The organism is Nostoc flagelliforme FACHB-838 (assembly GCF_014698065.1).
Taxonomy (GTDB): Bacteria; Cyanobacteriota; Cyanobacteriia; order Cyanobacteriales; family Nostocaceae; genus Nostoc; species Nostoc flagelliforme_B.
Genome location: NZ_JACJSI010000016.1, coordinates 57672 through 111416, shown reverse-complemented (window position 1 = coordinate 111416; position 53745 = coordinate 57672). Strand labels below are relative to the sequence as shown.

48 protein-coding genes, 1 tRNA gene and 1 pseudogene (1 of these 50 cut by a window edge) are annotated in these 53745 nt (G+C 40.9%); 15 read left to right on the top strand and 35 right to left on the bottom strand.

Going from position 1 to position 53745, the window contains the following annotated elements:
- Window positions 1-356: 356 nt before the first annotated feature.
- A pseudogene (locus tag H6G97_RS11300) lies at window positions 357-701 on the top strand (transposase); the annotation flags it as partial.
- Between the two features lie 83 nt (window positions 702-784).
- Here the strand turns inward: H6G97_RS11300 and H6G97_RS11295 are convergent.
- Window positions 785-1159 carry a PEP-CTERM sorting domain-containing protein gene (locus tag H6G97_RS11295; protein WP_190940701.1) on the bottom strand — a complete coding sequence of 125 codons (375 nt, stop codon included), beginning with the start codon at window positions 1157-1159 and terminating at the stop codon, window positions 785-787.
- A 125-nt stretch (window positions 1160-1284) separates the two neighbouring features.
- Here H6G97_RS11295 and H6G97_RS11290 point away from each other — a divergent pair, with 125 nt between their 5' ends.
- Window positions 1285-1422 (top strand): hypothetical protein, encoded by a 138-nt coding sequence (locus tag H6G97_RS11290; protein WP_190940700.1) that lies wholly within the window; start codon window positions 1285-1287, stop codon window positions 1420-1422.
- A gap of 208 nt (window positions 1423-1630) precedes the next feature.
- Here H6G97_RS11290 and H6G97_RS11285 read toward each other — a convergent pair whose 3' ends face one another.
- Window positions 1631-1882 carry a hypothetical protein gene (locus H6G97_RS11285; RefSeq protein ID WP_190940699.1) on the bottom strand — a complete coding sequence of 84 codons (252 nt, stop codon included), beginning with the start codon at window positions 1880-1882 and terminating at the stop codon, window positions 1631-1633.
- Here H6G97_RS11285 and H6G97_RS11280 point away from each other — a divergent pair.
- Both H6G97_RS11280 and H6G97_RS11275 read left to right on the top strand, forming a co-directional pair.
- On the top strand, window positions 1867-2265 hold the full coding sequence (locus H6G97_RS11280) for a hypothetical protein (protein ID WP_242054890.1): 399 nt from the start codon (window positions 1867-1869) through the stop codon (window positions 2263-2265). The genes H6G97_RS11285 and H6G97_RS11280 overlap by 16 nt on opposite strands.
- A gap of 67 nt (window positions 2266-2332) precedes the next feature.
- On the top strand, window positions 2333-2725 hold the full coding sequence (locus H6G97_RS11275; protein WP_190940698.1) for an SUMF1/EgtB/PvdO family nonheme iron enzyme: 393 nt from the start codon (window positions 2333-2335) through the stop codon (window positions 2723-2725).
- Here the strand turns inward: H6G97_RS11275 and H6G97_RS52380 are convergent.
- The 19 genes from H6G97_RS52380 to H6G97_RS11175 all read right to left on the bottom strand — a co-directional run bounded on the left by H6G97_RS52380 (window position 2722) and on the right by H6G97_RS11175 (window position 19189).
- Window positions 2722-2991 (bottom strand): hypothetical protein, encoded by a 270-nt coding sequence (locus tag H6G97_RS52380; RefSeq protein ID WP_242054889.1) that lies wholly within the window; start codon window positions 2989-2991, stop codon window positions 2722-2724. The genes H6G97_RS11275 and H6G97_RS52380 overlap by 4 nt on opposite strands.
- 199 nt (window positions 2992-3190) lie before the next feature.
- Window positions 3191-3349 (bottom strand): hypothetical protein, encoded by a 159-nt coding sequence (locus tag H6G97_RS11265; protein WP_190940697.1) that lies wholly within the window; start codon window positions 3347-3349, stop codon window positions 3191-3193.
- Between the two features lie 92 nt (window positions 3350-3441).
- Window positions 3442-3993 (bottom strand): hypothetical protein, encoded by a 552-nt coding sequence (locus H6G97_RS11260; RefSeq protein WP_190940696.1) that lies wholly within the window; start codon window positions 3991-3993, stop codon window positions 3442-3444.
- A gap of 411 nt (window positions 3994-4404) precedes the next feature.
- Window positions 4405-4824 (bottom strand): response regulator, encoded by a 420-nt coding sequence (locus H6G97_RS11255; RefSeq protein WP_190940695.1) that lies wholly within the window; start codon window positions 4822-4824, stop codon window positions 4405-4407.
- Between the two features lie 141 nt (window positions 4825-4965).
- Window positions 4966-5397 (bottom strand): hypothetical protein, encoded by a 432-nt coding sequence (locus H6G97_RS11250; RefSeq protein ID WP_190940694.1) that lies wholly within the window; start codon window positions 5395-5397, stop codon window positions 4966-4968.
- Window positions 5398-5482: 85 nt separating this feature from the next.
- Window positions 5483-6565 carry a cyclic nucleotide-binding domain-containing protein gene (locus tag H6G97_RS11245; protein WP_190940693.1) on the bottom strand — a complete coding sequence of 361 codons (1083 nt, stop codon included), beginning with the start codon at window positions 6563-6565 and terminating at the stop codon, window positions 5483-5485.
- A 3-nt stretch (window positions 6566-6568) separates the two neighbouring features.
- Window positions 6569-7777 carry a DUF7005 family protein gene (locus H6G97_RS11240; protein WP_190940692.1) on the bottom strand — a complete coding sequence of 403 codons (1209 nt, stop codon included), beginning with the start codon at window positions 7775-7777 and terminating at the stop codon, window positions 6569-6571.
- A complete protein-coding gene (locus tag H6G97_RS11235) occupies window positions 7774-8586 on the bottom strand; it encodes a MinD/ParA family ATP-binding protein (RefSeq protein WP_190940691.1) in 813 nt (270 codons plus the stop codon). The genes H6G97_RS11240 and H6G97_RS11235 overlap by 4 nt, the downstream gene beginning before the upstream one ends.
- A gap of 56 nt (window positions 8587-8642) precedes the next feature.
- Window positions 8643-10340, bottom strand: coding sequence for a Nif11-like leader peptide family RiPP precursor (locus tag H6G97_RS11230; RefSeq protein ID WP_242054888.1), 1698 nt, complete (start codon window positions 10338-10340; stop codon window positions 8643-8645).
- Window positions 10341-10370: 30 nt separating this feature from the next.
- Window positions 10371-10565: a hypothetical protein gene (locus H6G97_RS11220; protein WP_190940690.1), complete on the bottom strand. Its 195-nt coding sequence runs from the start codon at window positions 10563-10565 to the stop codon at window positions 10371-10373.
- Window positions 10562-10789, bottom strand: coding sequence for a hypothetical protein (locus H6G97_RS11215; RefSeq protein WP_190940689.1), 228 nt, complete (start codon window positions 10787-10789; stop codon window positions 10562-10564). The genes H6G97_RS11220 and H6G97_RS11215 overlap by 4 nt, the downstream gene beginning before the upstream one ends.
- A 34-nt stretch (window positions 10790-10823) precedes the next feature.
- Window positions 10824-10874 (bottom strand): hypothetical protein, encoded by a 51-nt coding sequence (locus H6G97_RS55910; RefSeq protein WP_422394178.1) that lies wholly within the window; start codon window positions 10872-10874, stop codon window positions 10824-10826.
- Window positions 10875-11179: 305 nt separating this feature from the next.
- Window positions 11180-13438: a TOMM precursor leader peptide-binding protein gene (locus tag H6G97_RS11205; RefSeq protein ID WP_190940688.1), complete on the bottom strand. Its 2259-nt coding sequence runs from the start codon at window positions 13436-13438 to the stop codon at window positions 11180-11182.
- Window positions 13439-13660: 222 nt separating this feature from the next.
- A complete protein-coding gene (locus tag H6G97_RS11200) occupies window positions 13661-13978 on the bottom strand; it encodes an NHLP leader peptide family RiPP precursor (RefSeq protein ID WP_190940687.1) in 318 nt (105 codons plus the stop codon).
- 450 nt (window positions 13979-14428) lie between these two features.
- On the bottom strand, window positions 14429-14587 hold the full coding sequence (locus H6G97_RS11195; RefSeq protein WP_190940686.1) for a hypothetical protein: 159 nt from the start codon (window positions 14585-14587) through the stop codon (window positions 14429-14431).
- A 223-nt stretch (window positions 14588-14810) separates the two neighbouring features.
- Window positions 14811-15128 carry an NHLP leader peptide family RiPP precursor gene (locus tag H6G97_RS11190; RefSeq protein WP_190940685.1) on the bottom strand — a complete coding sequence of 106 codons (318 nt, stop codon included), beginning with the start codon at window positions 15126-15128 and terminating at the stop codon, window positions 14811-14813.
- 395 nt (window positions 15129-15523) lie between these two features.
- Entirely contained in the window at window positions 15524-16798 is a 1275-nt protein-coding gene (locus H6G97_RS11185; RefSeq protein WP_190940684.1) for a cupin domain-containing protein, read from the bottom strand.
- A 116-nt stretch (window positions 16799-16914) separates the two neighbouring features.
- Window positions 16915-17703 (bottom strand): response regulator transcription factor, encoded by a 789-nt coding sequence (locus H6G97_RS11180; RefSeq protein WP_190940683.1) that lies wholly within the window; start codon window positions 17701-17703, stop codon window positions 16915-16917.
- Window positions 17704-17776: 73 nt separating this feature from the next.
- Entirely contained in the window at window positions 17777-19189 is a 1413-nt protein-coding gene (locus H6G97_RS11175) for a sensor histidine kinase (protein ID WP_190940682.1), read from the bottom strand.
- A 596-nt stretch (window positions 19190-19785) separates the two neighbouring features.
- Between H6G97_RS11175 and H6G97_RS54730 the strand changes: the two genes are divergently transcribed.
- The gene (locus H6G97_RS54730) at window positions 19786-19908 is read left to right on the top strand and encodes a hypothetical protein (RefSeq protein ID WP_277883285.1); all 123 of its coding nucleotides are present in this window, start codon (window positions 19786-19788) and stop codon (window positions 19906-19908) included.
- A gap of 532 nt (window positions 19909-20440) precedes the next feature.
- On the opposite strand, the gene H6G97_RS11165 is transcribed toward H6G97_RS54730, so the two are convergent.
- The 3 genes from H6G97_RS11165 to H6G97_RS11155 all read right to left on the bottom strand — a co-directional run bounded on the left by H6G97_RS11165 (window position 20441) and on the right by H6G97_RS11155 (window position 22188).
- Window positions 20441-20513: transfer RNA gene (locus H6G97_RS11165), tRNA-Ala, on the bottom strand.
- A gap of 65 nt (window positions 20514-20578) precedes the next feature.
- Window positions 20579-21307 (bottom strand): HAD family hydrolase, encoded by a 729-nt coding sequence (locus tag H6G97_RS11160; protein ID WP_190940681.1) that lies wholly within the window; start codon window positions 21305-21307, stop codon window positions 20579-20581.
- Window positions 21304-22188 (bottom strand): class I SAM-dependent methyltransferase, encoded by an 885-nt coding sequence (locus H6G97_RS11155; RefSeq protein ID WP_190940680.1) that lies wholly within the window; start codon window positions 22186-22188, stop codon window positions 21304-21306. Before H6G97_RS11155 ends, H6G97_RS11160 begins: the two co-directional genes overlap by 4 nt.
- 404 nt (window positions 22189-22592) lie before the next feature.
- Here H6G97_RS11155 and H6G97_RS11150 point away from each other — a divergent pair, with 404 nt between their 5' ends.
- Entirely contained in the window at window positions 22593-23774 is a 1182-nt protein-coding gene (locus tag H6G97_RS11150; protein WP_190940679.1) for an RtcB family protein, read from the top strand.
- A 180-nt stretch (window positions 23775-23954) separates the two neighbouring features.
- On the opposite strand, the gene H6G97_RS11145 is transcribed toward H6G97_RS11150, so the two are convergent.
- Window positions 23955-24692: an SDR family oxidoreductase gene (locus tag H6G97_RS11145; protein ID WP_190940678.1), complete on the bottom strand. Its 738-nt coding sequence runs from the start codon at window positions 24690-24692 to the stop codon at window positions 23955-23957.
- A gap of 109 nt (window positions 24693-24801) precedes the next feature.
- Between H6G97_RS11145 and H6G97_RS11140 the strand changes: the two genes are divergently transcribed.
- Window positions 24802-26892: a hydantoinase/oxoprolinase family protein gene (locus H6G97_RS11140; RefSeq protein ID WP_190940677.1), complete on the top strand. Its 2091-nt coding sequence runs from the start codon at window positions 24802-24804 to the stop codon at window positions 26890-26892.
- A gap of 5 nt (window positions 26893-26897) precedes the next feature.
- Here the strand turns inward: H6G97_RS11140 and H6G97_RS11135 are convergent, their stop codons facing one another.
- A complete protein-coding gene (locus H6G97_RS11135; RefSeq protein ID WP_190940676.1) occupies window positions 26898-27380 on the bottom strand; it encodes a GNAT family N-acetyltransferase in 483 nt (160 codons plus the stop codon).
- Between the two features lie 55 nt (window positions 27381-27435).
- Here H6G97_RS11135 and H6G97_RS11130 point away from each other — a divergent pair, with 55 nt between their 5' ends.
- A complete protein-coding gene (locus H6G97_RS11130; protein ID WP_190940675.1) occupies window positions 27436-29001 on the top strand; it encodes a hydantoinase B/oxoprolinase family protein in 1566 nt (521 codons plus the stop codon).
- Between the two features lie 408 nt (window positions 29002-29409).
- Here the strand turns inward: H6G97_RS11130 and H6G97_RS11125 are convergent, their stop codons facing one another.
- Together H6G97_RS11125 and H6G97_RS11120 are read right to left on the bottom strand one after the other, a co-directional pair.
- Entirely contained in the window at window positions 29410-30228 is an 819-nt protein-coding gene (locus H6G97_RS11125; RefSeq protein WP_190940674.1) for an alpha/beta fold hydrolase, read from the bottom strand.
- A gap of 55 nt (window positions 30229-30283) precedes the next feature.
- Window positions 30284-30676: a carboxymuconolactone decarboxylase family protein gene (locus H6G97_RS11120; RefSeq protein WP_190940673.1), complete on the bottom strand. Its 393-nt coding sequence runs from the start codon at window positions 30674-30676 to the stop codon at window positions 30284-30286.
- Window positions 30677-30894: 218 nt separating this feature from the next.
- Between H6G97_RS11120 and H6G97_RS11115 the strand changes: the two genes are divergently transcribed.
- Window positions 30895-31314 carry a (2Fe-2S) ferredoxin domain-containing protein gene (locus tag H6G97_RS11115; protein ID WP_190940672.1) on the top strand — a complete coding sequence of 140 codons (420 nt, stop codon included), beginning with the start codon at window positions 30895-30897 and terminating at the stop codon, window positions 31312-31314.
- Between the two features lie 319 nt (window positions 31315-31633).
- Here the strand turns inward: H6G97_RS11115 and H6G97_RS11110 are convergent, their stop codons facing one another.
- Window positions 31634-32170, bottom strand: coding sequence for a nucleotidyltransferase family protein (locus H6G97_RS11110; protein WP_190940671.1), 537 nt, complete (start codon window positions 32168-32170; stop codon window positions 31634-31636).
- Between the two features lie 107 nt (window positions 32171-32277).
- Between H6G97_RS11110 and H6G97_RS54725 the strand changes: the two genes are divergently transcribed.
- From H6G97_RS54725 to cobO, 3 genes are all read left to right on the top strand, one after another.
- Window positions 32278-32403, top strand: a complete 126-nt coding sequence (locus H6G97_RS54725; RefSeq protein ID WP_277883284.1) for a hypothetical protein — start codon at window positions 32278-32280, stop codon at window positions 32401-32403.
- Window positions 32404-32462: 59 nt separating this feature from the next.
- Entirely contained in the window at window positions 32463-32927 is a 465-nt protein-coding gene (locus H6G97_RS11100; protein ID WP_190940670.1) for a GFA family protein, read from the top strand.
- Between the two features lie 436 nt (window positions 32928-33363).
- Complete coding sequence (gene cobO, locus H6G97_RS11095; protein ID WP_190940669.1) at window positions 33364-34041, top strand: cob(I)yrinic acid a,c-diamide adenosyltransferase; 678 nt, start codon at window positions 33364-33366, stop codon at window positions 34039-34041.
- 360 nt (window positions 34042-34401) lie between these two features.
- On the opposite strand, the gene H6G97_RS11090 is transcribed toward cobO, so the two are convergent.
- The 5 genes from H6G97_RS11090 to bchH form a co-directional block, all read right to left on the bottom strand.
- Entirely contained in the window at window positions 34402-35232 is an 831-nt protein-coding gene (locus tag H6G97_RS11090) for a peptidoglycan-binding domain-containing protein (RefSeq protein WP_190940668.1), read from the bottom strand.
- A 674-nt stretch (window positions 35233-35906) separates the two neighbouring features.
- Entirely contained in the window at window positions 35907-36458 is a 552-nt protein-coding gene (locus H6G97_RS11085) for a 2'-5' RNA ligase family protein (RefSeq protein ID WP_190940667.1), read from the bottom strand.
- A gap of 232 nt (window positions 36459-36690) precedes the next feature.
- Window positions 36691-42144, bottom strand: coding sequence for a trifunctional serine/threonine-protein kinase/ATP-binding protein/sensor histidine kinase (locus H6G97_RS11080; protein ID WP_190940666.1), 5454 nt, complete (start codon window positions 42142-42144; stop codon window positions 36691-36693).
- A gap of 446 nt (window positions 42145-42590) precedes the next feature.
- Window positions 42591-44390: a calcium-binding protein gene (locus tag H6G97_RS11075; RefSeq protein ID WP_190940665.1), complete on the bottom strand. Its 1800-nt coding sequence runs from the start codon at window positions 44388-44390 to the stop codon at window positions 42591-42593.
- Between the two features lie 898 nt (window positions 44391-45288).
- The gene (gene bchH / locus H6G97_RS11070) at window positions 45289-48981 is read right to left on the bottom strand and encodes a magnesium chelatase subunit H (protein ID WP_190940664.1); all 3693 of its coding nucleotides are present in this window, start codon (window positions 48979-48981) and stop codon (window positions 45289-45291) included.
- Between the two features lie 693 nt (window positions 48982-49674).
- Here bchH and H6G97_RS11065 point away from each other — a divergent pair.
- Window positions 49675-50616 carry an N-acetylmuramoyl-L-alanine amidase gene (locus tag H6G97_RS11065; RefSeq protein WP_190940663.1) on the top strand — a complete coding sequence of 314 codons (942 nt, stop codon included), beginning with the start codon at window positions 49675-49677 and terminating at the stop codon, window positions 50614-50616.
- A gap of 118 nt (window positions 50617-50734) precedes the next feature.
- On the opposite strand, the gene H6G97_RS11060 is transcribed toward H6G97_RS11065, so the two are convergent.
- The gene (locus tag H6G97_RS11060; RefSeq protein WP_190940662.1) at window positions 50735-51265 is read right to left on the bottom strand and encodes a hypothetical protein; all 531 of its coding nucleotides are present in this window, start codon (window positions 51263-51265) and stop codon (window positions 50735-50737) included.
- 492 nt (window positions 51266-51757) lie between these two features.
- Here H6G97_RS11060 and H6G97_RS11055 point away from each other — a divergent pair, with 492 nt between their 5' ends.
- Window positions 51758-53062 carry an AAA-like domain-containing protein gene (locus H6G97_RS11055; protein ID WP_190940661.1) on the top strand — a complete coding sequence of 435 codons (1305 nt, stop codon included), beginning with the start codon at window positions 51758-51760 and terminating at the stop codon, window positions 53060-53062.
- Between the two features lie 602 nt (window positions 53063-53664).
- Window positions 53665-53745, top strand: partial view of a B12-binding domain-containing radical SAM protein gene (locus tag H6G97_RS11050; RefSeq protein WP_190940660.1) — the beginning only. Its footprint extends 1521 nt past the window's final position; the window shows 81 of its 1602 coding nt (coding positions 1-81); it begins with the start codon at window positions 53665-53667; its stop codon lies off the right edge, out of view.

Genomic DNA, 53745 nt, shown 5'->3' with positions numbered 1-53745 from the left:
ATGTTTGGGTGAGATATAGATTCAAAGCAAAACTGAAAGTCCCCCGCCCTCAAAGTTGTCAACAGGACGAAGAGTTGGTATCGGAATTTAAAAAAAACTCGGCATAATTCTAGTAACCTTGAAACAACTTTTGGCACAAAACAAGTGTGTTCGCTACCTATGCCAGGATGAAACTAGAGTTGGACTCAAAACTCTCACAGGCAAAGTGATTACAGCTTCAGGCGTTAAACCTACTGTTGAGGTGAAATGACCCAGAGAGAACTTTTGGATATATGGTGACCCAGAGAGAACTTTTGGATATATGGTGCAATTGAACCGTTGAGTGGAGATCATAACATTATGAATATCCAAAATTAGATGGCAAGTGTTTTCAACAGTTCTTGGACTGGCTATCTATGCAATTAGGTAGCGATTACGCTATTTTACAGGTTGATCAAGCACCTGCTCATACAAGTTCAGCGATTCGTTGGCAAGAGTTTATTATTCCTGTGTTTCAACCAGCATCAGCCCCTGAACTCAACCCGATTGAGAGACTTTGGCAACTTCTCAAGAAACCACTTAAAAATCAACTTTTTTCTTCTTTACAAGCTTTACGCGAGCGCATTCAAGAAATCTTCGACCAACTCACATTTGAGCAGGTAATTTCTATCTCTTCTTATAACTTTATCCTGGAAGCTCTATTCTATGCAGCTTCATATTAAATTGGTATTAAACGGCTGCCCATAACCCTGTTACCTTGGTAACACATTTATGTATTTACTTATCTTTACATAGTTTGATTTTTTCACCTTGTTCTACTTACTTTCTTTTTAAAATGTGAACTGATAATCAAAGCACTGAGAGTGAATACAGTGCCTAATACAGTAGAGGGTTCTGGAACCGTGCGGCTAGCAACAATCTTGCCTGCTAAAACATCATCTATAAAGTTGGCATAGTATGACACGCAAGTACTATAAGCAATCTCTCCAAAAGAAGAATCAACTCTGTCATTGACATCCTGACGTGGGTTTAATCTATTATTACGAAAGGATGCAATACCAGTAATCAATCGATTTATGAATGTTGGACCACCCGAATCACCAGGAGCATACATGGCTTCAATTTCCCCCAAACCCGTATCACCAGGAGGGGTATTGTTACGCTTCTCAGATATTCCCAAACGTCATTTTGATTCGAGTTTTGCATTCGTCTATGGCAACCTGTGGAGTGACGCGATGAATACATAGAATTACCAGTGCTGCAATCCGCATAGGTTGGTAGCCGAATGCCGCAGTCTCCGGGGGTATGGATGTGCGTAATCGCCTAGTTGCTGATGTATTTTATTGCCTTTGGGCAAGAATTCATGCAGTTCACCAATGGCAAGGAAATGTTGCTAGAGACGGCTTGGCGCTCTTAATGGAAACGAGTACTACAATACGCTAGTAGTTGAAATGGTGAATCGTTACTCATTTCACTTCATCAACACCCCCTCAACACAAACGATACCCCACTGCGGAAACTTCGCCAGTAGTTTCTTGATCACAATCTGCAAAGCCGGGTCATCCTCCCAACACTCCTGCAAGAACTCAAAGCCCGGATTATTCTCGGAATTCGCCGCAACCTTGAGTTTCTCGCCTCATGCGACCATCTTTCAGTATTTAGCATACGTAGAGGCCGCATATTTGACCACGTAACAATTGACAGGCGCGGCGGAACTTTCACCCTCATCAACTGCTTTGACTTCTACACCCGAAATTGAATTTTCAACCAACAACGTAGCAGAATAACCTTGTTCTACCTGCCCCTGAGTTTGATTAGCGATCGCAGAATTTAAAGATTTTTCATTTTCAGCGATGGGCGCGGCGGAACAAGTACCTTCATGAAGGAATGTTGAGCTTACCAAGTGACTTGGTAGAATTTGATCATCTAGAAATTGCTGATTATTTGGGAGATGTATTAAGCGTGTGGTTTTGGTCACAAGACTCAGTTGAATACGAGATATTCAAGCAATATGAACGTGCTTTGGTTGCCATTGGGGTAAACTTTTCGCAAGAAGTTCAAATGTCTCTAGAAGACTGTACATCCGGGCTAGAGGATGCGTTTAGAAGCACGATTGACTATGTGCTGTGGTTGCAAAAGCATGAAAAGCAATATTTCTCGAACGCAATTTTGATTAGTGCATTACAACAGCAATGGAAGCCAAAGGCATGGCGTGATCATTACCTGGAACTACCAATGCTAGAGTCACCGGGGCAAAAATGGTGGAATGCCGCAGTTTCCAAGTAGGGGATGGTTAAAGTAGCATTACTGATTGGGGCTAGTGAATACAAATCTGATTTAAAGGTATAATTAAGTGAAGCTATTGGAATTTGATGTAATAATACTAAACACTCAAGGTCAAGAAAGCAAACGTCAACAGCGTCAAGCCGAATATTTCACCGAAGACTTGGACAACACTATCACTCTTGAAATGGTGCTGATCAAGAGTGGTAGTTTTATGATGGGTTCACCAGAGAATAAAACAGAGGCTAGTGGCTCAGAAAGCCCTCAGCATTTAGTAAACATTCAGCAATTTTGCATGGGCAAATATCCAGTTACCCAAGCACAGTGGAAAGCCGTAGCAGCACTACCGCAAGTCAACAGAAAGCTACAAGCTGATCCATCGGAATTCAAAGGGGATCAACGACCTGTAGAGCAAGTATCCTGGTACGATGCAGTTGAGTTTTGCGATCGCTACTTGTCCTAATCCACCAACGCCCCATCCACGCAAGCAATTCCCCACTGCGGAAACTTAACTAGCACCTTTTTAATCACAATCTGCAAAGCCGGATCGCCATTCCAACACTGTTGCAAGAAGTCAAAACCCGGATTCTGCCCCGAATTCGCCGCAACTTTCAGTTTCTGCATCCGCTCGGGTCGCATATTTGACCGCGCAACAATCGCCTCATGCGACCATTTTTCAGAATTTAGCGTAGATACGGCGGAACCTTCGCCTTTATGATCCGCTTTCATTTCTCCAGATGAAACTGAATTTTCAACCAATAACGAAGTAGGGGAAGCCTGTTCTACAAGCCCTGGTGTTTAGCGTCCACAAGCGCCAGCGTCGTGCAGTCCATTGCCACAGGCAAGTCTTCCCCCTTCTCTGACAAGCTCTCGACAGTCTGAGGCGAAGCGACCCCCAAGGGATACCGTTGGCGAATTCCCCAAACAGCTAAACTAAACCGATTAGTTCAGCAATGAAACGATTGAGAACCTTCTGGGCAGTTTTATACCCAGATGCTTGCGTACCTAACTTCAGTTCCGATAAAACACGGTCACGTAAAATCTTAAGTTCTTTTACCGTAGGCAAACCAACAGACTGTTTTGCCATCAGTGAGAGGTTAAAATAAAGCGCAAAGCAACTTAAATAAAAATGATAATCGTGTGCGGGGGAGGGTAAGGAGGCGAGCGTCGCTCGCCTCCTTACCCTTTCCCCTTTCCCCTTTCCCCTTTCCCCTTTCCCCTTTTCCCAGACCTCACAAGCGCATCTTTGGGTTGGCAGACTTCTAGAGTCGACCCGTCAGCAATCCAAATTCGCTCAAAATTATGCAATGCAAACTTAACACTATCTGGTAATGGTCGCCTCAGTCTTTGCTGCCAATTGAGTTGTAACCGAGGTAGTAAATCTTTAAATACTCGCTCAAATAATTCAGCCGGAAATACTAAAAATCTTTGTGCAAGAGATTGTTGAGCTACTGTTGTGGCACGACACCATAATAAATCTTCTCTTGCTAATAAGCGATTTAATTCTTGGACTCCAGGAACTTGCCGCCACAATAAAGTTAATACTGCTGCCACCATCAGGGATAGATTGATAATTCTATCTCGTAATCCTAATTGCTTGTAATATTTTTGTTTATTAAAGATAGCCGGAGTTAATAAAGCTTCTAAGTAAGCAGCAATCGCTTCATTATCTATAGTAGGAGTATGATGTTTTTGTGTGTGGTCAGAGTTGTGTTTTGGTCGCTTGGGCATGGCGGTAAACCAAACTTTTTGTGAACTCGTTTAGTAATTGAATTTACCGAATAATGTTCCCCAATTTTTATCAAGGTATTGAGTCGTTACAATAGTTTTTGAATTAATATTTCAGCTATTCAAAAGCATCTTGATTATCATTCTTATTTAAATTATTTTGAGTATTTTAACTGATTGACAAAATGCGTTTTATCTTAACCTCTCACAGATGTTCAAGTCCTGGCTCATCGCTGTGCTTACCTCAATGGATTATTGTCGGTTTGAGCCACTTCAAAAACTGAGATGCTCCCGTTAGCCGAAAGCCCTTTGAGCCGGATGCATTAATAAGATATGTTCAAGCAACCTTACAGCAATCGCATCATTCATAACCCTAATGTATCAATGAAGTAGCTAGCATTTATGAGGGAATCTTTAAGAATTTCGGTCTAAAATCTCTCGCACTTTAGAGGTGACTGTATCAATGTCAATGGGCTTCTGGATAAATCCATCACATTTTATACCATTCATCTTATTAAGATTATAATCAAAACTTGTGACCAAAAGAATTGGTAGAAATTGGAATTTAGTTAATTCTCTCAAGCGTTGAACAACTTCAAATCCATCCATTACAGGCATTTGAATATCTAATATTAGCAAGTCAGGTGGGTTAGGGTCGGTTTCAAGAAAGGTTAGCACTGCTGCACCCGAATCAACACTTTCAACCAAACAGTTCTCTGCTTCTAAAATGGTTTTCATCAAGAAAGAGTTATCAGCTATATCATCACAAACTAAGATCCGCTTAATAACATTTTTATTGGTTGTATTTGCGGTAATAATAGCTGTTTTTTCCATATTTTTCTACTATTTAAAATATTGAAGAAGCTGCTAATTATACACCCGTGTCCGATTGGGTATTAAAAGCTGTGCCATTTATTCTCAAATTAAAACCCAAAGATAACGGGATTCCTTTGACCATACATTAAAGACTGAATCTCAATTGCATAGGCGTAGCCCGTCGTAGACATCGTTGCGATTAGGTGTCGGCAGTTGAATTATCTCAGAAAAACGTGAATACTTAACTGCGTCGGTAGGGGGATAATCTGCCGACACCGCAAGTAACCCAATTTTTATATCCTGGAAATAAATCACACCCCCAATACGCCCTTCAACTTGGAAAGCTCCATGAAATAAATGATACGCAGCTATACAGATCAGGAAGAAGTCAGTAATCTTGACTGCCCTGTCAAACATCTGCTGACAAATTTTGTGGAGGACAGTATCTAAATATTGATTATAAACAGGCTTACCCAGGTCAGTGAATTCTAGCTTATCCGCAAAATGATCCATATAAAATGACCAAATATCGGACAAGTCTGCAATGTCCGTCAGTTTTTGCTTAAGTTCCTGCAATCGGTCAATTTTCATAGTGTGCATCTTGAGGAGATGGGACGAACAGACAGCACTGTTAAAACAGTTATCAATTATATTAGTTATCAGTATCGAAATAAATCTAATTTTTTCTTAAACGGCTTAACATCCAATCAAATCTTGTTCCAGCCAGTGCCATGTTATCTAAAATATTAGAATCCAGTTCATCTTCATATTCAACATTTTCATCCAGTGATTGACCTTTGCTATAAATACGTCTGCCATAACCAAGCCGACTGAACATTTCCTGTAATCGATTTGCAAGCAAGGTAGCAATCACCCGATAAAATCGAGAAGCAAAACCTATATCCTGTTGTAATTTCGCTGCTAATTGTTGTCGAGGAATTGATAATACAAGCGAGTCTCCAATAGCCCTGATAGTGGCAAAAGGCAAACGGGTATCAATGAAAGCTGTTTCTCCAACGATTTCGCCCTTTGATAATTTTGCTATCTCTCTGCTTGTAGTTTCTTCACCCTCTAAAGCTGCAAAGGCGCGAGTTAGGGGATTGCGTTCATCCTCAGAAACAGAAACTGTCATTGTTCCATCCAGTAGTATATAAAGCGCATCCACAGGCCCTCCCTCACGGATGAGTACTTTGTTAGCGGCAATTTTTTGACTAGTACCTGTAGCAATCAGCCAATCGATGTCACTATCATGCAATTGTTCCAAAACAAACAGCATATCTCTGAGCGTATTGCTCTTAACAAGTTTGCTATGGCCAAGTTGAGCGATTCTGTTTGCAAGTAGAATAGCGATCGCTCGATAAAATCGAGATGCAAAACCAATATCCTGCTGCAATTTTGCGGTCAATTGCTGCCGAGAAATAGATATTACCAACGAATTTTCAGCAGCTTCAACAGTGGTAGCAGCTGGGCGGACATTAATAAACGGGATTTCTCCTATTATCTCACCACTTGAAACCCGCGCAATCTCTCGTCCTAATGTTTCGCTATCCTCCATAGCTGCAAAAGCTCGATCGAGAGGATTGTTTGTAGCTTGCGAAACAGTAATTGTGAATGTTCCATCCAGTATGATGTGTAGGATATCTAGGGCTTTTCCTTGCTGCACAAGGATAGTGCCAGCAGGTATTTCCTTTTTTTGACCTGTAGCTATCATCCAATTGATGTCGCTATTATTCAATTCCTTAAGTAAAACTTCAGTCATAACTCATATAAATTTAAGTTCAGTTTCTGGATGCTCCGCTTGCCCCTCTGTGAGAGTTGTCGGCAATTGGTATAAAATTTTTTGGATATAGGAATGCGCCTGAGAGTCAGCCAATTCTTCTAATGTCAAATAAGTCAAAACTATTAACATAATTGGTTGACTATTGAGAGTTCTTAACTCGCCTCCATGTTCAGCATCAAAGCGTTCCAAATTCTCAGCAGCAGACTTCACCAATGCTTGCAGAATCTTAAATGCGCCCTCTGAAAGCGGCGGTTGACCCCGGTAATTTTGCAATCTGCCTCCTTCTCGGTAATCTGGAAATGCCTCCAGCCCCAGAAAACGCAAAAACCAATCAGCCCGATAGTGTCCGATAGCTGCCACAATACCTCTGTAGTCGGCAATCAGTTCGTCGAGTAGATTATTCCGCATGGAGCCAAATAAGCGGTGTGTGAAGTAGTGAGTAGATTCATGTTCTAGGCGAATATTAAGGGAAATACGCCGCCATTCTACTTCCGAAAGTCCGATGTCGCTGGCTGAAACATTGCTATAAAAACCGTCACTCAAAATAATCAACCGATCTTGATAGAGCTGCTTTTGCGGGATTAGTCGCCCAAATTCTTCTAACCAACTACTTTCGGAGCAGTTACCAAAATTTTTCACTGACCATTGTTGGCGATACTGGCGAACCCGATCCCAGTTGTTGAAACCAGTAACCATGCAAGCTCCCATAGAAGCAGGGACTGGTAGTGGTTCATTCCGCATTGTTAGCGCCTGTACCAAAGAAACAAAGTCATCTCGGTTTCTGGTGAGCAAAACCGGGATGACTCCAGCCAAGCTTTGATGTAGCATCAACTGGAGTTGTTCGGGTTGCTGCAAAATCAAACCAGTCGCCTCAATCATGCCATCCACTGAAACACCCTTACGAGTAGCAAAGCGGTATGCCTCAGTTTGACTGATGCCTTCGAGTATGGGGAATTTTAACTGTACCAACTTGCTTGATAAAGCTTGAAAAACTCCCACCTCTTGAGCAAAAGTGGCATATTCTTCCCAAGCGGCTACATGGGGTTCGGGTGGAAGCGGAAACTTGGCAGGGAGTTTTGAAAAACTGCGATCAAAGATGTTTTGATTGTAAGCAAGCAATTCTTCTGTCTCCCTTGCGGTAGCACCATAGGAGGCAAGTACATTAGCACGAAGTTGGTGTTGATTGTTCAAGTGCGATCGCCTCCCATTAATACCTCCTTTAACTCAACCCGATCCATAATCTGCCGAGCAATTTCTTGCACCGTTTGGCTAAATGGATGGTCAGCGTAACGCAAGCAAAACAAACCACTGCTGGCTAACTGAATTATCTCTTCAGAAAGAGGCACAATACCAGCCACTGGAGTGTTGTAGATTGTTTCCATTTGTTGTTGGAGAGCGTTGAAATCCATTGCTGGTAGCACCTTATTAATTACCAAAAGCATTTTGTCCACTTTTAATTTTTTCGCTACCTCCACTGTTACCGCAGTACCCTGGAAGTCTTGGCGGTCTGGACGCAGGATGACGACTAAGATATCAGAAATAGCGATCGCTAGTAAGGTTTCTTCATTTAAACCAGGGTGAGTATCAATCAACAAATAGTCCAGGTTGAGATAGCGGATTAAATCCTCAAAGCCGTCGTTGAGTTTGCCTACGTCATAACCCTCGCGCAAGATACGGGAAATTTCACCTGCTTTAATACTGGAAGGAATCAGGTAGAGGCTGCCATTTGCTCTAGATGTTTCACCTTCTGCATTTAAAGTATGACTGACATCGTAGGCAGCATCTTTAATCATACAGCGACCCCACAAGTAGTCATTGAGGGAGCGATTCATCTTTTCCTCGTCTAGACCGAAAATGATATGAATTCCTGGTGATTGAATATCGGTGTCAATAACACCTACACGTTTTCCAAGACGGGCAATAGTAGCTGCTAAGTTAGCAGTTAAATTTGATTTTCCCGTACCACCACGAAACGAATGAATAGATACAATTTTGGACATAATGCCATACCCTAGCTATGTGAAAACTTTGATATAGTTGCTATCTGGGGATTTGTTCAATCAGCTATTTTTACAACGCGATCTTTAAGATTTTGTGCTTTTTGGTGTAACTGTTGGAAATAGTCGGTTTTTGTTTCATCATTTTTGGGCATTCGCCCCTTGATTTTTTGCGCTTTTTGTTGCAGTTCCTGGAAATAATCTGTCTGTGTGATGTCAGCTACCTGACGTGCCTTTTTCGCTTCGTCAATTTCAACGTTTAATTCCATCACTTGCTGTTGCAGCTTTTGCTCTCGCGCCTTCACCTCTTGGGCCATTTGCAGGAAAACACGCACCAATTGACCAATATCATCATTTGCGTCAGACACCTTAGCTAACTGATGAGTATCAAAATCATCCTGCTCTACCAGTGATTGTGCTGCTTTTGTTAGCGCACGAATCGGTTTGGCAATACTTTGCGCTAAAATCAAGGCGATGATTGTTGCGATCGCTCCTACTGCCAGTAAGCTGTAGCTATTCTGCCAAATGAGTTCATTCAAGGGAGCATCAAACTGTGCGTGGACTTTGTTCACCCCTAACACCCAAGGTTGCTCTTGTAAAGGAGCAAAGCCGACCATCTGCCGTGTCTGCTCAATTGGAGAATAATAGCTGGTGTGACTTGTCTGTTTAGCTCCCACGATCGCAGCTGCTAACTCTGGAACGTCCAAGCTTTTGATTTGATCGACACCATAAAGCCTATCGGTTTCGCTCTGCTGTTGTTTATTAGCTGGCAAGGGGACTAGGCTATGATAAAGCAGCGATTTATCAGGATGGCTGATGATTACGCCATGCTCGTCAACCAAGAAGGCATAACTTTGAGATCCAGCCTGCAACGCATTTACAATCGCCCAGATGTCTTCTCCCTTAATTTTTAAGACCGCTACTCCGACAATCTTGCCGCCCTCAGACCGTACAGGGTTGGAGAAGTAAATGCCTGGTCGTCCACTCGTTGTACCAACTATAATGCCAGAGACGTAAGGACGACCCTGGATGCTCAAGCGGAAGTATTCACGAAAAGCGTAGTTTTGAGCAATGAATGTGGGGTCGGTGGCAGCAAGGCAGCGCCCCTTTGTATCTATGATGTAGACAACATCATAGTCGGGGTTGGAGCGAAAGACGTTATCTAACGTTCGTTGCATCGAGGAGCGGAAGGCTGTTTGCTTCTGAGGATTAGTAGCAGCCAGAAAACCCACTACATCCTTATCAGTGCTGACTTGGACGGCAACACGCTGGATATCGATAATTAGCTGGTCGAGGCGACTAGCATTACTGGTGGCTAAGAGTTCCAGTTTGCGGTATTCGCTGTCCTCTGCACTCTTAAGACTTTCTTGGAGGTTGTGATACGTGGTGAAGCTCATCGGTATGAGGGCAACTGTAAGCAGTGCTACCGAGAGTTTCGTTCTGATAGACCAGGCAGAGGAGTTAAAGAACCGACGCAAGAGTTTAATTGAGCCGATTTGCTCTAAACCCGACCATACCTTGGTGGGTGGCTGATAAGGGACGGCCTTTAGCCCACCTGCGATCGCATCTAGCTCTGCATCACTGATACTATCACCTGACTTTGAGATTTGAGCTAATTCTTGTTGTGTAAAATTGTAGCCAGCAGCTAGTGCAATCTCTAGGCGTTGATTATCACTGGCAGCATTTCGGAGTTCCTTTTGGAAGGCTTCATCCGTGGCTATCCGCTCATAAAAGGCTCGTGCGCTTTCAACAGACATACATTTTAAGAGGCTATTAAATCAGTTGCCTCAATCCCAAAGAGTTGCAGTAATTTCTGCCATGTCTAGGGACTGCTTCGCCTTAACAAGAACCTTTAAAAAGGCTCGCCGATTTTGCCAACCAGAACGCGGTAGGATAGGAGAACGAGCATCTGAAACATTGTCGATTCCTTGGTTGGGAAGTGATTCTTTCTCTGAAGCAGGAGAATTACTTGTTTGGCTCATATTACACCTCTTGCTAGGGCGTAAGTAGATTTGGGTTCATTCTGCCAGCTATCTGACCACTGGATGCGATCGCTTGGCAATTGTTTCGGTGGGAAGCATCCTCCTATGGTTATGCCACCGCTAACTGCTGTTAGCTCCGCGTCAGTGAGTTCACTATCACCAGCAGTTGATGCTTGAATTTCGGCTATGGCGGCTTGCCATTCTGATTGTGTGAAATCAATCATAACCAGCAGCTTGCAGGATTTGCTCACGTTCTTCCTAAATTCCTGCCTGCTCTAATTGCGTTCGGAACGTTTCATCTGTGGTCATCCTGGAATAGAATGCCTTTGCACTTTCAATAGACATAGATTTCTCCTATTAATATCTCTCTAAAAAGGGAAAAATTAAAAAAGCAGACAATCTTTATGAAAAACCCTCATAACCGCTCACTATTTTGGGGATAGGGGAGTCCGTTCTTTCTGCTATATTACTTAGCTTAGAGAATGCTACTTCTGCTCACAATGCACAATCTTTCAGTCAGACTAACGAATTTTTCGCTTTTGTAAGATATGTTAAACCTACTGTAATAGCGTATTTTGCTAGTCTCTAAAAAACTAGAGTTTTTTTGATTAGTTTTAATAAAAAAATGGGATAGGATTCAGTTTATCTTCCCTCTGCGATTCTTTTATCCAACCTAACTTGACGGGAACATCGTAAAGCCGCCCAGGACCAAACCTAGCCCAGAAATGACGCATTCCAGGAACAATAACTTTTACAACACTCAGTCCTACATCAGGACGGGTTTGGTCTAGAACCAACGTTTCCATACCATTTTTCTCTGCAATGTCTACACAAGTCATGACATCCTTCAGCAAATCATCACTCCAAAGCTGGGCATAATCAGAACAAACTCTTGGTGCAACGCTTTCGTCTGGAACTAGATAAGGCTGATTTTCTAACGTTGCTGTTTTCCACCAATTTATGGTGTCACTATCATCTATGGCATATTCACCACTTTCATCAACAGCAATTGGGAAAACAGCAGGAAGAGACTGATTCGCCTCGGTCAATGCCCGAAGGATGGCAATTCTAGGGTCAAAATGGGTACCACAACCTAAGATAATATCCTCTATCTCTTTATCAGTTCTCCTTGAAACAGCAATGAAAGTAGGAATATTTAAATCGCTAGTTATATCAAGAACCCAAATATCACGTTGAATTGTTTTGTAATAATCTTTCAATGATTGGAAATACGGCTCATTAAAAGTGTCTAAATCGACCACTGGTCTCCTGACGCGGTTGTACCACCACAAACAGACACTATCCCGTTCTACCAATTCCATAAATCCCTGAAGGATAGCTTCCTCTATTGTGTTACCAGCAGCATTGCCGTTTGAACAAGGATTGCAGAAAGCGTTTTCTCTATTGAGAAGAGGATAACTGAAATAGCAGTAAGCGGTTGGCAAGTATTTAAATTCTTTGTATGTCAAAGACCAGACTGGTGTCCACTCAATTTCTACTTCCTCATCAAAGGGATTTGGAACCCAGTGAAAACTAGTCGTTAATTTTGCGTTCCATTCCTTACGGTTTTTGTATTGTACTTCGCTGAAATTCATGCAGGCATTGGGGTAGATTGCGGCTTCTCCCATTTCTTTGTAACTAGCTTTTTTTCTAATTTCGTCTCCCTGGAAGACACCAGAATATCTCTCAAGCGATTCACAAAGACAACTTACCTTGGCTTGGTACTCGGTCATCCCCTTGCCTGCACTTCTGCTTCGCAAACTTCGGCGTAAGGAATGAAAACTATCGTATGTTAAAGCCAAATTTTGCCCACCAGAATAAATGTGGATCAAACCATTTTCTGTTCGGCGCAATCGCTTTAATCCATTAACAATGCCCGTAATAGGACTAATGTGGTGTTGATATTCCTTGAAGGTTGCTTCAGGTGAAGAATAGCGATGTCCCCCATCCGCAGTGAAAGTTTTCTTCCGACTTTCAAGAACAAGGGGTTGTTGTTTTTTGTTTAAAAGATATTTTGGTTCGCCACAATAAGGACACTGAGGACGCCGAGTTAAAGTGTGGTTTTGTATCTCCAGAGATGTGACATCAAAGGTAACCATAGTGTTGTCAAGCTGTTTATTCTCTCTATTAACAATCCATTTAACGGCTTCCGTTGCCGCCATAGCTAGCACTGTTTGGAATGTCGAAGGCAGTCCAGCCAGGGAAGTTGTTAAAGGCGCTGCGATGCCCTTTTTTCTCTGTACAAAAGTTTCAACTCGGCGCTGTGTTTGGAGGCGTTGAGCCAAACACGCCCAACAACCTGTTTTACCAGGGTGAAATATCGGCCCAACCCAAACAATGGTTCCTATGGGTTTGACCAGCATCCAAGGGCGTTGAAATTTCAAAGCTTTCTGGTTAAACGCATCCAAGTCAGCTCGAAGGTAGTCATCGGTAAACACTACCGAAATATCTCCATCATCACCGACTTGAATATTCAGCGACTCTAGCATGGAAAGAAATGGTTCTGGTGTGACTGTACCAAATGAAGTTACAGCAACTTTAGTTGTTTGCAATCGGCTTGTCGCTACCTTTGGGTCAACGTCAAGAAAATTCCAAAAAGCGGCATTTTCATCAGATATCATGTCATCGGTTTCAATGATGTATCCCTTGTTTTCTAAGGATGTCAAAGCGTAGTAAATTTCAGCAGTAGAAGCTTGCCCTTGAAGCTTGTTAACTATACTATCAACGTTATGACAACCATCTAGCAACGCTGCTAACAGGTAATAGAGGCGACCTTTGAGAAAAAAATTATCTTTCTCAGATAGCAAAAATACACTATCTGGCTCTAAAGTTTCGACACGAAAGCAAGCTTTAAATCTTGGTTGATTAATCATTATTTTTACCTTTGTTTCTCACTCAATATTTCATAAATTTCAATTTAGTTTTTTCTGCTTTTTTGCATATTCTTGAGTTTTTATGTGCAGTAAAAGACCCGAATTGTTTTTTAAGCACACTTGCGGGTCTTCACAAATGAAGTTGCAAATTCTGCTAGTTACTAAGCCCGTAGATTATCATCTGTGGTTCCAGATTTGTTATATCTAAAGGACGATAGTTGATTAAAGGTCCCATGAAACAGTAAGAACTGAAACGCTTTCGGGTAGAATATCCCCACCGTCACCACCTGCAACAGCCTCCAACTGTTCCTCAGACAATTCGTCAATGCTGGGCTTCTTAGGAAGCACAAAATAGATGGTATTACCAGTTTCTTCAAGCACTCGAATGTCTGTGCTTTCTGGAACCTTTTGTCCAATTTCTCTTTCAACCGCTGCTCTGGGATTGCTGATTAGTTCTTGCTTAAACGCTTCGTCCTGCCAAGCATGGGCAACTAATTTGGCTTCCAATTCGTTTTTAGTTATTTTCTGTTGTTCAGCCATTTTTAAATCTCCTATAAAGGCTTTACAACTATCAATTTATAAGATGTAAGCTGCATTCACAATCCACAATTTTTCGCTAAGACTCACGTTTTTTTTGCTCCTGCTTATTTAAGGTTTAAATGAGAATAAAGCTAAACCTAAAACTCTCGGTGATTGCGTTAGTTTGCTTGATTGTTTGAATCATATATTGCTTCACAACAGCATATTTATTTGAATTTATTGTCAGGTTAAAGGCTATCATTGCAAGCGAATGATTATAAATAAGCAAAAAGACCTGACAAGCGTTTCTTGATATACTTGTAGGTCTTTACAAATTGTGTTGATAGTAGAACTCGCTACTCAATGCTAAAGCGAACATCTAATGCTTCATGGTGGTTTTAGCCTAAAGTTCGTTCAACTTCTAGGTCGAGTAGAGAGTCTTTTCTTGCGCCCTAGTTAACAGTCCTTCTTTTAGCAATCAACGTTATGGCAACCATCAAGCAACGCTGCTAATAGGTAATAGAGGCGACCTCTGAGAAAAAAATTACCTTTCTCAGACAGCAAAAATACGCTATCTGACTCTAAGGTTTCGATACGAAAGCAAGCTTTAAATCTTGGTTGATTAATCATTATTTTTACCTTTGTTTCTCACTCAATATTCCATAAATTTCAATCTGGTTTTTTCTACTTTTTTACATATTATTGAGTTTTTATGTGAAGTAAAAGACCCGAAGTGCTTTTTTAAAAACACTTGCGGGTCTTCACAAATGAAGTTGCAAATTCTGCTAGTTACTAAGTCCGTAGATTATCATCTGTGGTTCCAGATTTGTTATATCTAAAGGACGATAGTTGATTAAAGGTCCCATGAAACAGTAAGAACTGAAACGCTATCGGGTAGAATATCCCCACCGTCACCTCCTGCAACAGCCTCCAACTGTTCCTCAGACAATTCGTCAATGCTGGGCTTCTTGGGAAGCACAAAATAGATGGTGTTACCCGTTTCCTCCAACACCCGAATGTCTGTACTTTCTGGAACCTTTTGTCCAATTTCTCTTTCAACCGCTGCTCTAGGATTGCTAATTAGTTCTTGCTTAAACGCTTCGTCCTGCCAAGCATGGGCAACTAATTTGGCTTCCAATTCGTTTCTAGTCATTTTCTGTTGTTCAGCCATTTTTAAATTTCCTATAAAGGCTTTACAACTATCAATTTACAAGATGTAATCTGCATTCACAATCCACAATTTTTCGCTAAGACTCACGTTTTTTTCGCTCCTGCTTATTTAATTTTCAATGAGAATAAAGCTAAGTCTAAAACTCTCGGTGATTGCGTTAGTTTGCTTGATTATTTGAATTAGATATTGCTTCACAACAGCATATTTATTTGAATTTATTGTCAGCTTAAAGCCTATAATTGCAAGCAAATAACTATAAGCAAAAAGACCTGACAAGCGTTTCTTGATATACTTGTAGGTCTTTACAAATTGTGTTAATAGCAGAACTCGCTACTCAATGCTAGAGCGAACATCTAATGCTTTATGGTGGTTTTAGCCTAAAGTTTGCTCAACTTCTAGGTCGAGTAGAGAGTCTTTTCTTGCGCCCTAGTTAACAGTCCTTCTTTTAGCAAGCGACGCACTAAAACCAACTTTCCATTATCACTGAGAGTCTCAGATATAGCTCTAACAGGGAATGCTCCTGAAGCAGCAATAAAGCGAAGTGCTGGCTCTATATAATTTGGGCCCCTGACTTGGTTTCCAGGGAATTGAATGCTTATCGAACCTTCTTCTCTAATGATGCGACAGATCATGCCCTTTCTTTTTTCGACAATAGTATCTAGGTCAATCTGGCTGAGGTCATCAATCTGGGTAAAGTGACCGTCGGGAAGTGGTGGCATCTGCCTAAAGAACTTCTTTGCAAGTCGATTAACCGCGTCCTCAATCGCAGTATTTGATAGTAGTTCGAGCAGTTCTTTAAATTGATGTTTGAGAGACTCTATCATCTCATCATAGTTTAAGAAACCAATCGGCAAAGATTTGCGAAAGCAAACATTCTGCTCATTTACTGACCTAAGTGCATTAGAAATCAGGTCAGCCCAGCTGAAGGTCGCAATGCCCACAGTCAGATGGAGAGAGGAACAGTCAGAAGTTAATGCCTCGTGAACATAGCCGCGAGGAATATATAGCAGTTCGCCAGCATTCAGGACGACTTCATATAAAGGATTACTGAGTTTGTCCTGAGGTATGAACTGTTGACTTTCATCCATCATTGGCGAAGGTAAACATAAGAAAGAATCATAAATACGCCAGTGCTTTTTTCCTTCAACTTGCAGAATGAAAACATCATGGGTGTCGAAATGTGGTGAGAATCCTTGCGAATTTCTGGGTGTCAGGTACATGTTGACATTCACGGGATGATTGAAAAAACTTTCTAAATGTCTGCTAAAAATTGATATCGATTTCCAGCGCTCATGAAGTCCTTCTAATATGATTGTATTACCTTGATGATACCCATCGTACAGTTGGTTAATATTCAGAATCCCATTACGATTAACGTAATTATTAGGCTTCAATTGACCATTATTCAATAATCTAATATGAGTATTAGTAGGCTTTGTAAAATAGATGACAGAATCGACATCTTGCATTGAGAATAAGCTGGAATAATAATTTGCTTTTCTTCTCGAAAGGATGAGGGGGCGTTGCTCCCAATATTCACTAAAGAATGTAGATTGCTCCATCGGTTGAAGCAATCTATCAATATCAAAATCTTTTGTAGATGGTTCCTGAACCTCTTCAAAAGAAGTAGCTAGCTCCTTTGGCTGGAGCAATCTATTGAAATCGTTCATGTCTAATTATTCATAAACTATTTTACCTCCTAACAACCTAAAAAATTTTAAATTAGATAACAATGCCTAATATTTTGAGAAAACTAACAATTTTTTCGGTTCTAATTTATGCTGGATTAAATGCGCTGCGCCTTCCGCCAAACTTGGGGGGTAGTCCCATGATATTGGCGAAACTGGCGGTAGAAATGCCCCTCATTCTGATAACCCACAGCCTCAGCAATCTGATTTACAGATTGGTCGGTTTCCAAAAGTAAGGTACGCACTGCTGCCATTCGGCGTTCGACAATCCAATGATTCACTGGTTTTCCTGTCTGGCGTCGCACTAAGTCAGTTAAGTAAGCTGCGGAATAACCTACTGCTTGGGCGACATCGCACAGGGTAATGGATTGATGATAATTGGCTTCGATAAAGTCAAAAACATCTTTAAGTTGAGGGCAAGTAGGCAAGAGTGATTGGGAATTTGCTGATGTGTCTGCGTCAGTACTTTGGGGTTCTGGAACTGGCTGGAACTGAGCAACATAGCACTGGCGCATGGTTGCTTGTTTTTCTAATCGGGTAGCGATCGCTTCCAATAATTCCTCTACTGTCGAGGGCTTGGTAAGATAGTCGTCAGCTCCCAAATTCATCCCTTGACGAACCTCAGTTTTAGTAGATTTTGCACTGAGAAAAATGAAGGGAATTGTTGCTGTTAAAGGGTTTTGGCGCAATGTATGCAGAACACCATAACCATCTAGTTCTGGCATCATAATGTCGCACAGTACCAAATCAGGCAAGTGTTCTTGTGCTTGCTGAATACCAACAAGACCATTTTCGGCTGCGATCGCTTCAAACCCTTCTGCTTCTAAACTGTCTAAAAATATATCTCGGCTTTCTGGCTCATCTTCAATCACTAGAATTTTAATCATAGTGTCCCCTTGTAAGCGTCAGATGAATTATGAGTTTTACATAGACTTTTTGGCTGTCCTGTTGCAGAGATAGTCACTGCACCGGTAGGGCAATTGTGAATGTAGTACCTATTCCAACCTCGCTGGCAACTGAAATTTCACCACCATGCAGGTCTACAAGCTTTTTGACAAGTGCTAATCCTAATCCATTACCGGGGATATTGCCGATATTCGTACCGCGATGAAATGGCTTAAATAGTCGTGGTTGATCTCCTACAGAAATGCCAATTCCTCGATCCTTAATCTGAAAGATGACTTGTTCATCCCGGCGAGAAACTATCAAATCAATCGTGCTGCCGCTTGGAGAATATTTGACCGCATTTGAGAGCAAATTTCTGAGAATAGACTGTAGCAATTTTTGATCTACACAAACTGTACAATCACCTTGACTAATTAAGGTAACTGCGTAGTCAGGAGTCTCCGGTGACGCAGATATTGAGAAGCGATCGTGTTGTACAGAGTTGTTTGAGCAGAGGCTTTCTTTGCTCGAAACTTCTCCCTTACGGGGAGATTCCCTCGGTAGTGGTAACTGGTGTGATTCTTTCCACGAGGAACTGTCATTATGTTCTCCCGGCACTAAGCAAGTGGTGTTGCTTTCGTTTAAATTCATTTCTGCCAATATGTCACTGCACAATTCGAACAAATTAAGTGGTTTTGGCTCAAACTTGAGCTTTTCTGTTTCTGCTCTCCCGTTGAGGAAAATTTCATCCATCAATTGGCTGATTTGTTCAACTCCCATTTCCAAGCGTTGCAAGTATTGTAATTTTTTATCTTCAGTCCACCGATGAAGATGACGTTTTAGTAGACTAGCGGACAGTGAGATAATATTTAACGGAGTGCGAAATTCATGAGAAAGCATAGAGAAAAAGTGCGCTTTGTGTTCAGTGAGTAGTTTTTCTTGTTCTAAAGCCGTCTCTATCTGCTGGCGCAAAACTTTCTCTCGGCATAACTGCTGATTAGCGTCTCTTAATTCAGCTGTAAGCTGTTGAACTTTACACTCTAATACTTCATTAACCTTTTGTAAGACGATAGATGTCTGCTGGCGTTGACTGATATTGCGAATCAAGATACAGCCATATTCGCTAGAGTTGTATTCCAAATAAATAATAGTAAGTTCTACGGGAAAAATCTGATCTTCTTTAGTTCCATATAAAGATTCAAAGTATAGGTAGCCCTGCTCTTTAATAGTTCTCCAATACTTTGACCAGACTGCTGGCGAAAAGCCTGGTTTGATGTCGTGCATAGTCATAGAGAGTAATTCTTCACGAGAATATTTCACCAAACTACACGCTGCATCATTGGCGTAGAGAAACCCCGCATCTGGCTTTACCCAGAAAACTGCATCTTCCATATCAACAATTACAGATTTAGTATGCTGTAACTCCTTTTCTAGTAGCAGTTTGATTGGAAAGTTGTTTTGCTCTAAAATGCGGTTGCTAATAACCATAGTTCAATTCACTGCAATTACTGAATAAGCTTTTAAAAATGACTTTTCATCACTAAGCTGCGGTTGCATCTGGTTTAATACGACTTTTGTCGAATCGAATCAGAATTACCGCTTTCTGCAAACTTATGAAAGCATTTCAATCCTTTAAGTCAGGCTTTGTTTTCTCGAATTCATCGAAAGCGTCGGTAAACTCTATTTTTTTGTGGATGGAAAGGGATAGCCACCGCTTGAGGTATTGGGCATAGGGCATTGGTAATTCTTACCCATGCCCTATTCCCGATTCCCCATGCCCAAAAATTTCATTCCCTTGTGGGTAGAGTTTTTTATAGTCATAACCTATATAGTTTCGATACAGCTTTTATTGTTTCTCTTGTCTACTGCAACTTTTTTTATGCAAATATCGGATTTTAGTTACAAAAGTTCACTTAGTTTTTTAAGCAAAAGTTAGATTTTTCCTTGGGATTGCCCATCAGAAGCTAGTTTTTTGCATTGATCAATGTAAAGATTCGTAACTAAAATAGTTGTTTGGCATAAAACTTCGGGCTGCACAGGGAGAAAAAAATAGAGATTCGTTTTCGTCGCTTTTGGAGTTTCAGATGTATCATCCCGAACAAGATGAACTAGATTCATATTTATTACAACTGGCCATTTCTGCTCAAAAATACCCACCGCGATCGCCAGAACGACAACTAGCTTTAACAAATGTACAATGTTTCTAAAGCCCTCCCGCTTGGTGGGTTGAAAGACAATTAAAGTTGTCCCACGTTTTACCTGCAACGGGAGCGTGGGGTTTCCAAAGTCTTCCCTTTAGGTGGTAAGCAGAAAGTTTTCATTATTGAAGAGCCACTTTGGCTGTATAATCCTGTTTTAGAATGGTTTGAAAGGAGCGCTGCGATCGCACGTAGAAACGCAGCGATATAGTAGCGAAGCCTCTGTTTGCGTGAAAACAGCAAAACAAGAGGTAGTATATTTTTTTAATTAGACTGCAAAAAAAAGGGCTTTAAAGCTACTCTTGTTATTTAAGAGCCTTGGGCTTGCTGTAATAAATTAAATTAGCAACCATATATTTAGCCGAGTTTTACAGGCTGATTTTGGACAATAATTCTTTAAAACTGGTTTCAACTCTGGACAATAATTCTTTAAAATTGATTTAATTGCTAAAAGCCGCGAAACTACGTAAATTATGCCCCTGAACTTGGAAAAACTGGACATTAATTCTTTAAAACTGACAATAATTATTTAATGTACAAATGGAGAATAACGGATTTGAACCGATGGCCTCTGCGGTGCGATCGCAGCGCTCTACCAACTGAGCTAATTCCCCTTAATCGTTGCTAAGTCAAGAGTAATATTACTTATTAACTTAATACACTATCACCATAGAGTATTCTAACATTCAGTTGCCGATGGCTGAGGCTGTTTTTGAGAATAAACTTTCTGCACGCGTTCGAGTTCCAAATCACTGAGATAATCAACAGTCCAGTTACAGCAGCGCTGGAGCATGTGGAATGGGTAAGTATTCGCTACACCTACAACTTGCATGTGCGATCGCTTTGCCGCTTCGATACCTGCTGGAGTATCTTCAATTGCCAGACACTCGTGTGGTTGAAGATTCAATTCAGGATATTCTTTATTTAGGCGTTTCACTGCCAGTAGATAACCATCGGGTTCTGGTTTACTGGTGGTAATGTCATCACCCGCGACGATAATTTTAAAATGTTCGGCCAGTTTAGCTCGATGGAGTACCAATTCTATTTCTTGGCGAATAGCACCACTAACTAATCCTAGTTTTAGATTCTGCGATCGCACCTGAAAAATTAAATCTTCTACACCTGGATATAAAGGCAGTTTCTCGATTTTCTCTAGTTCTACCACATAGGCTTGGGCTTTGCGGTACAGCAACTGAGTTAAATAGCTTTCGTTAGCGACTCTACCACGATTAGCGAGTAGTTGCTGAAAACAAGCGCGATCGCTGCGTCCAAGAGAAGCTTGACGCTCACTCACCCGTTGGGGTTGGAGATTTTCTTCAATGAGAATCTCATCTATCAGTTGCAGGTGGATTGGCTCATCGTTAATGATGACACCATTAAAATCAAAAAGAACTGCCTTTAAACTCATGCCCTTATGCCAAATGCTGGAGATCCAAGTCCCTCCAAATCATTATCTATTGATGTGGGAATATACCGACGGATATTTTCGGTTGCTATTGGTTTAATGCCGCTAGTTACCTGATTGATCCACCATACATCGTGCGATCGCACAGCTTCAAATCCGGCTGCACCCATATTCGCCTCTACGCTACCAGCAGCATACTCACGAATATATGGCTCTTCAAAAACATCATTAAGCCATTCTAACTGACGCAGAGTCTTCTGATTACCATCGAGTATTAATACTTGCCCTCCAGCTACCAGCAACCGAAAGCTTTCCCGCAAAATTGCTAGGGATGCCGCATCTGGTGTTTCGTGGAATAGCAAAGAAGCTGTCACTAAGTCAAATGTTGCATTTCTAAAGCTGGTTTTTTCAGCATTCCCGTGTCGCCAGAGTATCTCTAAACCAGCATTTCTAGCTTTATCTTCTGCCCTTACCAGCATGTAGGGTGATAAATCCAAACCAATAACTTCCGCTTCAGGGAAAGCCTGCTTTAACATTAAAGTAGTGGAACCTGTACCGCAGCCTAAATCAAGTATGCGTCGTGGTTTTACCTTGACGGCATCAACTAAAGCCTGACGGACAATAGTTTCATTCGGCGGTACAACATATTGAGTAATCGGATCGTAACTAACTGCTGCACCGTAATTCAGATATCCGCCTGTAACACCGTGAAAGTTTTGACTGCTGTAGTACGCCGGAATTATCACATCACCTCGTCGATAGCGATCGCACTCTTTCTCCCAATCGATACTATCAGCGTAACGCCGTAACCCTTCCTCATCAATCAAAAGACGCACTACAGGGGATAAAAAACGTTCCCAGATTGTATCTTGACGCACTGCCATAGGTGTTGTTTCAGAAGTTGTTAGAGTTTTTTCAATCAGAGTTTTTTCTTTACAAATTTTAATACATCTTTTCGTTCTATGGCGATCGGCTTGACTTTTGTAATTTACTTTGTTACATTTGTAATACAAAGTGTTACGTCCTAAAAGTAATTCTTCAGCTTCACGAAAATTGAGCTAGGCAAATGAAAGACAATACAGCATTTAAATTGTTACAACTAAGTAGTAGGCTGTCAAGTTTAAATTGATGAGTAAACAAGTTTGTAAAACGCACTAAAATCCTGACTACAAACCTGAAAAAATAGCTTGAAAAGTACCTCAATAATGAGTTGTAAATCATACTGATAATTATCAGTGCCATCAGCCTAATCCGAAATCTAAAATTTAAAATCCAAAATAGAAAAATTATGCCCTACGAAAAATTAGAAATTACCACACCAGCACCCGTCTTATCTTGGGCAAATCATTCTTTGGGGCCAGAAGAAACTAAGATGGCAAAGAATGTGGCATCATTACCATTTGTATTTAAGCACGTCGCCTTAATGCCAGATGTTCACTTAGGAAAAGGTGCTTTAGTAGGTTCTGTAATTGCAACCAAAGAAGCAATTATACCAGCGGCTGTCGGTGTGGATATTGGTTGTGGTATGAGCGCGATCAAAACAGTATTTACCGCTGAACAACTAGAAGGTAAACTGAAGAAAATCCGCCTGGATATTGAAGCAGCAATTCCAACTGGATTTAATGAAAATAAAGACGTTGAAAAATCTGTTAGCAACTGGCAACACTGGGATGATTTTAAAGACTTGCATCGCGGCGTGCAAGACCTACAAAGTAAAGCCATGAAACAGATGGGTTCTCTCGGTGGAGGAAACCACTTTATTGAAGTGTGCCTCGATACAGAGAACCAAGTTTGGCTGATGCTACATTCTGGTTCGCGCAACATCGGCAATAAACTAGCCCAGTGCCATATTCACACAGCCAGGGAATTAGCAAAAATGGCAGGTAATAAATTGCCTGACCCTGATTTGGCTCACTTTGTCGCTGGTACGCCAGAATTTCAAGCATATTGGCACGATTTGCAATGGTCACAAAACTATGCGCGTGTCAACCGTGATGTGATGATGGCGCGTTTTAAGCACATAGTTGAGAAGCATCTGGCAGGTGGGAAGGCAACTAAACCTTTATTGCAGGTTAATTGTCATCACAATTACGCTGAAAAAGAAGTGCATTTTGACGAAGATGTATATGTAACTCGCAAAGGTGCAGTTCGCGCTCAAATTGAAGATTATGGGATTATTCCTGGTTCAATGGGGGCAAAGTCTTTCATCGTTAAGGGTAAAGGTAATGCCCACAGCTTCTGTTCTTGTAGTCATGGTGCAGGGCGTTTAATGTCTAGAAATAAGGCAAAAAACGTTTACACACTTGATGATTTGATAGAGCAAACAAATGGCGTAGAATGCCGCAAAGATGAGGGTGTATTAGATGAAATTCCTGGTGCTTATAAGTCTATAGATGAGGTGATTAATCAACAAACAGACCTTGTTGAAATAGTTGCTACCTTGAAACAAGTTGTGTGTGTAAAAGGCTAAAAACGAATGGCACTAAGATAAGTCCAAACTCTTGTGTTGCCTCGTTCCCAGGCTCCAGCCTGGGAACGCATTCTGGGTCTGGTCAAGACAGAGGAGGCAGAGCCTCTTAGAATACATTCCCAGTCTTCAAACTGGGAACGAGGTTAAAAGTTGTGTGTTACGACTTTTGTTAGCTCAAATCTAAAGTTCTTGACGTGTGGGACGGATAATCATTTCATTCACATCAACATCAGCAGGCTGCTCAATGGCGTAGGCGATCGCCCGGGCAATGGCATCTGCATCAATAGCGATCGCATAAAGTTGATCCATTCCCGCTGCTGTGTCTTTATCGGTAATCGTGGAAGTCAACTCAGTGGCAACGGCTCCTGGTGAGATATTAGTCGAACGGATTTCGCCGTTTGACTCTAGCCGCAACCCTTCAGAAATCGCTCGCACTGCGTACTTGGTAGCACAGTAGACTGCTGCCCCCGGAAACACCTTATGTCCGGCCACTGATGATAGGTTAATAACATGACCAGACTTTTGCTGACGCATAATCGGCAATACGGCAGCAATCCCATAGAGAACGCCCTTGATATTGACATCGATCATCTGATCCCACTCCTCCACCTTTACTTGATCGAGGGGAGAGAGCGGCATCAAACCCGCATTATTGATTAGCACATCGATACGGCTGTATGTACTCAAAGTTTCCTTTGCCAAGGCTTCCACTTGTGCGCGATCTGCCACATCTGTCACTCGATAGGTTGCAGTCCCTCCTGATTTAGCGATCGCTGCAACCAGTTCTTTCAACCGATCTTCGCGCCGGGCAGCCAGCATCAGCTTGGCTCCACTAGCAGCAAGTCTCTTCGCGGTTGCCTCACCTAAACCACTGCTGGCTCCGGTAATGATTACCACTTGGTTTTGAATCTCAGACATATTGATTCCTGCGGGTTATTGAGTGTGGTTTATGAAACATTGAGTGCTAAGTATAAACATTTCAAATCCTATTGTTATGCTACCTCTATAGTGTCGAGTAAACAGAGTAATGTTGAAAGTTTTTGCTGACCGTGGTGGTACATTCACAGATATTGTCGCTGTTACTAATAATCAAGTAATTATAGATAGACTTTCAAAGCATTCTGAACGTTTTTTAATTGTGACTTTGCCTAATCAGCAATGGATTATAGTCTATAAGCTACTTTCAGAAAATCCCGAACAATATCAAGATGCAGCTATCCAAGGTATTCGGGATATCATGGGTATTTCTAATAATGAACCCATTCCTAATGAAGCGATAGAAGTAGCAAAAATGGGCACAACAGTAGCCACAAATGCGCTGTTAGAAAGGAAAGGCGATCGCCTTGTTCTTCTCATTACCAAAGGCTTTAAAGATGCCTTAAGAATTGGCTACCAAAACCGTCCTAATATTTTTGCCCGGCAGATCATATTACCAACCATGCTTTATGAGCAAGTGGTTGAGATAGATGAACGCTACGATGCCAGCGGAAATGAATTAATACCTATAAATATTGAACAAGTAAAAAGTGACTTAGAAGCAGTTTACCAGACAGGAATTCGGAGTTGCGCTATTGTTTTTATGCACAGCGATCGCTATCCCAATCACGAACAACAAATAGCCCAGCTTGCTTTAGAAATCGGCTTTAGCCAAATATCCGTATCCCATCAAGTTAGTCCCTTAATGAAGTTAGTTAGCCGAGGAGATACAACAGTAGTTGATGCTTATTTAACTCCTATTCTGCGTCGCTACGTCAACAAAATAGCGAGTCAGTTGCCCGGAGTCAAATTAATGTTCATGAAATCTGATGGCGGTTTAATCGCAGCCGAACAATTTCAAGGAAAAGATAGTATTTTAAGTGGCCCGGCTGGCGGTATTGTTGGCGCAGTTCAAACTAGTAAAAGAGCAGGCTTCGAGTTAGTTATCACCTTTGATATGGGTGGAACAAGTACAGATGTTGCCCACTTTAAAGGAGAATATGAACGACAACTAGATTCAGAAATTGCTGGGGCACGGATGCGAGTTCCTGTATTAGCAATTAATACTATTGCTGCTGGCGGTGGTTCAGTTCTCTTTTTTGATGGTTCTAGTTATCGTGTCGGTCCGAAATCTGCTGGGTCAAATCCTGGGCCTGCTTGTTATCGACGTGGCGGCCCATTAGCAGTTACTGATGCCAATGTGATGTTAGGCAAAATTCACCCACAATATTTTCCTTCAGTTTTTGGAATTGAGGGCAATTTACCTTTAGACAAAGATATTGTCATTCAGAAATTTACACAATTAGCCCAAGACATTCAAGGCACTATATTAAATGATTGTACTCCTGAACAAGTAGCCGCAGGATTTATTGCGATCGCAGTAGAAAATATGGCGAACGCAATTAAACAAATCAGTTTGCAACGTGGTTATGATGTTACCCAATATGTGCTTTGTTGTTTGGGTGGTGCAGGTGGGCAAGTCGCTTGTTTAATTGCCGATACGTTGGGAATTAAAAAAATATTTTTACATCCTTATGCTGGTGTTCTCTCTGCTTACGGAATGGGATTAGCTGATGTACGGGCAATTAGAGAAGGGGGTGTAGAACAGCCTTTAAATCAAGCATTAATCCCGAAATTAAAGCAGTTAATGGAATCTTTAGAAGCTCAAGCTAGAAGTGAAATAAATAAGGTTAATATTCAAACAGAAACAGTCCAAAAAGTCAGTTTAAAATATGCAGGAACTAACTCTACATTGACAGTTAATTTTGCCGATGGTGTAGTAGTTATGCGACAAGAATTTGAGGCTGAACATAAATCCCGTTATGGTTTCATTCAATTAGATAAAACTTTAATTGTCGAATCAGCTTCAGTAGAAGTAATTCAGAAGATGGATACTCCTGAAGAACCTTTAATTACTCGTACTCGCCCTATAGATGAAGCTCCTGCATTTCTTGAGACAGTAAGGATGTTTAGTAGCGATAGATGGTATGATACTCTGGTTTACCGACGAGAAGATTTACAACCAGAAGATAGTATTAATGGGCCTGCGATCGTTGTCGAAAAAATTAGCACAATTGTAGTGGAACTTAACTGGCAAGCAAGGTTAACTGCGGACAATCATTTAATTTTACAGCGTCTATAAACTGCTTATACAGTAAGTATTTGTGGTGTCCAGGTTAAAAAACAGCGATTACCTTTCTGCTCTGTAACTTTTGCACCTAGCCGATCATAAAAATTAAGTCCGCGACTGTTGCGAACATCAGCATTCCAAGCAAGATGGGTACAGTCATTGTCCTTTGCAACTTGAGCTAAATAATTCATTAACATGGCTCCTGCTCCCTGGCTTCTCATATCTTCATCCACATACAAATCATCAAGCCAAATACTTGGTTGCCCTATAAAAGATGAGTATCTAAATCCATATAAAGCAAACCCAACCACACACTCTGAAGTTTCTGCAAATAAAACGTAAGAAAAAGGTACTGATCCAAACATTGTTTTACGTATTTTATCCTCAGTAACTTTAATTACACCAGAATAAGCACCAATCTTTCTATCAAACTCAGACTTTTTTTGGATAAAAGAAAGAATTAGTAATACGTCATCAGGTGTAGCAGAGCGAATATTCATTGAACTACTTTTAATCACTTTCGTAGATAATTTTACCAAAGAATAGGAATCAAATATGTACACAACAACTCAACCAGATCCTGTCCGCTTAGAAATATTTAAAAATCTCTATCAATTTATCGCCGAACAAATGGGAATTGTGTTACAAAATACAGCAACATCAGTGAATATCAAAGAAAGGCTGGATTTCTCCTGCGCTATTTTTGATTCTTCAGGATTATTAGTAGCAAATGCTCCACACATTCCTGTACATTTAGGTTCAATGAGTGAAAGTGTCCGCAGTTTAATTAATGATAAAGGCCATACCTTCAAACCGAGAAATGTCTATCTATCTAATAACCCCTATAACGGCGGAACCCACCTACCTGATGTAACTGCAATTACCCCAGTTTTTTTGGAAAATAGTGAAAATAATCCATGCCAAATCCCCCTATTTTTTGTTGCTTCTCGTGGACACCAAGCAGATATCGGGGGAATTACTCCCGGCTCAATGCCTCCCCACAGTACTACAGTAGAAGAAGAAGGAATTATTTTTGATAATTTTCTCTTGGTTGAAGAGGGGAATTTTCGAGAAACCGCAGTAAAACAGCACCTCTCAAATCATACTTATCCTGCTCGTAACCCTGAACAAAATATCGCTGATTTTAAAGCACAAATTGCCGCAAATGAAAAGGGAGTTCAAGAACTTCGTAAAATGGTTTCACAATATAAGCTCGATACTGTTCAAGCTTATATGAGCTTTGTGCAAGCTAATGCTGAGGAATCGGTTAGACGAGCGATCGCAGTTCTCAAGGATGGCTCATTTACTTATAAAATGGATAATGGCGCACAAATTCAAGTTAAAGTAACCATTCACCCAGAAAACCGCAGTGCTACGATTGATTTTACGGGGACTTATCCACAACTAAATAGTAATTTTAATGCTCCTAAAGCTGTGACTCAAGCAGCAGTTTTATATGTCTTCCGTACTTTAGTTGATGATAATATTCCTCTCAATGCTGGGTGTCTTAATCCTCTAGAAATTATTATCCCAGTTGGCTGTATGCTCAACCCAACCTATCCAGCCGCAGTAGTTGCGGGTAATGTAGAAACTTCTCAAACTATTGTTGATACTTTATATGGTGCTTTGGGTGTGATAGCCGCTTCTCAAGGAACGATGAATAATTTTACTTTTGGTAATGAGCAATACCAATATTATGAAACTATCTGCGGCGGCTCTGGAGCAGGAATTGATTTTGATGGAACTGATGGTGTTCATTCCCACATGACTAACTCCCGCTTGACCGACCCAGAAGTTTTAGAAACCCGTTATCCTGTACTTTTAGAAAGTTTTAGTCTTCGTCTTGATAGCGGTGGCAAAGGAAAATATTCGGGTGGTAATGGAGTTATCCGCCGCATTCGATTTCTAGAACCCATGACAGCTAATATTCTCTCTAGTCATCGGGTTGTTCCTCCCTTTGGATTAAATGATGGCGAAGCAGGAAAAGTAGGACGAAACTGGCTACAACGTCAGGATGGAATTGAAGAGAATTTAGACAGTACAGCAACAGTAGAGATGAAAACTGGGGATGTTTTTGTGATAGAAACTCCTGGCGGTGGTGGATTTGGTAAGTTTTCTTAATTAAAGAAGAAGTCAGAATTCAAGAGTCAAAATCAACGCAAATAAACGTAGAGGCTTCTCTACGAGACACTACGCGAACGGCTTGCCGCAGGCTACCACAGAGACACAGAGAAGCCAGCGCGTTGCGGGGGTTCCCCCCGTTGTAGCGACTGGCGCGACACAGAGGAATAAGGAGGAAGGAGTTTTTTATTTGGAACTTCCTAAACCTATCTATTCAGACGTTCGCAGACTTGCTAATGCTGCGCTATCCGCAAATTGTACAAAATTCATTCTGATATCATGTTCGGCAAATCACTTATAATATGTCATTGCGAATGCAACGAAGTGGAATGAAGTAATCGCAAAGGTTTGGGATTGCCGCGCTACGCTCACAATGACATAAGTATTAAGTCGAACATGATATGACTCCTAAATTCTGGCTCCTGAATTCTTCTTCAACTTTCCTAGGAAGTTAAGCATAGCTGAAACCACAGCCTCCGGTGACTCAATCAAGAAGCCATGACCACCACGGTCTATAACTACAAGTTCAGCATTAGGAATACCTTGAGTAAGTTGCTGGGAAAACTTTAGCGGAGTGAGAATATCTTGTTTACCAACCAAAACCAAGGTTGGACAATGAATTTGTTGGAGGCGGTCTGTTGTGTCACTGCTAAGGATGGCTTGGCTGTGATGATAGAGTGAATGAGTTGCAGGCGGGAAAGGATATCTGATGGCAAATTCAATCAGACTTTCGATCATTCCAGGAATCGAGTAGAAAGTGTCTGTAAATATCCAAGGCAATACAACTTTTTCATAAAGCTTTAAGTCTACATTGCTAGGAAGTTCGCCCCAAGTCTCAATGATGCTGTTGAATAATGCATCACCCTTTGCCAAAGATGAGAGTAGCATCAGACTTTTTACCTTTTCAGGGTGTGCTAACACTAACTCTTGGGCTATCTGACTACCCATTGAATGACCTGCTAGATGCACCTGATTAATCCCAATGTGATCGAGCAATGCTGCAACGTCACTAGCCATTTGTTTGAGACTATAGGGGTTTTCGGGAGCAGAACTTCTCCCCATACCTCGGTTATCTAAGCGAATGACTTGATACTGCGAAACCAGCGATGGCATGATCAGCGACCAATAGGCATGATCACAAAGGAAGCCAGCTATTAATAGCAAAGGCTCACCCCTTCCCTTAACATCGTAGAACAAATCAATCCCGCTAATCTGAACCTTGGGCATAGTAAATAATTCTGTTAAATCTTATTTTTAAAAAGGGATAGACAAGGCTAAACTCCTATGTTTTGAATTTCTCATCCACCGGAATTTGATAGCCGTTGGCGAGGCGATTGGTCATATTGGCTGTAGCTGCGATCGCCATTAGTTCCCCGAACATAGTATCATTCATACCCTTGGCACGCGCCGACGCTGTGTGCGAGGCAATGCAGTACTCACAGCCATTAGTTGCACTCACGGCGATATAAATCAGTTCGCGCATGAGTGGATCAATTTCACCAGGGCTGGTCATCACTTCCTTTACAGCTTGCCACGTTCGTTGCAGGGTAGGTGGATGGTTGGCTATGGCTTTCCAAAAGTTATTGATGTAGTCATTCTGACGTGTAACGCAGATGTCATCATACACTGCACGTACTTCGTCGCTGGCTTCTTCGTATTCAATCAGCTTAGTCATGTTTTAATTCCATATAGTTTCCCCAGCGAGTGGGAACCCCTAGATTGTAATACTGAGTTGCAATTAAAGATAATAACTTGAGTCTTTAAGGTTGAAACTTTTGCTCTCCTCTGCCCACAAACGACTTGGTATAGGCTAGCTATTTGTTGGGTGTTCTACTAGAACAGACTAAACAGTAAATTTACACTATTCTGTCAGAGAAACAGGTAGGGTCGTCCATGAAAAAACTGATCCAGCGTATTAAAGCATTACTCCAACGTATCCTCAAGAGGTCTACATCCAATTGTCAGCAACCATCGCCCCTAATAAATTATCGACTATTAGAAACTTCTCTTCCTAGTGTTTCTCCCCGATGGGAATCTGGTTTGGTGCTGGTGTGTTCACAATGTGCAAACGAGCAGTCAGGCTCAACAGCTTCTGAAGACTTAGAGAATTGGTTGAAATGTCGTTTAAAGTTTGAGGGATTATGGGGTGAATTTCGGGTCGTTAACACCAGCTGTTTAGGGGTTTGTCCACGGATAGGTATTACTGTTGTTGTTGTAAGTAACGGAAGTCACGGGAATAGTCCATGTTTAATTGTAAATCCCCAGAGCGATCGCGAACTTCTCTACTCATACATTAAACAAAATAAAGCCTGAGTTCAAAGCTTTACTAACGGTGAGATAGTTCAAACCTACCTCCAATAAACAGCACAAGAGCGACTGCAATCACAACCAAAGTTATTCGATTTAACAAAAAGGAGATAGTATTTGCAACTATTCGCCCTTTCTCTCTTCTTTTTTCCACAGGATACCTACACCCAAGAGTTATAAATTAAAAAGTGGTTATTCCCTTGTAACGAAAACTAGTACGCCACGGCGGAAATAGGACAACCATTTAAAATCCCTAAAGAGATTATTCCATAAAGCTTTTGACTTCCGCCTTGCGGTACTAGTGGCTAAAATCTGACCGTAACTTTTAAGCCAACCGCAAATAAGGACACTTTTGCAAAAACCCTGATGCTTTGTTATCGGCATCTAAGTTATGAGTATGTGTTGGAGTAGGTCGAATAACGCCACTAAATAGGTCATCTAACCCGTAGGGTGTGAAAAATTGCCATTGTCCTTGGACATCTAGTCGAACTCCCACAGCAGTAGCAGTATGCAGCCAATCTGCAATGGCTTCCTCGGTATTAGCGTAAGGTCTACTACCAGTACGCCAACGAGCAAAACTAGCTTGATTTTTGACATCAAACAGGTCATTAGGGAATTGTTCTGTGAGGGTTGTCTTTGCTGCTTGTTCTTGAGAACGGTTCCCCTCTATATCAAAAAATGCAATATCAAAATCTTTAATACCTAACCTACATTCATTGCCAAAAATTGAAGACCAAACGGTATTTCGGACTGCACCACCGGCTAACCACCAGTTAGGTAGATTTAGTTCAGCGATCGCACGTAATACTGTATCAATACGTGTATCAGTTAAAATCATCTGTAGGCGAGTGTTACTATTCATATCAAATTTCTGTGATTGTCAAGTAGAAGGTGAAAATATTATCATTCACATTTCATTAAATTTACGGTGTTGATAGTCATAATTTTGATGACAACTGGAAATTTGATGTGCAGTTAGAAACAATTAATCCACCTGATAATAAAATTAAAAAACCAAAGATTTTAGAAGTTCACGGAAATGCACCTCAACAGTATTGGAGTGAAGATGATGAATCAGATAAAGATGAAGAATGAGGAAATAATGGGATGAGATAGCATTAGTTATAATCAGGCAACACCAAATTATAAAGGAGATGAAATCTGTGAGTCTTCCATATACTGGAGGTTGTCAATGTGGACACATTCGTTACGAAATTCATGCCGAACCGTTAACTATCTACGTATGCCACTGTAAAGAGTGTCAAAAACAATCATCTAGTGCCTTTGGAATGTCTTTTACAGTACCACGAGATGCTGTTGTAATTGTTCAGGGACAACCGAAAGCTTGGACTCGCAAAGCTGATAGCGGACGCGAAATAAATAATTTGTTCTGCGGTGATTGCGGAACGCGATTGTTCCATGAACGGACTTATAACCCAAATACTATCAACGTTAAACCCGGAACCTTAGATAATACAAGTTGGTTACACCCAGTTGGGAACGTTTGGACACGCAATGCCCAATCATGGGTGATAATTTCAGACCAATTGCTCAATTATGATGGGCAGCCAGAGGATATGCGCCCTCTGTGGGAAAAATGGACACAACAGCATCCATAAACCCATAACACCCTACAGCACTACCCCGACAACTCCTAAGACAATATTCTATAAATAGTTAAACTAAATAGCACAGGTAACGCATTCCCAAGGCTGCGATCGCGTACCCACCCAACTCAGGCGAGTACCCTTGGTTGGTAATATAACTCATGACTGTACTAAACAAGATAATGACAAAATTTTTCTGGTAAGTGCCTTAATGAACATGTTAAATTATTTAAAATAGTAATAATAAACTCAAATTATAATTTCAGTTTGTATATCATAGGATTTTCTATACTTGTTTGCAAATCATGTTAAAAAAAGCTTACACACTATTAATATTTTTTATGAGAATTCTTGGACGTTTTCAATCAATTTGTTTAAGTAAAATTTGATAAAAAAATATTTTGGTTCATTTTCAACATTTTTAACAGTTAATTTCTAAACAAGGTTGATGAAAAACGATACACCAGAAGAATTAAACCCAGACAAAGAGATTGGACGCTTGATTGATGAAGTCATGTCTTCATCTCTGACTGATGAACAGTATCGCAAAAAGATGCAGCGACGCAAAGAAGTGCAGGATCAACGCATAGCACAAGCTGTACCTGAAAAAGGATTAATTATTGTAAATACTGGTAATGGGAAAGGTAAAACCACTGCGGCTTTGGGGATGGTGTTACGATCGCTAGGTCATGGGTATAAAGTAGCGATCGTCCAATTCATCAAAGGTAGCTGGGAACCTTCCGAGAAAAGGGTTTTCAGTTCTTGGGAAGACCAGATAGAATTCCACGCAATGGGTGAAGGCTTTACCTGGGAAACTCAAGACCGCGATCGCGATCTTGACAAAGCTAGCGCCGCTTGGGAAAAATCATTAGAATACATCCGCAATCCAGATTTTCATCTGGTGTTATTAGACGAAATCAATATTGCCCTCAAAATGGGTTACTTACCAGTAGAAGACGTTTTAGCGGGTTTAGCACAAAAACCAGCCAATAAACACGTTATTCTCACAGGTAGAGGCGCACCACAGGCTTTAATTGAGCGTGCTGACTTAGTAACAGAAATGACCCTAATTAAGCACCCTTTCCGCGATCAAGGTGTCAAAGCACAACCTGGAATTGAGTATTAAATCAGAATTCAGAATTGTTAAAAAACCAGGTTTCCTACTCAATCGAAAATAAAATTAGCTACAGGGTGATATCTAAAGAATATCAAAAAATATGTCTCATATCATGTTCGGCAAATCACTTATAATATGTCATTGCGAATGCAACGAAGTGGAATGAAGCAATTGCAAAGGTTTGGGATTGCCGCGCTACGCTCGCAATGACATAAGTATTAAGTCGAACATGATATCAGATGATACAGCTTCAAAAGTGAAAAAATATATTTTGCTTTTTTGTTGAATTCAATAAAGACCTAACCCCCAGCCCCTTCCCTGCAAGGGAAGGGGAGTAAAAGTCAGAGTGGATTGCTACGTCCCATTTGTTTATTTCTTATTCCAGAGACTTAAAAATGGTTGAGATATGGCTGGGGTAATCTGACTTTGTAAGTGATTTAATGCATCACGATGGTTTTGATTGTTGTCATCATAATAAGTAAACACATTCGTCAGCTTGACAATTTCAGGATTTTGATCGTTTGTTCCTCTCCATTTGTTAGTAACTTTGTGTAAAACGTCCTTGGGTAAATTTTGTTGTAAGTTAGTTAAGGCTGCGATGTAAGAAGGATTTTTAGGATTGTTTTTGAATTGAAAGCACAAATCTATCAGCTTGAGTTGTGACTGGGGCTGAGGCTGAGGTTTACCTGTTAGGCTAGGTTGCTGTAGAAGTTGACGCTGTTCAATAGTGGCAATGCCATTTTCAGTTAAACCCTGAGATTTCTGAAATTTCTTGACTGCTGTATAAGTGGCTGGCCCATAAAAAGGCAAGTCTTTTGGAATTTCGGCATTGGTTGCAAAACCGTGAAACTTCAATCTATTCTGAAGCCCTTTGACTGTATCTTCCATTACAGTTCGAGTTTCCGCATCAGCGTTACCATTAACCTTAAGTTTTTGTGGATACTGTTTTTGAAACTTTTTAATGGCTTCTTCTGTAGCATCATCTGTCAAGGAGTTGTTATTCCGTTTCCAGGGAGCAAATTTAGTGAGATCCGGCTTAGGATCAATCTCAGGAGTTAAATATCCCAGTCCGATCAATATATGACGGATGACTTCAGGGCTACTAACGGCCATACTTTTTGGTTCCTTTGCTACTAAACTACCATTTAATGTATCCGGTTTTACAAAAATTGGGTAAGTAGGAATAAATAAATCTAACATTTCTTCTTTGCAAGGCGTTCTAAAAGTTAAGCGATGTGTAACGACAAGCTGCTTTTCTAGCAGACGTTCGGCGTAGATAAGTACACAGCGTCAAAAAGAAAGAGCGATCGCTTATTCTCAACTATTGATGATACTACGCAGTAAGGTAGCACAACTAGCTGTACTACCCACTACGAACTTATCAAAATTAATGTGGTGGAGTACTAGCTAGGTAACTGTTTGGCATTGACAACGTATAAAAACTCATTACCATTTTTAGGTAAGAAAACGAGTGGTTTGTTCTTCCCTGGCAACTGCAATTCAGCAGGAAGTAAAGTAAAGGGTAAATACAGTAGTTTTCTTTTGCATGAGGTACAAAGTCACTCGTTTTGACTGAAGGAAGAAGAATAATTTGATTTGTGAATCCTTGATTCTTACCTCATTTAGTTGCAAAGTGCTGTATCTGGATTTTGGAAATCAACTGTAATCTTCTTAGAAGTGCCGTTAACTAAGAAACAGATTAGCCAGTTTTTAAAAGAGTATTTTAACCGATTATCAAATACAGAAAACATCATTATTATAGCGGTTCTCGTTTACGTGAGGCACACCCGTAAGGGCACGGCACTGCCGTGCCCTTACACCTTGCAATATAATAATCTTGTACCGCATCTGAATGGGAACCGCTATAACATCGCTCAATTATTACCAGAGAAAAAATCAAACTCTCGTTTAATATTCCAGCGCTTACCGTCGTGAAGTAGTAAGGTTAATTTGTTAGCACTAAACTCAAAATGTAACTGACGCTTTTCAAACTCAGGCCAAGCAGCTTTAAAGTTTTGCTTTTTTAAATCCCCAAAGGCAACCGTTATATGGGGCGCGAAAGGGCGAGTTTTAGAAACCTTGTCAACAACTCCTAAGTTACTTTCTATATAAGTCATTAAATCAGCTTGCAAAGTTAAAAGCTCTTGACTTCTGACAACATTAATGTGTATAACACGAGGTGCAAAGGCATCAAACCCCCTGAGTGTAATGAATACTGGCTGTTGTCTACTAGCAAACTCTTCCAAGGATGTTTCTAACAGTGGCAAGTTGGTATTTTCCCATTCAAAGGGCGGTTGCAAGGTAATATGCGGCGGAGACTTTAGCGCCTTACTACTAGCATAGTGATCGGCAAAGTACTGCTTAATCTGGTTGGCGTAATCTTGAATATCTTGCGGTGGTAGGAGGGCGACAAAAAAACGGCTCATGTATCTATATTAATTGCGATCGCACCTAGAGGTCTAATAGTTACAGATACGTCTCAAAAATAGTAATAACTTAAGCAGGATGTCTGTTGTAACTGGAGTTAAAAAATACCCCTGCCGGGAAGCAAGCTACAACTTAACTTATATTGATAAATTTTATTATAACTAATCACCTGAACTTGATATAAGACATTGACGGGCAGACATTACCCTGGCGATATTTCTGCTGTAATGATTAGATACTTCTTGGTTCTAGCCTTGCCTGAAGGGGGATAGAAACAATAAATTCAGCCCCTTGTCCTAAAACGGATACACATTCCAACCTTCCTCGATGCTTTTTAGTCACAATCTGGTAACTAATAGATAGCCCTAAACCAGTGCCTTTACCAACAGCTTTGGTAGTAAAAAAGGGTGTGAAGAGTTGCGATCGCACATTTTCACTGATACCAGAACCGTTGTCAGCAATGCGAATGACGGCGACATCGCCTTCAACAGTAGTACGAATTGTAATGATACTTGGCTGACGTGCAATATCGGCATAAGTCCGATGTTCGTTAAATTCCTCTAAAGAGTCGATCGCATTTGCGAGGAGATTCATAAATACCTGATTCAGTTGCCCAGGGTAGCACTCTACAGGTGGCAGGTTGCCGTACTCCTGTATTACCTGAATTCCCGGATGATCTGGCTGGGGTTTGAGCCGATTTTGCAAAATCATTAGGGTGCTATCAATGCCCTCATGGATATTAACGGCTTTAACTTCAGCTTCGTCTAGGCGGGAAAAGTTTCGTAAAGATAATACAATTTGGCGAATGCGATCGGTTCCCACTTTCATTGAAGCCAACAGCTTCGGTAAGTCTTCCATCAAAAAATCTAAGTCAACCGCATCTATCTCATTCTGAACTTTAGGTGGTAAATTCTGGTTTTGCTGCTGATAAATTTGTACTACACTCATCAAGTCTTTGACATAATTATTTACGTAAGTCAGGTTGCCGTAGATAAAGCTGACTGGGTTATTGATTTCGTGAGCAATGCCTGCCACCAACTGCCCCAAGCTAGACATTTTTTCGCTTTGCACCATTTGGGACTGGGTAAGCTTCAATTCATCGAGCGTGTGTTCTAGCTGCTTTGCTTTCTCACGCGCTTGGGTTTCCGAAATCTCTAACTCCTGGGAGTATATGTGCAAATTTGTGTAGAGCCGAGCATTTTCTATAGAGATGGAAACTTGCGAAGTCAATAAGTTAAGTACCTCTAATCGCTCTGCGGTAAAGACTCCGGTGGTGAGGTTATTTTCCAGGTAAAGAACTCCAGTTAGTTTACCCTGATGAGCGAAAGGCAAACACAAAACTGATTTGGGTTGATTGGCAACAATATAGTTGTCACTTACAAAACGCTCTGTGTGGCTAGCATCGTCTAAAACCAAATTTTCTTTTGTTCTTTCAACATAGTTAATCAGCAAAACTGGTAGCTTATGCTTTACTTGAAACAGACTAGACGATCGCACTGTCACTTGATCTCGATCAATGCTTCCTTCGGCTTCAATCACCCACTGGTTCTCTCGTTTTACAAGTAGATAACCCATTTGGGCCCCAGCATTCTCGATCGCGATCGTCATCATCTTCTCCAGCAGCCGATTTAACTCCATCTCGCTTGAGAGTGCCTGCGATGCTTTAATTGCTGTGCTTAAATCTAGAGTTTGGGTTTTAGCTTCAGAAATATCCCTAATCTGCTTTGTAGCCGTACTCCGTCCATTTACCTCCCCGACTGGATCTCTAAAAAGTTGGGAATATTGTTCATCCAGTTGCCGGACTTTACCTGTAGCTTCCCACTTGAGATAGCGATAGCGAGCTTCTTTAAAATAAACTTTGGCAAAGTTTTTTCTATCCTTGGCCAAGTAGAATCGAAATGCGAGTTCATTTGCTAAGGCTTCATTTTGTAAATAACCGTTTTCGGCAGCAGAAGCGATCGCAAGGTCATACAGCTCCATTGCCTGATAATCTTGTTGGTAAATCCGAGCAATTTCAGCTTGAATCAGCAGGAACTTGTGTTGATAATTGGTTGGGCAGTGTATTGCCCATTGCTGGAATTTTTCTAAGTTGGTATTTAGTTTATGCAGATAAATGGCTTGAGTTGCGGTATCTGCCTCCGCATAAGCGCCCGCTAAAGCAATACTTTGGTGAAAATAGAAAACAGGATTAATAAAAATTCCTCGCGCTCCGCCAACAAATTTTTCGGCATTCTCTGCATACTCAACAGCTTTGGTAGACTCTCCATACCAGTTACAGAGCGCAAGCTTATAGATGTAAACTACAAATGCACTCAACATATCCGAAGATGCCAATGCAAACTTTAGCACTTGCCGTTCATCTGCCCAAGTTCCAACAAGTTCGTCAATCTTTTCTGCTGGCTTAGTCAGGTTAGCGATCGCTTCCATAGCCAGCAGATGGTAGTTCAACATATTTTTGTCAATCTTGCGGAGGCTAGGAATAAAATCTTCGGCTACTTCTGCGGTTTTTTCTAAAGATTCATTTCCAAATAAGCATTGCCATAAAAAATTAACTGAACAATAGCCAGACCATTGATAAGAACCTGTTTCTAAACCACTATTAAATCCTTTCAATAAATAAGGCTTACCCTGGCTAATATGGTCTTTGTAATGACAGATTAAACCTCCCCACATATTCAAAATATTTGCTTCTAATTCTTTCGTTCTTAAAATTTCATGTAAACGCAGAGATAGCTCACCAAACTCATAACCTGAATCTACCTCACCATATTGAAATACTAGGTTGAATGAATACAGCATATAACCAAATACTGAAATTGGTGAGTTGCCATACTGAACTGAAAGTTGAGTTATATTCATCGATGTGATATGCAACGCTTTCGATCCTAAAAAGTAGGCAATGGGCCAGACTTCTTTTAAGATGCGTTGAGCCATTAGCTTCTCTTCGTCTTGCATTGGCGGTAGTTCTGCGAGACTAAAAGTTGTGCGATCGCCAATAACTTTTTTGGTATGATTAAGTTTTTCTAACAAATATGCATCATCGGGATAAGCTGTAAACTCCAAGCCTAAAAGCTCTAAGGTATTTAGCCCAATTTTATATGCGGAGTTTAAATCATTCTCCATGCGATAACACATAATCCGATATTCATTTACTCGGCACATATCAAGAGTAGTTTTAACTTTACTGAAAGTCTGCTCAAAAATCAGCAAAGCTTTCTCATATTTACCATTTAAAAATTTTGCTTCTCCAACTTGTAAATATAATGTTAAGGTGAGTAAATAATTATCTTGCCAGCTATTTTCAGGTAGATAACTCATCCCTGTTTTCAGCAATTTTAGTGCAGTGACAAACGCCGAAGATGATTTTGCTCGCTGGCCTGCTTTCAGATTTAATTCTGCCAGTTCATATCTTTCTGCTGGTTCCACAATCAATGAGCTACCAGCATTGAGATGGTTGACGATATCAAAAAGATGTTCTTCTAACTGGGCTTTTTCAGTATTGTGTAATAGTAATTTGCCTATCTTCAGGTGTACTTGTTTTTGCTGATCGGTTGGAATTAAAGAATAGGCAGCTTGCTGAACGCGATCGTGCAAAAACTTATAGTCAACTTGTACGGCAGTATCACAGTATGTTGCCAATTCTGACTGATTCAACAACTGAGGAATTTTGTAAGTATCGCTTAAGGGAAGAATTAATCCCGCCCGCAAAGCTTCCCATAAATCAACTGCTGTTGCTGATGGAGATTTTTCGTTTACTACAGCTAGAATTTCTAAATTAAATCGGTTGCCAACACAAGCAGCTAACTGTAAAACTTGCTGCGTCGGTTCTGACAGCCTCTGAATTTTATTCACCATTAAATCGACAACATTATCGGTAATGGCTTGTTCCTGAATTTTGTTGAGATCCCACTTCCAGAAACCCGAACGATAATCAAATGTCAAAAGATTATCTTGATGCACTACTTTTAGTAACTGAGTCAAGAAAAAGGGATTACCTTGGGTTTTTTGAAATAGCAAATCAGCTAAAGGTACTGCCTGAGATGATTCGCAATTGAATGTGTCAGTAACCAGTTGAGTAATATGAGGTGCTGCTAATGGCTTCAAAAGTAACTCTTCAACGGTTGCCCCAAATGCTTGAATTGTCTCTAGCATTAGCATCAGTGGATGGGTGGGACTAACTTCGTTATCTCGGTAAGCCCCAATCAGCAAGAGATACTGACTTTCTGGGTCAGTCATCAGATTCTCGACCAGGTTCACAGAGGCGGCATCTGCCCATTGGAGGTCATCTAAAAACAATACCAAAGGATGTTCAGCAGCAGTAAAGGCATGGATAAATTGCTTAAACACCCGATTGAAACGGTTTTGAGACTCAGCAACTCCCAACTGTGGTACAGGCGCTTGCTGTCCAATAATCAGTTCTACTTCCGGGATGACATCAATAATAACTTGACCGTTAATTCCCAATGCTCGTAGTAATTTATTTTTCCAAATTTCAACTCTGGCTTGGCTTTCAGCTAACAGTTGTCGCATCAATTCTCGAAATGCTTGAATCAAAGAAGCATAAGGAATATCTCGCTTGAGTTGGTCAAATTTGCCACCGATAAAGTAACCTCGTTGCCGGACAATCGGTTTGTGGACTTCGTTAACTAATGAGGATTTGCCGATACCTGAGTATCCTCCTACCAACACAACTTCGCTCGAGCCAAGGCTAACTTTATCGAAGGCAGACATTAGAGTTGCTACTTCTACTTCCCGACCGTAAAGTTTTTGAGCTATTTGGAATTGATGTGAAAAATCCTGCTGACCTAGGCTAAAAAGGTCAATGCTGCCTTTTGTTTGCAGTTGTATCGTTGTTTGCTCTAAATCAGCCTTTAACCCGTAAGCACTTTGATAACGGTCTTCAGCAGTTTTCCTCAGAAGTTTCATAGCGATCGCAGAGATTCCCAATGGTACATTAGGATTAATCTCATGCGGAGCTACAGGAATTTTTGCAATGTGACAATGCACTAACTCCATTGAGTCTTGAGCATTGTGGAAGGGAAGCTGACCCGTCAGCATTTCGTAGAAACTGACACCTAATGAGTAAAAATCTGTACGATAATCTAAGGTTCGGTTGATACGTCCGGTTTGCTCTGGCGACATATAAGCCAGTGTTCCTTCTAGAAGGTTGAGACTACTAATTTCTGGGCTTTCTTTTGACAGCAGCGAAGCGATGCTGAAGTCAATCAATTTTATTTTTTCGGTATTGGGGTTATAAAGAATGTTTTCGGGTTTAAGATCCTTATGGATAATGTGGTGGGTATGTAACTCTCCCAATGTTTCAGTAATTTGATTGGCAATGTTAAGAAATTTTTTAAGTTCAATCCCTGTAGTAGATATCTGATATTTTAAAGTTTCTCCACCAAAGTCTTCTAAAACCAGTGCTAGACCATTATTGTAGCCGTTGTCATAACTGATTAATTCATGGGCTTTAATTACACCTGCAATATTCAGATTTTGGATAATTTCGTATTCGTGCTTGAGTTGAGCAATCTCTTTGATACTGGGATACTCTGCTTTGAGCAGTTTGATAACAACTGAGTGTCCGTTAGCCTTGGAGTATGCTCGATAAATTACTGTGGCAGCAGCTTCATAAATTAAACTTGTAATACTATAGTCAGAGATGTGAGCAATTAATTTAAACATTAATACTTGTCTGAATTTTGTTTACTAATAGATTTTGGTAGTTCTTATGATAGTTCCCAGAATTCAAGTCAAGTTAACTCTTCAAATGCTAATTAAGGAAAATTAGCCTAGGCGGATCTTTACCACCACGCAATGACTATAAACTTTTTCATCTAGTGTGTGCAGATTGTTTTTCTACGTATTAGTCGTAAGTTTAGCTGTGCTAAATAAGTGGGGAATTCACCTACTTGCGTCAGTCCAACAAGTAAATCGAGCATACAGCACTTAGAGCCTTGTTTAACGACGTAGGTTTATCCCTGCTTCTGATGGTGGAGTTCGGATAATAACTAGGGACTTCCAAAGGCAGGGAAAGCAGAAAAGGGATAGAATTTTCCCTTTCCCCCTTACCCTTTTCCCCACTTCTGCAAGAAGTCTATTATGATGCCTACAGTTACGAAGTCAAGTCATTATGCAACACTGACTCCTAGCGTATAAGATAAATCATCCTTAGAGATGCTATCCACATTAGAGAAAATTCCGCCATCTTCAGGCGAGAAAGCAAATTTACTCACTGAAATAGAGTACGTACCTGCACCCAGTGAAGTGGTGATTGATGACCCCAAATCACGTTCAACGCCACTATCGTCGTTATTTTCCAGTAAAGTGCCAGCATCGTTAAACAGTCCAAGAATTGTATCTCCAGATGTCGCTGTACTGATAGTGACACTTCTTGTATTTGCTAAAGAAAATGTAAAAAAGTCGAAATCGGGATTATCCCCCGGTTGAACTGTTGCAATCTGGGCTGAAAGATTAACGTTTGAGCCTGATGATAAGGAACCTAACCCTTCAGCGCTGCTCAGTGTGTTGTTTGTAGCTTCTCCAGCATTTTCTCGCTCATAGAAAAGGAAGTCATCACTATCAAGTCTAAGATTGTTTCTCCCCAGAGCAATACCTATGATCTCATCTGGCTCTCCTCCGGGTTTGTCTGAGAATATTCGTGTGTTGGTTCCAACAACTTGCAGACGGTAGTCCTGTAAAGCTCCTTTGAGTTCAATTCGATCTTCGCTAGAGTTGAAATCAGTAATAGTAGCAAAGTCTCCAAAACCAGGATTGGCAATGTTGTTATCGTCGTAGAAAATATTTAGAGCATCCCCCAAGATAAATCTATCTACCCCAGCCCCACCAGTTAAAGTATCAGTTTCCTCTAATCCAGGTGGAAGCAAATCACGGGGAAAATTACCGATGAGGATGTCGTCTCCAGACCCCCCATTGAGTTTGTCATTGCCACCCCCACCTTGTACAGTGTCATTGCCGTCGTCACCATTAAGGATATCATTGCCAGCAGAACCGTCTACCGTGTCATTGCCTGCTCTGCCATTGAGAGTGTTATTTAAAATATTACCAAAGAGGAAGTTGTTAAGACTGTTACCTGTCCCATTGATACCAGGAACTTCCCTCAGCCTTAAGTTCTCTAAATTCGCGCCTAGTGTGTAGCTGAAAGAAGGACGGACGGTATCTATGCCGGAATTTGCAGCTTCCGTAATGATATCACCAGCGCTGTCAATGATGTAATTGTCGTCGCCTGCACCACCCTTTAAAGTGTCGTTTCCTCCGCCTCCATCAAGTGTGTCATTGCCACCATTACCGGATAATTGGTTGTTTTGGTTGTCGCCAACAATGCTGTCGTTTGCATTTGTGCCGATGACATCATCAAAGTTGACTACAGTGAATGGCAAGATTCCCAAACCAGGAACGTTATTGGCAGCCAACCTTTGAGTTTGCAGGTTAACGGTGATAAATACCCCAGCCAAAGATTGGGATGCATCTATGGTGTTATTGGCAATATTCTTATTTACAATAATCTTTTCTACTTTAAAGAGTTGGTCTTGACCAAATCCCCCAGCTTTTTGAATGGTTCCGACACCTGACAAGGTGATTTGACCTAGTTGACTGTAGTCTGCGGTATCAGTACCATCTCCGCCATTAATGCTGTCGTTACCCTGACCGCCAATGAAGGTGTCACTGCCTGCACCACCTGCGAGAGTGTCGTTTCCTGTGCCACCATCAAGTGTGTCATTGCCTTCTCCACCGTTTAGACTATCGTTCCCCGTCCCACCTGCGAGGGAATCGTTACCAGCTAAACCGTTCAAGGTATCGTTACCGGAGGTACTATTGGCATTACCACTACTAGCCCAACCAACTATCGTGTCATTTCCCGAAGTTCCATTTCTCGTGTCAGCGCCTGTAGTACCGAAAATTAACGCCATATTGCTTTCCTGAATTTCTCACTAAATAAGTAAGTTCAGCCTTAGTTAAAGAACTATTCCTTAATTCAATGAAAATTACTTGTCATTTGCGTAATCTAATGTTGGAAAACATTAATTATTTGGCTAGGAATTTATAAATTAAAAATATCCAACTATTTATTGTGGGCTGACCCGAAAAGCCCGCCTTTGCTTGTGAACGAGTGAGATGTCCACTCTAGAAAATTAGATAATTTATTTTCTGAAAATCCTTATAACTGATTACGCGAATAAATAATTAAGTAATTAGGTCAAATATTTTGGTTCTTTTTTCCAAGGTTTTGAACTCATCTGTAATTATTTAATTAGCATGAACTACAAAGCTACATACATTATTTAACAAATCTTTAAAATCTTCACAAATACGATTCATAATGCATTAATATTATATATTTATAAAACTTAATTAAATATTTTTTTAAATCTATTAATTTTTTTACTTAATATTACTAGTCTTTTTAGCTTAATGCAGTATCCTCGTTCAATTAAGTTTCCCTACTAGATTTTTTTGTTAAATAAAATTATTTTATTAAAAATAATTTTAGATTAAAAAATGTATTATAAAAGACATAACTTAAACTTATGTACTAAGTTAAAAATTTTTGCGCTGAATAAAACTTAACCTTTACATAATTTTTATATAGTTACTTGAGATTAAAAAATTAACGATTTCTATGGCTACGCCTATGCATAACCACAGAAATGGTCGAAACAAATCTTAATAAAAAAGTCTATCTTGACAAATGTTTTATACTTTGCTCTGATTAGAGTAATCAAGGAGTGCTAACTTCAGACTTATAACAGAGTCACTGTTGCCGATTACTCTCACTGCGATCGCAGCAAGTCTAAAACATTTGTTTTGCTAAACTGTCACTCCCTCCAACTCCTCATCTGTCAACTCATACAACTGACGCAATTTATCTAACTTGCCAGCATCAGCTTCCCAAAAACCGCGTCCATGCGCCTCCAACATTCTCCCTAAAATATTGCGAAAAGCTTCAGGATTTGCCTTGCGTAATTTATCCGCCATCTCTGCATCTAAGGCATAAGTATCAACCGCTTGGTCATAAACCCAATCATCGGTAAAATCGGCAGTACCACCCCAACCAATCAGCGCCGTCATCCGTTGGGAAATTTCAAAAGCACCACCAGAACCTTGATTCGCCATCGCTTGCGCCCATTTGGGATTTACCAACTTGGTGCGATACTCCATTCGCAGCAAATCATCTAAATTGCGGGGTGTAGTATCTTTCGAGAAACTTTCTACAAAGCTGGTTGTAACCTTCTTACCGCTTTGTTTTTCTGCTGCCTTTTTCAAACCGCCAGTATTGGCGTAATATTCTTGAATATCCGTTAAACCATATTCTACCGAATCGATTTCTTGAACAATGCGATCGCTAGTTTTTAATAACGTATTCAAAATTTCCGGTCTAGCTTGACCTTTATCTTCTCTCCCGTAGCTGAATACATTGCGACTTTGCCAAGTATTCCCCAACTCCTCGCCAGATTCCCAGTTACCATCAACCACGCGATCGTTCACCAAAGAACCAAAATCACCCGCCGGATTAGAAAACAATCTCGCAGATGCATTCTCTACACCTTGTGCTTTTAAAGCCAAAGCGTGTCTTCTAATAAAATTTTGATCATCCGGTTCATCAGCATCAGCCGCCCGTTGAAATAAATCATCTAATAATTCGATGATATTTACAAAACTATCCCGGAAAATCCCAGACAAATTACCCAACACATCAATGCGGGGATGTCCAACCTCAGCCAACGGCTTTAATTCATAACGAACAATTCTACCAGTTCCTTCCTTAACAGGTTCAGCCCCCACCAATTCCAACAGAATCCCCAAAGATTCACCCTTAGTTTTAATCGCATCCAATCCCCACAACATCACTGCCACCGTTTCTGGATATGTGCCATGTTCATCCAAATGCTGGGCGATAATTTTTTGAGCAATTTCTCGTCCCCGTTCATACGCCGCAGGCGAAGGCATCCGATAAGGATCTAAAGCATGAATATTTCTCCCAGTCGGCAAAACACCAGCCCCATCCCTTAACAAATCCCCCCCAGGCGCAGGCGGAATATACTCCCCATTCAATCCCCTTAACAAATTCGTTAACTCATCCGTAGATTGCATTAACAAATTCCTTATTTGCTTTTCCTCCTCTTCTCTGTGTTCTCTGCGCCTCTGCGGTTCGTTTACATCTTCCTCCCCCCCAAAATAAGCCTCCAAATACGACTCCAACTCCTCCTCATTCGGTGCTTCCCCCAAAGTATGCAACCCAGAAGAAAACAACCGATTTTCTAAAACTTGTAAATATTCGTACAACTCCACCAAATAATCATCAAAAGCATGACTGCTAAACATCCGCACATTTTCGGGAGTAAACGCAATACCTAACCGTTTAGCATCTTCAAACGGGCAATCTGCATCTAAACCAGAGTCCACAATTTTTTTACAAATGCCTTCCTTCAAAACATAATTCTTTTGTGGATCTTCACGATACTCCGCAATCAAATCCCGCAACGCCACCAATTCTTTATATAAACCTGCGCGACCATAAGGCGGTACATTATGGGAAATTAATACACCATAACCGCGACGTTTTGCCAACATCGATTCAGAGGGATTATTCGCCGCATATATATATAGATTAGGCAAATTTCCTAACAGAATATCTGACCAAGAATAACCCGTATTCCCCAAAGGAGAACCAGGCAACCATTCCACCGTCCCATGCATCCCAAAGTGAACTATAGCATCAGCTTGAAACTCATTTTGCAGCCATTTATAATAAGCTGCATATTGAGGATGGGGCGTTAAATCTCGTTCAAACATTAAGCGCATGGGATCGCCTTGTATCCCTAATGGTGGTTGTACACCTATCCATACATTTCCTAATTGCACACCGCCAATCTGAAATTCATCGCCGGATGTTTTAATTCCAGTTCCAGTGAGAGATTTCCATTGTTTTTCGATGCGGGAGGTTTGCAGATATCCCAACCATTTTTCTAGGGTACGGGCGCTAACGGACGCGGGGATATTTTTTGTATCATCTAAAGATTCATCCGCTTCTTTTACCCAGCGAATCAATTCTTCCCCATCATCTGGTAAATCTCCCACGGTGTAACCTTGTTCTTTAAGTGCGTGGAGAAACTTCAGCAAACTACGCGGCACATTTAATAATGCAGCTGTACCCACAGCACCATAACCAGGAGGAAACCCATATAAAATGATGGCAATCTTGCGTTCCGAAGCAGGTTTTTGCCGCAAAGCCACCCAAGTTTTTACCCTACCAATTAATCGCTGCACCCGTTCGGGAACCAGATAAATATTTTCGCCCACCAAACCACCGAGGGGAACGGTATCAATAGCCCCATCCAATTCTGGTAATGCGTACAATACCACACTTTGCAATCCGCCGACACCTTGGCGCGTCCACGAGGAAATATCTTGAATTAATAATGGTGCAGCAACAATATAAGGTACATTTTTGGCAGTGAGGATGCGCTTTGCTACTTCTACCTGACGGCCAGCTTCCATTGAACCAGCCGGGCCACCCACCACAGGAAAGCCAATTGTTGAAACGATCGCATCTACTTTTACTGCTTCACTTGATAGTGAGGGAGTTTCTATATTACCTAGTTGTCGTTGCTGAATTTCATAGTCGGTTGTCATTAAATCTCGTACCGCCACATGTCCTTCTACGCCGTTGATGAAGATGGGTAAAGGAGTTAAGCCAGCTTTTTCAAAACTGCGAATTAGTTGAGGAATGTAGGGTTGTTTGGTGATGACGTGTTTACGGTAGAGGAGAATTCCTACAACAGGTTTTGTGGCTTTAGATCCCCCTTTATAAGGGGGGCTAGGGGGGATCTTCTGATACCATTCCAGGTATGCTTTTGGCGATTCAAAAAACCCTTGATAGTCGGGATGGAGTAATCCTATGTTGGGGGTTTCAATTAACGGGGGAATGTCACCGACTTTTAAACCCAAGTATTTTTCTGCCAGTGTCCAGAATAATGAGGCTACGTTTTCTGGGCCGCCAGCATTCCAGTAACCATAGATAATTAACCAGTTGCGTAAGTCTTGGACTTTTTGCACTGGCACATATTTCAGTAGTTTGGGGCCAATCTTTAAGAAGCTAATGTAACCAGCGAGTTTGTCTTCTTCTCGTCCGTTGCTAAATTTGTCGAGGATGAATTTAACTGGTTTGGGCATTCCTTTGGGTTTGTCGCCAATGGCAAAGTCACCCAGCTTGGTTAAACTCATCAATTCTAAGGCTGACTCAAACACCAAACGGATGGGAATTTGGGAAATGCGATCGCGCAGCCACACAACCTGGTCATAATCAAATAGTAGGCTACCGAAAAACACATCAGCGCCATCCAGTGCTGCTTCTACCTCGGTGCGTTGACTGGTAAGATTGCGATCGCTAAACACCCGAATATCCAACTCAGGACAGCGAGAGTTAGCCAAAAAAGCTGCTTTTCTATACAAATCAGCGTTGAACGATTCAAACCCAGCAACCAAGACGATGCGTTTCATGCCTGTAAGCTACGAAATATTTCTTTACCTTGATCTTAAACCTGCTTTCAGGCTGATTGTTAAATATCTACCAACAGATTTCGGTCATTTAGCCGTACTAGTACAGGATAGAGGAAATAAACATTCCATTTTATCGGGCTGAAAAGCCTGTATTATCGGTTTTCTTGCTTTTACCCCTCTGCTTTTGTGGCCTTCTGCTTCTCTGCACTTGTACCACTCTACCCAATACGCTTCGGATAAGCATTTTTCATTTTCCTTGTGGTCTGGGGAATGGGATTGCAGGTATTGGGTAAAGGATGTATTCAAAACCTTTCCCCTTTTAACCGAAGCGTATTGCCACTCTACCTTCTTGCACTAGGTACAATTGTCATAGCTTTCTACTTTTAGGAAGCGTTATTATTTTAAAGATGAGGGTAATTGCTGCATTTCAATTTATTGCAACAATCACCGGATTATTGCCGATTTTGATAAATTATGAGAATTGTGTTCTTTCTTCCAAAAAGTGGCTTTTGCTACATAAAATCTGCTTAAAAAGTTTGCCAAGAACTTACTTTTTTGTCAGTATATTAATGGTTAAAATAGTAATGTAGACATTGCCAAAAAGTAGCTAAACAAACGTAGTAGCAAAACTTTTTATCTCAAAGTTGAAAAGTTTTGAATCAGTATCAAAATAAGTAAATTGAGGATAAAATCATGAAATTTGGAATTGATAGCGGGCACAATTGTCCACCAGATACAGGAGCTAGGGGCATCAAAGTTGAGGATAATTTAACTCTAGATGTAGGTAATAGAGTTATAGCCAAGTTAAGAGCTTTAGGAAATGAAGTCGTAGTATGTAAACCAAGTAGTGCTAGTACAGTCCGTGACTCACTCTCAAAAAGATGTTCTATAGCTAATGCTAGTAGAGTAGATATTTTTGTTTCAATTCATTTTAATGCTTTTAACAGACAAGCTAATGGCACAGAAGTTTTCGCAACTAGTGATACAGGCAGAAAAATCGCTAAACCTGTATTAGATGAAATCGTCAAGTTGGGATTTTTTAATCGCGGTGTTAAGAGTGGTTCCCACTTGTATGTTCTGAAAAATACAGATATGCCTGCTATCTTGATAGAATGTTGCTTCATTGATTCGCAAAAGGATATGAATCTTTATAATCCTGAAGCAATGGCTAATGCGATTGTCAAAGGCTTAACTGGTAAATTGCCAAGTGCTCCTGTTAACCCTGTACAAGATGAAGAAGATAATGCAGATGCCACTATTCTCAGACTGCAAAAATCCTTAAATCGACTCAAAATAACTGATAGAAATGGTAGGGCGTTAGTAGAAGATGGCTTCACCGGGGCTAATACAAAATCTGCCGTAGAAAAATTTCAGACTATTGTCGGAGTTCAGCCGACTGGAATTGCTAACGAAGCTACATGGAATGCCATAAATCTAATTTTGGCAAAACGAATTATCAGACCAAACCATGCTGGTGGTGTAGTTGTCAGATACTTGCAATACCGTTTAGGTGTTGATAATGATGGAATTTACGGCCCGCAAACAGAGGTTGTAGTTAAGAACTTTCAAAAGCAAAATGGTTTAGAAGCCGATGGCATTATCGGGCCTGCTAGCTGGCAGAAATTAATTGCTTAGGCTGATAGGGATTAGGGATTAGAGACTGGGGAAGGGAGCAGGGGAGAAGAGCTTTCTTGCCCTTTACACTCTTCCCCTCTGCCTCTTTTCAATTCCCAATTCCCAATCTCTTTGACATCTACTTATTAACTGGAATAATTTCAAACTCGAAAGTACTGATTAAACGGTCATCAATATAGACCTGTATTCTATGTTTACCAATAGGATCGCCAGGAGTGATCGTCCAAAAATTCTCAATCACACCCTCTGGAGCCGACTGTGTGCGCCGTGTTATAGATGTCATGCCGTCTGCTGACATTGAGAAGTTTTCACCGTTATCTGTACTCCAAGTTTCTGGAGGTTTTGGTAAACGCAAGACTTCGCGCCATTTCACTTCACCTTGGTAATCTTTGAGTTTTATTCGCCATCCGTAGACGTTTCCTTCCTGAAGTGGCACTCTCGTAGTCTGGAAAATGGTAACGTTTCCTTTGGAGTCAACTCTCTTCAGCCCAAACTCGGCGTTACTGACAGTAATCTGTTTTGCATTTGTTGACCCAGGAGATAATATGGGATTTTCTACCAAAACAGCAGTGGCGTTGATTGCGTCAGAACCTATAACTCCAGATATTAGCCAAAAAGAAGCTAGCACAGCAGTAGTCCAAATTCTCATTAGTATGGTTTTCCTGTCAGACTTTTGGTACTTATTCAAGTAATCTGCCATGTTTTCCGGGTCAAGGTTAGGTATGGTTGGACAAAGACGAAAGGGAGCAGGGGGTAGGGAGCAGGGAGCAGGGAGCAGGGGGCAAGGAGAAAGAGAGTTTTAAGATTTTTGCATAGATGCCCGGAATAATAACTAATTAAGCGGACATGATATAACATCTAATCTAAAATCAGTAAATCATAGTCTTTGCCAAAGGCAAACTATTGTGCCATTTTTCCATCTGCGTAGGCGTAGCCCGCCGTAGGCATCGCATCTTCTATATACCAATTTCCAGGATTTCTCGTCTAAGTGTAGGTTAAAATTTTACTTCGTCTCGCTACGCTAACGTCCCCTCGTGGGCGAAAATAAATTTAAATATTTTTCCAGTGATTGCTTTATCCCTTCATAGGTAGAGTATTCTGACTCCTTCTTTATATCTTTCTTTTCTAATCATAATTCCACATGAGATACCAAGTTGGCGGTAGCCTCCATAGTGACGACCCCACTTATGTTGTGCGTCAGGCAGACGAAAAACTTTATACCAGTCTGAAAGGTGGTGATTTTTGCTACGTTTTCAACTCTCGTCAAATGGGTAAGTCATCCCTACTACAGCGAATAAGTCGTCGTTTCAAGTCAGAAGGCTATAAATGTGTTTACTTAGACGTGACTCAATTGGGTAGCGAGGATACCACATCAGCACAATGGTATAAAGGAATTATTGTCAGTATGTTCTACGGCTTAAATCTGGCGGAAAAAGTCAACTTTAAGCAATGGTGGGATATGCAATCAGGTCTTTCTCCTGTAAAAAAACTACACCAGTTTGTTAAAGAAGTATTGCTGCCAAATGTCAGCAAAGCTAAAGGCGTTTTCATCTTCATTGATGAAATTGATAGCTTACTGAGTTTGAATTTTCCTGCGAATGACTTTTTTGCCTGGATTCGTCATTGCTACAATCAGCAGGCATACGACCCGAATTTCCAACGCCTGGGATTTGCATTGTTTGGAGTAGCCAGTCCATCTGATTTAATTGCTGACAAACACCGGACACTTTTTAATATTGGTATGGCTATAGAGTTATACGGCTTTCGATCGCATGAAGCTAGCCCCTTGCTAAATGGGTTAAAGGGAACAATCAGCCAACCAGAAGTTGTGCTGCAAGAGGTAATCTATTGGACAGGGGGACAACCGTTTCTAACTCAAAAACTCTGTCAATTAGTTCTGCAAACTGCTTTAAAGACATCAGAGCGGAATATTGTCCTATCCCCCAAAACTGAGGCGTATTGGGTAGAACAATTAGTGCGATCGCACATTATCCAACACTGGGAATCACAAGATGAACCCGAACACCTCCGCACTATTCGCGATCGCCTACTTTTCGATCAACAACAAGCTGGACGGTTGTTGAGTCTTTATCAGCAAGTATTGCAAGCAGAGGAAGGGGTTATGGGCAAAGGGGGGGACGCAAAAAGGGAAGACATTAGTAATTCTTGCTGTCTTTCTGTCTCCCAGTCTTCGCCTCTTCTTCAATCTCTCGTGCCTACCGATGATAGTCGAGAACAGACGGAGCTTTTATTATCGGGATTAGTCGAGAAGCACAACGGCTATCTCAGAATTAAAAATCCGATCTACCGCAGTATTTTCAATGCTGAATGGGTGTTAAGGCAGTTAAACAATTTGCGCCCTTACTCACAGTCATTCAATGCTTGGGTAGCATCAGACTTTCAAGATGAGTCACGCCTGTTGCGGGGGAATGCGTTACAAAGATAAGTTCAAAGTCTTGTGTTGCCTCGTTCCCAGGCTGGAGCCTGGGAACGCATTCTGGGAGGCTCCGCCTCTGGTCAAGAAAGAGGAGGCAGCAGCCCATTTGGAATATATTCCCAGTCTTCAGGCTAGGAACGAGGTTAAACAAGCCTTTCGCCTTTTCTTAGTGCCATTCCAATCACAGTCTTTTAGTCGCAGACTAGGAAAGATAAATAAAGACGGGTAGCAGCCCGTCTAAATAGCTTGAAAGTGCAAATACACCTTGTATACTGTTGAAAATAACACAGTTAATTTTCTCAGAGTTGCCAATTTGCCAATTTATAAAAACAACCGATATCGTGGTATTTCCGGCTAAATATTTTACCCATGTCTATTTGAGGATTTGCGAAAATTGCAATTCAATTCTTCACACTTATTTAGCAATTTTCAGCTATTTTCTGGGCTGAAAACAGTAATAATTGCCCCAACAAGATATTGCTTTGTCTAAATCAGTCATAGTAGAGTTTACAGCAACTGGATACAGAAGCTCCTCTAATGTGTTATCACAACTGGTTTAGTTTGACATGAACTCATCCAGCAGCAAACATCAAGGGTTATAAGCATCAAATATGAACGTTTTACTTCTATACCCCCGTTTTCCAAAAAGTTTTTGGTCTTTTGAAAAAACACTGGCTTTATTAGACCGTAAA

Coding starts and splice junctions, on each gene's coding strand:
- bchH (WP_190940664.1), bottom strand. CDS start 48,981: ATGAAACGCATCGTCTTGGTTGCTGGGTTTGAATCGTTCAACGCTGAT.
- H6G97_RS11135 (WP_190940676.1), bottom strand. CDS start 27,380: ATGAATATTCGCTCTGCTACACCTGATGACGTATTACTAATTCTTTCT.
- H6G97_RS11140 (WP_190940677.1), top strand. CDS start 24,802: ATGTTGAAAGTTTTTGCTGACCGTGGTGGTACATTCACAGATATTGTC.
- H6G97_RS11220 (WP_190940690.1), bottom strand. CDS start 10,565: ATGAGCCAAACAAGTAATTCTCCTGCTTCAGAGAAAGAATCACTTCCC.
- H6G97_RS11160 (WP_190940681.1), bottom strand. CDS start 21,307: ATGAGTTTAAAGGCAGTTCTTTTTGATTTTAATGGTGTCATCATTAAC.
- H6G97_RS11245 (WP_190940693.1), bottom strand. CDS start 6,565: ATGACTGAAGTTTTACTTAAGGAATTGAATAATAGCGACATCAATTGG.
- H6G97_RS52380 (WP_242054889.1), bottom strand. CDS start 2,991: ATGAAAGCGGATCATAAAGGCGAAGGTTCCGCCGTATCTACGCTAAAT.
- cobO (WP_190940669.1), top strand. CDS start 33,364: ATGAAAAACGATACACCAGAAGAATTAAACCCAGACAAAGAGATTGGA.
- H6G97_RS11110 (WP_190940671.1), bottom strand. CDS start 32,170: ATGAATAGTAACACTCGCCTACAGATGATTTTAACTGATACACGTATT.
- H6G97_RS11215 (WP_190940689.1), bottom strand. CDS start 10,789: ATGATTGATTTCACACAATCAGAATGGCAAGCCGCCATAGCCGAAATT.
- H6G97_RS11235 (WP_190940691.1), bottom strand. CDS start 8,586: ATGTCCAAAATTGTATCTATTCATTCGTTTCGTGGTGGTACGGGAAAA.
- H6G97_RS11260 (WP_190940696.1), bottom strand. CDS start 3,993: ATGCCCAAGCGACCAAAACACAACTCTGACCACACACAAAAACATCAT.
- H6G97_RS11290 (WP_190940700.1), top strand. CDS start 1,285: ATGGATGTGCGTAATCGCCTAGTTGCTGATGTATTTTATTGCCTTTGG.
- H6G97_RS11250 (WP_190940694.1), bottom strand. CDS start 5,397: ATGAAAATTGACCGATTGCAGGAACTTAAGCAAAAACTGACGGACATT.
- H6G97_RS11255 (WP_190940695.1), bottom strand. CDS start 4,824: ATGGAAAAAACAGCTATTATTACCGCAAATACAACCAATAAAAATGTT.
- H6G97_RS54730 (WP_277883285.1), top strand. CDS start 19,786: ATGTATCATCCCGAACAAGATGAACTAGATTCATATTTATTACAACTG.
- H6G97_RS11230 (WP_242054888.1), bottom strand. CDS start 10,340: ATGTCTGTTGAAAGCGCACGAGCCTTTTATGAGCGGATAGCCACGGAT.
- H6G97_RS11130 (WP_190940675.1), top strand. CDS start 27,436: ATGTACACAACAACTCAACCAGATCCTGTCCGCTTAGAAATATTTAAA.
- H6G97_RS11145 (WP_190940678.1), bottom strand. CDS start 24,692: ATGTCTGAGATTCAAAACCAAGTGGTAATCATTACCGGAGCCAGCAGT.
- H6G97_RS11155 (WP_190940680.1), bottom strand. CDS start 22,188: ATGGCAGTGCGTCAAGATACAATCTGGGAACGTTTTTTATCCCCTGTA.
- H6G97_RS11060 (WP_190940662.1), bottom strand. CDS start 51,265: ATGAGAATTTGGACTACTGCTGTGCTAGCTTCTTTTTGGCTAATATCT.
- H6G97_RS11180 (WP_190940683.1), bottom strand. CDS start 17,703: ATGATTAAAATTCTAGTGATTGAAGATGAGCCAGAAAGCCGAGATATA.
- H6G97_RS11195 (WP_190940686.1), bottom strand. CDS start 14,587: ATGATTAATCAACCAAGATTTAAAGCTTGCTTTCGTATCGAAACCTTA.
- H6G97_RS11280 (WP_242054890.1), top strand. CDS start 1,867: ATGTTGAGCTTACCAAGTGACTTGGTAGAATTTGATCATCTAGAAATT.
- H6G97_RS11085 (WP_190940667.1), bottom strand. CDS start 36,458: ATGAGCCGTTTTTTTGTCGCCCTCCTACCACCGCAAGATATTCAAGAT.
- H6G97_RS11185 (WP_190940684.1), bottom strand. CDS start 16,798: ATGAACGATTTCAATAGATTGCTCCAGCCAAAGGAGCTAGCTACTTCT.
- H6G97_RS11120 (WP_190940673.1), bottom strand. CDS start 30,676: ATGACTAAGCTGATTGAATACGAAGAAGCCAGCGACGAAGTACGTGCA.
- H6G97_RS11265 (WP_190940697.1), bottom strand. CDS start 3,349: ATGGCAAAACAGTCTGTTGGTTTGCCTACGGTAAAAGAACTTAAGATT.
- H6G97_RS11190 (WP_190940685.1), bottom strand. CDS start 15,128: ATGGCTGAACAACAGAAAATGACTAGAAACGAATTGGAAGCCAAATTA.
- H6G97_RS11115 (WP_190940672.1), top strand. CDS start 30,895: ATGAAAAAACTGATCCAGCGTATTAAAGCATTACTCCAACGTATCCTC.
- H6G97_RS11075 (WP_190940665.1), bottom strand. CDS start 44,390: ATGGCGTTAATTTTCGGTACTACAGGCGCTGACACGAGAAATGGAACT.
- H6G97_RS11125 (WP_190940674.1), bottom strand. CDS start 30,228: ATGCCCAAGGTTCAGATTAGCGGGATTGATTTGTTCTACGATGTTAAG.
- H6G97_RS11080 (WP_190940666.1), bottom strand. CDS start 42,144: ATGTTTAAATTAATTGCTCACATCTCTGACTATAGTATTACAAGTTTA.
- H6G97_RS11150 (WP_190940679.1), top strand. CDS start 22,593: ATGCCCTACGAAAAATTAGAAATTACCACACCAGCACCCGTCTTATCT.
- H6G97_RS11175 (WP_190940682.1), bottom strand. CDS start 19,189: ATGGTTATTAGCAACCGCATTTTAGAGCAAAACAACTTTCCAATCAAA.
- H6G97_RS11100 (WP_190940670.1), top strand. CDS start 32,463: ATGAAATCTGTGAGTCTTCCATATACTGGAGGTTGTCAATGTGGACAC.
- H6G97_RS11055 (WP_190940661.1), top strand. CDS start 51,758: ATGAGATACCAAGTTGGCGGTAGCCTCCATAGTGACGACCCCACTTAT.
- H6G97_RS11065 (WP_190940663.1), top strand. CDS start 49,675: ATGAAATTTGGAATTGATAGCGGGCACAATTGTCCACCAGATACAGGA.
- H6G97_RS11090 (WP_190940668.1), bottom strand. CDS start 35,232: ATGTTAGATTTATTTATTCCTACTTACCCAATTTTTGTAAAACCGGAT.
- H6G97_RS11205 (WP_190940688.1), bottom strand. CDS start 13,438: ATGATTAATCAACCAAGATTTAAAGCTTGCTTTCGTGTCGAAACTTTA.
- H6G97_RS11200 (WP_190940687.1), bottom strand. CDS start 13,978: ATGGCTGAACAACAGAAAATAACTAAAAACGAATTGGAAGCCAAATTA.